Genomic DNA, 57671 nt, shown 5'->3' on the forward strand with positions numbered 1-57671 from the left:
AGGGGAAGTGAAGATTGGCAAAACCGGATATGCCTTTATGCTCAAAAGTGATGGCGTAACCATTGCCAGTCCTGATAAGACACTTGTGATGAAGGACAATCCTCTCAAGAATGACAAACTTCCGCCAGCATTGCGGCAAACTGCTGAGCGGATGGTAAAAGGAGAAGCGGGAACAACAACCTACGAATATAATGGTGTGGCGAAAATGGTGGGATTTGCTCCTGTCAAAAGCACTGGTTGGTCGTTAGCCGTAAGCTTGCCGGTCTCAGAAGCAACCGGGGCTTTATCTGATTTGACATGGATTTCATTACTGACGATTCTTATTATATTGGCTATTACCTCATTAATCATCATTTGGTTTGCCCGGCAAATCGCTAAGCCGATTACTGTTTTGGAAGGTGCGGCCAATAAAATCGCGGGTGGCGATTTGTCTCTGACCAATTTAAGTATCAATTCCAATGACGAAATCGGACGTCTGGCCAAGAGCTTTGAACAAATGGCTCAGAACGTACGGGAATTAATAAAACAGATTCATTCTGATGCCGAGCAGTTGGCTGCTTCCAGTGAAGAACTTACCGCCAGCGCCGAACAATCGGCGCAAGCATCTAACCAGGTAGCTATTTCCATGACTGAGGTTGCTGACGGAGCTACTGCGCAACTGGCAGCAGCAACTGAGACATCTGCAGTAGTGGAAGAGATGTCGGCGGGAATTGAAGAAATTGCTGCCAACGCCAATCTGGTTTCCGGCCAGTCCGAACAAGCGGCAGGCAAAGCCAAAGATGGCGGTGCAGCGGTGAACAAAGCAGTTAGTCAGATGAGTCAAATTGAAAACACGGTTAACATGTCAGCGCAAGTGGTGGCGAAATTAGGCGAACGTTCCCAAGAAATTGGTCAAATCGTGGACACTATTTCCGGTATCGCCGGGCAAACTAACCTGCTGGCGCTCAATGCTGCGATTGAAGCAGCGCGGGCTGGGGAACAGGGGCGAGGTTTTGCTGTTGTAGCAGAAGAAGTCCGCAAACTTGCCGAGCAATCGGAGGCGGCGGCCAAGAAAATAGCTTCCTTGATTGGCGAGATCCAGACCGATACAGATAAGGCTGTTGAAGCAATGAACAACGGAACGAGGGAAGTGAAAACCGGCGCCGAGGTAGTCAAGGCGGCAGGAGTTTCCTTTGGGGAAATAGCCAACTTGGTAACCGAAGTAGCGGAACAGGTCAAGCAGATGTCGGCAGCCATCCAGCAGATGGCTACCGGAAGTCAGCAAATCGTCAACTCAGTCAGGAACATTGATGAACTTAGTAAGAAATCGGCTGGAGAGGCACAGAGTGTGTCGGCAGCAACAGAAGAACAACTGGCGTCTATGGAGGAGATTTCCACCTCCAGCCGGGAACTGGCATTGCTGGCACAGGACCTGCAGACATCTGTCTCCAAGTTTCGCATATAGTGCCGAAATAAAGTAGAAGCGCAGATTAAATTACTGTAAATATTGAAATTTTCCCTAATAAAATGTATAATTCAATAGAACTAGGTTGATCAGAAGACTGAAGGCCGAGCGGGAGTAGTATCCGTTTGCTTTCAGTCTTTTTATTTATTAAAAGAGGGTGTAAACATGAGTGATAAGACGAAGTTTAGTTTCCAGACAAAATGCATCCATACAGGGAATGCTATTGACAAAGAAACCGGAGCCATAAGGCGGCCGCTCACGATGGCCAATAGCTACCGCCTGCCTGAGGATGCTTCAACAATGAATTGGAGTGATCCCAATCAACTGGTTTATACGCGCAATACATCAGCCAACCAGATTTATCTGCAAGAAAAACTGGCTGCTCTGGAAGGCGGCGAGGACTGCGTAGTTCTAGGCAGCGGTGTATCGGCATTAGCTGGTGTCTTTTTTACTTTTTTGGAGAAAGATGCTCACGTTATTTGTTCCAATGTTTCCTACATTGCCGTGTATCGACTTTTGCAAGAATATTTTCCCGATAAATACGGAGTGGAAACAAGCCTTGTAGATACCGCAAATTTGGAGGAAATAAAAGCGGCATTACGCCCTGACACTAAGATTATCCACATTGAAACTCCTGGCAATCCGACTACAAGAGTAAGTGACATTGCCGAGATTGCCAAGCTTGCCCATTCTGTCGGCGCTTTACTTACTGTTGATAGTACGTTCGCCTCGCCTTTTTTACAGCACCCCCTTGCACTGGGAGCTGATCTAGTAATCCACAGTTTGACAAAATACATCAATGGTCATGGTGATGCTATGGGCGGAGCTGTTATTGGGCAGCGAGAACTTATTGATAAAATCAAAGGCCAAGCTATGGTTAACCTGGGAGGCGTTATCAGTCCTTTTAATGCTTGGCTCATCATGCGAGGCGTGGTAACCTTGCCGTTGCGCATGAAACAGCATAGTGAGAGTGCTCTGGAAATCGCTCAGTTTCTCGAGTCGCATCCGGCTGTAGAATTTGTTGCCTATCCAGGTCTTGCAAGTCACCCGCAGCATGAAATTGCCAAGAAGCAGATGACCATGTTTTCAGGAGTTATGGCGTTCGGGCTAAAAGCAGATGCTGATACCCACAACAAATTTGTCAATGCTCTCGAACTAATTGTTCCAGCTGTTTCTATTGGCCATGATGAGAGCTTGATTGTTTATGTCGGGCCAAATGATGAAAGGAATCATTTTTATCCGGCTGAGTTTAAAAATGGGCATCTCAGATTTAGCGTGGGCTTAGAAGCGGCTGCAGATATTATTAATGATTTGGAGCAGGCATTTAAAAAATGTGGATTATAGAATAATCGAGGGGCTGTCTCATTCTGGTGAGACAGCCCCTGTAGTTGTGGGTTTGACTTCGTATTAAAGAGTAGCCATTAGAGTGAGGGCGGATTTCACCGCTGTTTTTCCAGGAACCATTCTATTAATTGGCGGGCGATGCTTCCTTTCGGTGGAATTTTGGGCAATGTAGTTGCTGAAAACCAGTCGGCGGCTACAATTTCATCATTATCGATAGTTATATCCCCACTGGCATACTGAGCGGTAAAAGCAATCATCAGTGAATCAGGGAATGGCCAGGGCTGGTTGCCAAAGTACTCAAGATTGGTGACTTCAATGCCAACCTCTTCCTGCAGTTCTCTTTTTACACAGGTTTCCAGTGTTTCTCCAGGTTCAACGAAACCGGCAATAACACTATAGCGGCCAGGAGGAAACCTGCTGGAGCGTGCCAGGAGAATCTCAGTTTCTTTAATTACAGCTACGATAATAGCAGGTGAAATGCGTGGATAGACTGTATGGCCGCAAGCCGGACATTGTACAGAAAACTCTTGCGGTTGCCGCATTACCTGCATAACCTTGCCACAGCAACCGCAAAATTTATTGGTTTTCAACCAGTTTATAATATGAAAGGCACGATAGGTCATTTCAAAGCAGTCGTCTGCTATATGCCCAGATAGCTGTCGTAATTTTTTAAAAGAGAAGCCGGCAAACAATGTTTTTTCACATAAAGTAGCTGCATAATAGGTAGTGCCATTTAATGAACAGCTGTAGTGTACGTTGGTTGTTTCGATATTTAGTAAGCTGATATCACACACGGAAGGAATAAGGATAATGCCATCCTGCTCTTTTACCAAAAGCTCATCAGCGTAAAATAATAATAAGCAGGAATCCTTACCGCTATTATCAGCTGAGATAGTACAAAATTCACAGTTCATAGGGCTAACCACCTTTACCATAAATTATATTGCGTGAGTACCAGGTAAGGAAATCTACTATTCATTATACAGGATTGGGTAAAAATAAAAAATAGAGCCAATAGTTACGAGGTTTAACAATTCGTAACTATTGGCAAAAGAATGATAGTTGAGGGGTGTTAGCAGAGCGTTGCCTGGTAGCTTATTTCAATTTGCCGCCTTCAACGACAATGTCTTCCGGGTTGATAGCGTCACTGTATGCTGGTTTTAATGTTTCGTTATATGCCTTGTGAATAAAGTTTTCTTTGCCGAGAGTGTCGAGTTCCGTGTTAATCCAGTCCAGTAGTTCCTTATTGCCTTTCTTGACTGCCGGGGCGATAGTATCAAGGCTGCCCAAGGTAGAAATGCCAACGGTAAAGTTTGTATTTTCCTTGGCCCAGGCAAATAATAAGGTGTTGTCGTGAGATAAGGCGGCGCCGCGGTTATCCTTTAAGGCTTCAAATGCTTCGGTATTTTGATCAAATTTTAATAATTCAATGTCAGGATGATTTTTGGTGAAATAGGTTTCCGCAGTAGTGCCTTTGTTGACAATTAACTTTTTGCCTTTTAACTGGTCAACTGAGGTAATTGGAGTACCTGCGGGGGATACTACACCAAGGGCAACTTTCATATACGGATTGGCAAAATCAACTTTTTGTTTTCTTTCATCAGTTACGGTAAAGTTGGCTAAAATGATATCAACTTTGTTGGACTGCAAAAACTCAACCCGGCTGGCTGCTTCCACCAATACAAACTCGACCTTAGATTCATCACCGAGCAAGTCTTTGGCCAAGCGTTTGCCAATATAGACATCAAACCCTTGGTTTTTACCATTCGCATCAACAAAGCCAAAGGGAGGCTTGTCGCTGAATACACCAATCTTTATTTTGCCACGGTCTTTGATTTCCTGAATACTGCTCTTAGCCGCTTTGGAATCTTGCTTGGCATCGGTTTTGGTAGCTGTGGAACCGCATCCAGCCAATACTCCCACTAAAAATATGGTGCTTACAATTAGGGCAAAAATCTTTTTACTGCTCACGAACCATCTCTCCTTTTGTACTAATTTTAAAACTGGAATATATTTAAAAATTGCTGAGCACGCTCTGACTTGGGTTTAGAAAAAAACTCTGCCGGTTTGGCGATTTCACAGATATTCCCGGCATCGATAAACACGATGCGATCAGCAACAGCCTGGGCAAAGCCCATTTCATGGGTCACAATTACCATGGTCATGCCCTGCTTAGCCAGACCTAAGATAACATCTAATACCTCGCGTACCATTTCAGGATCAAGGGCGGCTGTAACTTCGTCAAACAACATAATTTCAGGATTCATACATAAGGCGCGTACAATAGCAATTCGTTGTTTCTGTCCACCGGAAAGCTCTCGGGGGTAGGCATCTTTGCGGTTAAGTAGCCCCACACGTTCCAGTAGTTGCTGTGCCTGTTCAAGCACCTCCTTTTTGGGCCTTTTTTGAACCTGTAAAGGTCCCAGAAGAATATTTTCGATAACAGACATATGAGGAAACAGGTCATAATTTTGGAATACCATGCCAATTTTCTGACGATAGTCCTGCCAATGTACATCTTTCCCGGTAAGATTTTTGCCGGCAAACCTGATCTCACCTCCCTGAATGGCTTCAAGACCATTTAAACAGCGCAGCAGTGTGCTTTTACCGCAGCCTGAGGGGCCTAAAATAACAACAACTTCGCCTTTATGAATGGTAAGATTAATATCATTAAGCACTGTTGTAGTGCCATAGTCCTTACGCAATCCCTGTATTTCAAGCAGCACTTGGTCTTTTGTTGTACTAATAATAAACGCCTCCCTAGCTCTCCCATTTAGTTTCTAGCTTTTTCGATAATTTTGATAGCGGATAACAGATAATGAAGTAGAGGATAAAAATAAAGCCATAAATCCAGAAGGACGAAGTAGGTTCTTTCAAAATAGAACGCTCGATAATCTGCTGACCGACCTTCACAACATCAATGACCCCAATCATAACGACAAGTGAAGTGGTTTTGACCATTCTTGTGGACAAATTGATAGCACCTGGCAACAAGCGGCGGGCGGCTTGCGGGAGCAGTACAAAGCGATAAAGCTGCCAAAAACTTAGTCCGAGCGCTTTGCCTGATTCTATTTGATGTTTAGGTAACGATTCTAGAGCACCTCTGACAATATCGCCCATTTCCGCTGCACCCCAGAGGCTAAACACAATTACGGCTACTAACTCACCAGCTAAATGAATGTCAAATATACCGGGCACACCAAAATAAACGAAAAATAGCCAAACAAGAATAGGTATAATTCTAAATAGCTCCAGATAAAAACGGCAAAGAAAACGCAGTATTGGTATCTTTGATGTTCTGGCAAGGCCCACGATAATCCCCAGCAAGGAGCCAAGGATGATGGAGATAAAAGCAATGCGGGCTGTTATCAATAGTCCGCCCAGAAGTCGCTGGAGGTTACTGCCGTCGACAAGAACATTAATTCCCGAACTCAGCATAACGCACCTTCCTTTCCAGCCAAGTCAAAAAGATCGATAATGGAAAAATCAGGATAAGATAGGCTAATACCAGCATCAACAAAGATTCAAACGTTTGATAATACATCCCAATTAAATCTTGGGTTACATGCATCAGGTCCGGGATGGCAATGGCCCCTACGATCGAGGTTTCTTTTAATAGAAAGATACAATTGGCGCCTAACGAGGGTAAAGTTACCGAAAATGCTTGCGGTAGAATAACATAGCGAACTAACTGCCGATTGGAAAGTCCAATGCTAAGACCTGATTCAATTTGGGATTTACTTACTGATTCAACACCACCGCGGAATGCTTCTGCCATATAGCTGCCGCCCAAAAATGCTAAACCGGCAATGCCGCATGTTTGTTCGCTTAGCGTTACGCCCAATTTGGTAAGACCATAATATAAAAAGAATAGCTGAATAAGTAGTGGCGTATTGCGAGAAAGTTCTATGTAGCATCGTACCAAGGGAGCCAGGCCTTTTGTCTTATAATATAAGACAATACTACACAAAAGGCCAATAAGCAAAGAGGATACTATTCCCCATAACGCAAGCTTTAGTGTAAGCCAGGCTGCTTTTTCATATAACGGCAAAGCAGTCATTACAAATTCCCAATTAATACTCATGGCTGGATCACTCTTTTCTTGTAAGCTACTATATATAACTATAACCCAATAAATGCATAAAAAAAAGACCAAGTTTCTATTAAAGAGACTTTGGCCTTCAGTTTTTCTGATCGGCGTACATTGTGAATTTATTTGAGTATACAGTAAACACAAAGTACGTGTCAAGAGGATTCTCTCCTGGACATCTGACATCAACTATATAACAAAATTACGGGTAATCGCCGTCTTTTTTCATGAAACTGGCGAGATTGGAAGAATATTGACATTGATAACGATATATGGTAAAGTAACTTTATTAAATTTATATGCAGGCTGATCAGAAAATCTGAAGGCTGGAATAGGTTTACCATAGGTGAACTTATTCCGGCCTTTTATTTTCCAGATGGAAAGTATAACTTTCCCTGGATTGAACGACTAAGGCTTCTGCTGGCGTCCTAAGGGACTTGGCACAAGCTAGTTTTATCTTATGACTTATGAAGGGGGAGTAATAATGGGTAATGTTGAAAAAAAGGCTGCTGTTTGTGGTGTTTGCCCGGGTGGGTGTGGTGTGAAAGTGACATTGGAAGATGGAAAATTGTCAGATATACAACCCCTGTCCGGATCACCCTATGGGGCAATATGCTTGCGGGGTAAGCACGCATCTGAGGTTGTTTATTCCCCAAAAAGATTGACAACCCCCCTAATCCGTGAAGGGGAACGTGGTGAGGGCCGTTTTCGCCAAGCTAGCTGGGATGAAGCACTGGATTTAGTTACCAGTAATTTTCTGCGTATTCGTAATGAATATGGACCTGAAGCTGTGGCTAGTCATTCAGGCCGAGGAGCGTTTGAGCAGTCTTTGCTTGATTTTAACGCCGACGAGTTGGTCGCTTCCAAATTATTGTGGCCTTTCGGTTCCCCCAACATTGCCAGCGTAAGCTCGCTTTGCTACGCGTCTTTTGGAGTGTTTGCTTCGCTAACTACCTATGGTTTGCGCGGCAAAAACCTGGTACCTGATCTCGAAAATAGCAACCTGATTGTCGTATGGGGCGCAAATCCCGTCACAGATTCACCACCGTTTATGTTTGACCGTATCCTCAAGGCCAAGCGAAAGGGAACCCGTATCGTGGCAATTGATCATATGCGCAGCGATATTGCCGAACGGGCGGATCGTTGGGTTCCTGTTCGTTCTGGGACAGATGGCGCTTTAGTGCTTGGACTGCTGAGGGTGATAATCAATGAAAAACTATATGACGAAGAGTTTGTAACCAAATGGACGTCCGGGTTTGCGGAATTGGTCGATTATGTCCAGTCCTTTACCCCGCAATATGTGGAAACAATAACTAAAGTTCCGGCGGAAACGATTGTCAGTTTAGCAAGGGAAATTGCTACCGCCAAGCCTGCGACTATTAGGACTTATACTGGTCTGGAGTACTCCAACAGCGGGGTGCAGACTATACGAGCGGTATACATTCTATGGGCTATCACCGGGAATTTAGATGTGCCAGGAGGCATTTATATCAATCTGGCTCCGCCGTTACCTTTCGACAAACCAAATTTTCCGCGGCCAGAAACCAAATTACCCATAGGCGCCGAGGAATATCCCTTGTTTTATCATCTAACAGGGTGCGCCCAATTCTTGGAGTTTCCTAAGGCTGTACTCGAAGGCAAGCCATATCCCATTAAGGGGCTTTTAAACAGCGGTGCATCCATTCTGACCTCCTATCCACAAACATCTTTATGGGAGAAGGCTTTGCGGCAGCTTGACTTTTTTGCGGTTATTGACAGGTTTATGACGCGGGATGCACTATTTGCCGATGTGGTTCTTCCGGCGACAACCTACTTTGAAAATACTTCGTATCAGTGCTATCCAGGCTATGTAAGGCTGCGTCAGCCAGTAATAAATCCAGTCGGCGAAGCGCGTAACGACTTGTTTATTTTGGCGGAAATTGCAAGACGACTTGGTTATGGAGAGCTTTACCCCAAAGATGAAGCAGAATTGCTGCAACGAGTGTTTTCCAGAAAGCCTGAACTGCTCAACCAATTACGGGCAAACCCGGAGGGTGTTGCTTTGCCTGTACCGCAGCGACAGTACAAGAAGTATGAATCAGGAGCACTTCGCCCTGATGGCAGGCCAGGTTTTGATACCCCATCAGGTAGGTTGGAGATTACCTCCAAGTTATTGGCGGATTTTGGTTATCCGGCATTGCCGGAATATACCGAACCTATCGAAGGACCAGTAGGTAGTCCGGAGTTGTTTAAGAAGTTTCCGCTGGTATTAAATACCGGGACACGTATACAGTCGACGTTTCGGTCACAGCATCTGAATATACCCGGTCTTTTGAAGCATCAGCCCTACCCGGAAATCCTTATTCATCCCAGCGATGCCGAACAAAGAGATATTAATGATGGTGATAAAGTTATTCTAAGTACTAAACGTGGTAATGTACGTTTTTTTGCCCGGGTTACAGAGAAAGTACAACCTGGCGAAATTGAAGCCAATGTGGGCGGTGGTTCGTTGCAGGCATTGGAATGGAGTAAAGGCAACGCTAACATTATTACCGATATTGCGAATCGGGATCCGATTTCTGGTTTTCCGGTATTCAAGGCTCTGTTATGTCAGGTGAGAAAGGACGATTAATACAGAATGTAAGGGGGATCACCTACATGCATAAAGATGATCAAATGACTCCGCTAGAACGCAAAAAAGCACTAGCACGCGGAGAAAAAGTAGACAGAATGCCAATTGTAATGGCCTATGGCTGTGCAGCCGGCGACCTTCTCCGGCTGAAATACAGCCAATGGAGAGAAAATCCGGAACTTCGTGCAAAAGTAATTATTCATGCTTATCGAGAGTTAGGGTACGATAGTGTATCCACCCAGTATGACACTGATGCGCTTGTCGGACTATTCGGCGGCGAACTTTTCATCAGTGAAATCGGACCAAATTCGGTCAAACGTGCGCCTGTTTCGGATATAAACGATTTAAGCGGCCTCGATCTTGAGCTTGTATGTTCAGAGCAGGATTATACTTTTCAGCATACCTACGAAGTGTTTCATAGACTGCAAGACGCAGTTGGTGCCGAAGTCGGGTCAATTGGTATTGGTATTGAGGGCCCCTTTACACTAGCTGCACGCCTTGCCGGCGCTGAGAGCCTTCTGCGCGCCATATACCGTGCACCTGAACAGGTTCACAAGCTTGTTAAGTTCGCCGCTGATGTGCTGGTTAAGGTGCACACACGTTTCCTGAAAGAGGGCAGTTCGGTTGCTATGATGGATCCGGTTGCATCAGGAACTATTCTTAGCCAGGAAGCATTTAAAATGTTTTCCAAACCATATACGACCTATGTTTTTGACGAAGTTAAGAAGAGCAGTCCCAATGCTATCGCTTATCATATTTGCGGCAATACAACTAAAAATCTCGGCGATATGGCGGAAACCGGATGTAACGGCATTAGTATAGATAACGTTGTTGATCTGGAAATAGCCAAAAAGACTATCGGAGACAAAGTTCATTTGGTGGGGAATTTGCCGCCGGTAGATGTACTTCAATTTGGTACACCGGAAGCTATTGATGAAGGTATACGTTTGTGTTACCGCAAAGCGTATGATAGTCCAAAGGGTTTTACACTCGGTACAGGATGTGCTGTTCCAGTCGGAACCCCGGATGAAAACCTGTATCAATATATGAAAACCGCACGCGAATGTGCTAGAATTCAAGCAAATACACCGGTATCCCGACTATCTGTTGATTCTTTTAATGAAAAAACTAAATGATAAAGGAGGGAAATAGTATCATTTTCGTTTATGACGTTAACGGCAGCAGAGATGATTGATTTGTTGACAAAAAAAGTGGTGAAGTGGAAAGTATAATTGATTTTGGTTGCTCTAGCGCTACATACCTGACGGTTGCTGTTAGTGAATTTAAACTATGGTTATATATAAACAAAAGGCGACTTGACACAAATTGGTTGACAGTTTAAAATATAGAAAAGATGCTAAAAAGTAATAAAAATGCTTGTTGACTGGAAATAATCCAGAGGCAGATTTTCCCCTTATGGAAAAATATGCCTCTGTTTTTATTTAAATATTTAATCAAAGCTAAAGGAGTGATTATTTTGAAACTTGTTGCATTAGTGGGCAGTCCGAGAAAAGGCGGAAATACTGATACTTTGCTGCAAAAGGTGGCTGAGGGCTTTACGTCGCAGGGCGGCGAAACGCAAACCTTTTACTTAAATGACCTTAACCTACGCGGTTGTCAGGCGTGTTATGCGTGTAAGAAGACAGGTCAATGTGTTGTCAAGGATGATACTGCCGAAATTTTTAAGGCCATTAACGCGGCAGATGCCGTGGTCATTGGTTCGCCAATATATTTCGGGAGGTTTACAGCGCAGCTGGCACTGGTTATGGATCGGTTGTTTGCTTATTTGAAACCGGATTTCAGCAGTAGTCTTGCTCCTGGTAAAAAATATGGGGTAGTGTTTGCTCAAAATCAACCAGATCCAAAGCTTTATGCTGGTTGCATTGATGCTGTCGGCCAGGTGCTTGGCCGTGTAGGTTTTGCAGCTGGCGCTAAACCTTTGGTGGGAAGCGGACTGGGAGCTGCCGATGCGGCTTTGCAAAATGAGCAATATCTGCAGGCGGCGGTTGCTTTAGGAAAAGAATTGGCTGCAGTAAATAAGGAATAAATTTCACCTCTAAATGCAAGGCCGCTTGACACAAATTGCTTGATGATCTAAAATATGGATAAGATATTAATATAAGCAACAAGAACGTTTGTTGGCTGGAAAATAGTCCAGAGGCAGATTTTTTCGTTTACGAGAAAATCTGCTTTTGTTTTATCTCAATATCTTTGCGTTACATTACTAAAATATAAATTATGGGGTGATAGAACTATGTCTAAAGTAGCAGTTGCCAGTACAGATGGCATTACTATTAATGAGCATTTCGGCAGGGCGAAAGAGTTTTGGATTTATGAAGTTGCTGAGACTGGCGCCTATACATTCTTGGAACGGCGGGAAATTCCACAGGATACAAATGCTTCCCATACACATGCGGCCAGCAAGACTATTGAACTATTGGCCGATGTTGCGGTAGTATTGGCAGCCCAAATTGGGCGGCAGGCAGAGGCGGAATTGCAAACAAAGGGAATTCTTTCTTTTGCACTGAACCGCCCGGTAGATAAGGCTTTAGTGGCCTATGGTAAACGGGGCAAGTATATCAAGGGCAATGCTCCTCTTAATGCGACTGCCAGTTGTGGCGCCAATTCATGCGGTTGTTCACATGGATGTAGGTAGATAATTGATTGTAAGTCCTAACCCCAATAGTCACTTGAAAGGGAGGCTGCTCCAATAATGGGTGGCCTCCTACTGACAAAATATAAACGGCTGATTAGTTAAAAGCTAAAGGCAAAAAGAATTTTTAATATAATTCTTTTTGCCTTTAGCTTTTTGAAACACATAGCCGCAATAACACAAGGGAGGGTTAAGTCATTGGTTATTACAAAAGAAATGAGTATCCGTGAGGTGGTGAGCAAATATCCGAACACAGTTTCCGTATTTCGTAAGTACGGTATGGGATGTTTTGTCTGCGCTGCGGCAAGTTACGAAAATATTGAACAAGGTGCACACGCTCATGACGTAGATAGCAGTGTGTTAATCGCTGACATAAACAAAGCCATCCATGAAAAGTAAAATTAAGTGAGTTTGCTTTATTTCCTAAAATGAACAAGGAGGAGTGTAAAATGATTAATCTAAAAGAAAATACCTGCCCTACGAGAGAACAACGGGGTAATGGCCTTAATGCCTTTTTTGGGAAGGCAAGTGAGCTTCTTAAAGAGGTAAAAGATGGGAACACGGGTAATCAGGAGCGAGCCTTTCAGCAAACATCAGGTTGCCTTTTAAATTTTTATTTGACTCAGCGTGTTATGACAATTCACGATTCGGTTATGATTGTCCATGCACCGGTCGGCTGCTCGGTAGTTGGTTTGGGCTACAGGGAAGTATTCCGTAAAGTACCAGTCTCTTTGGGACGCCGGGAAAACTACGACTTTCACTGGCTGACGACCAACCTGAATGAAAAAGATGTTATATATGGGGCTGGTGACAAATTAAAATACGCCATAAAAGAAGCACAAGCCAGATATAATCCTAAAGCGATATTTGTTTTGGCATCTTGCACTACCGGCATTATCGGTGAGGATATTGCAGGAGTTGTCGAAGAGGTTCAACCAGATATCGAAGCCAAAATTGTCGCTATCCACTGCGAAGGTATTCGCTCCAAGCTGATCCAAACCGGCTATGACGCTTTCTGGCATGGCATACTCAAATACTTGGTGAAAAAACCAACTAGGAAACAAAAGGATCTGGTTAATGTTGCAAGTATGTTGTCCTATACCTGGCAAGACAGGCAGGAAATCACCCGCTTGCTAGCAAAAATCGGCTTGCGTCCAAACTTTGTTCCGGAATTCTCCACAGTCGAGCAATTTGAAATGCTTTCAGAGGCGGCTGTTACTGCGCCGATTTGTTCTTCTTTTACAGAGTATCTTTCAAAAGGTTTGGAACAGGAATATGGAGTACCTTACTTCTTATACCCTTCACCTGTTGGTATACAGCATACCGATGAATGGTTACGGGCAGTTGCCTATTATACCGGCAAAGAAAAAGAAGTGGAAAAGGTGATTGCCGAAGAACATGATGAATGGCTGCCTAAACTGGAAATTATCCAGAAAGAATTTGAGAAGATTGGCAATGGTCAGGATATCAATGTTCTTGGTTCGCTAGGACAAGGCCGGTTACTTACGCAAGTTCCATTTTTTAACGAATTAGGGGTAAAAACACCAGCTGCGATCTGCTTGGATTTTGATGATTTAGTAGTTGATGAGACCGAAAAATTGATTGAAGAGGTTGGAGATTTTGATATATTGGTTAATACCTTCCAGGCCGCGGAAGTTGCTCATCATACCAGGCGTTACGATCCGGATATTGCGTTGACATGCCCCTTCCAGGGAAGCGCATATAAACGGGATAAAGGTGCAACCAGAATTCATTCTAACAGAGGGGATGCCCGTCCATGGAGTGCTCAGGCCGGATATAAAGGGGCAATTGCTGCCGGTAATTTCTTGCTCCAGACTACCAAGAACCGCTCGTTCCAGAAAACAATGCTGGAAAAGACGCCAGATGTATACAACGAATGGTGGTATCAACAATCGGATCCACTCTATTTTGTAAATAAGGAGGCAAAATAATATATGGCTGCAGTTAAGGAAGAGTCGCAATTATATCCAGAGATAGTCGAAGCCCCCCGCTATTCTTGCGCCATGGGGGGAGCCTATGCAGCAACTTTGGCGACTTTCGGCTCTGTGCCTATCCTTCATTCCGGCGGTGGTTGCGGGTTTGCCCAGAATTTTGGTCAGAGTTTTGCTTCTGGCCTCAATAGTCCTGGTCCGGTCGGCGGCGCCAGTACCCCCTGCTCCACGTTGGTAGAAGAACACGTGATTTTTGGTGGTGAAGATAAGTTAAGAAAGCTGATTGACAGTACTATTAGTTTAATGCCTGGTGATTTGTACACCGTTATTTCAGCTTGCGTACCTAACTTGATTGGTGATGACGTTGATTCGGTAGTTGCAGAGTTTAAGGACCGTGCACCTGTTATTCATGTTAAGACAGCAGGTTTTGCTGGAAATTCGTACAAAGGATACGAACTTTACTTTGACGCTGTTATCAACCAATTATTAAAAGAGCAGCCGGTAAAAAAGAGAACAGTGAATATCTTGGGCATTGTTCCGACACAAAATATCTTTTGGAAAGGGGATCTGCGAAATCTAAAGGAGCATTTGAAAAAAATTGGCGTAGAGGCGAATATCATATTTGGCGACTTAAACGGCCTGGATGCTTTAACCAGAATTCCTGCTGCTGAGTTGAATCTGGTGTTCTCTATATGGGGGATTAGTCCGGCTAAAAAACTAGAAGAACGTTTTGGCACCCCCTATCATATCTTCCCTTCAGTACCTATCGGTCCTAAAGATTCAACCAAATTCTTGCAAACGGTTGGGACTAAGTTGAGAATTACTGATGATGTCATTGCCAAGGTAGTTGATGAGGAGGAAAGAACGGCTTACCGGTTTACAGAATTTATCGGAAATGTACTGGTTGTTGCCATACCACATGCGTACTATGCTGTGGTTGCTGACAGCAGTACGGCAGTAGCTGTTACCCAATATGCGACAAATGAGCTGGGATTTAATCCTGAAATTGTGATTATCACTGATGATCCGCCTGAAGAATATCGAGGTATAATTACTCGCGATTTAACCGAGAATTTGGAAAGCGTATTAAAACCTAAAGTGGCTTTTGAAGTGGATTCTCATAAGATCAGATTGTTGCTGCGTAATTATACCGTGCAAATTGTATTTGCCAGTTCGTTAGAACGGTATATTTCCGAAACAGAACTTGGCGGTGCTTTATTTCTGAGCGTGGGTTTTCCCTCTTACGATCGACTGATTGTTGACCGCAGTTATGCTGGCTATCGAGGGGGATTGAATTTAATGGAAGATCTTATGGTAAAATACGGCGGGCCGCTATAATACCATGATAAACCCCGGATTTTGCAAAGAATCTGGGGTTTGCTTTGAATGTAACGCTGAGGCTTTGAAAAGATCAGACAATATCCACAAAAATATACTTGACACGAAGTGATTAACGGTCTACTATTTATACAATAGTAAATAAATAGTAAGATGTTGACTGAAAACAATTCAGAGACAGATTTTTTAATCGAAAATCTGTCTCTTTTATTTTATTGTTGAGGATTAGAAAAATTTTAATTTGGAGTGATTGGGTTGAATCCAGTAGTGTTAGCAAAATGGATGAAGCGGATATATAATAGTGTTTACCGGTTTTTGGCTATTGGAGCTTTTTTGTTACTCTGGGAGATTGCACCGCGGATTGGGCTAGCAGATCCAGTTTTTTTACCTCCCTTTTCTAAAGTGTTTTTAGCATTTTGTAATTTATTAACAAGCGGTGAGTTAGTTAAACACATTGCGGTTAGTTTACGCCGTTCTATTATTGGCTTTAGTCTAGGTTTGGTGATATCTATTCCTTTAGGCTTGATTATCGGTTGGTTTAAAAACTTTGAAAATTTTATTGATCCTTTGCTGCAAACGTTCAGACAAACGTCTACCCTGGCTTTATTTCCGGTATTTATTCTTTTGTTTGGTATTGGCGAAATATCAAAGGTTGCGATTATTTTCTGGGGAGTGCAATGGGCGATCCTGTTAAATACTATTGCCGGTGTCAAAAATGTTGATCCACTTTTGATTAAAGCGGCGAAATCTATGGGTACTTCTTCTTTTAAGATCTTTATAAAAGTGGTTATTCCTGCTTCTATCCCGTCAATATTTACCGGCATTCGGCTTAGCGCAACCACTTCAATTTTGATCTTGATTGCGGCCGAAATGATTGGGGCTAATGCCGGATTAGGATTTTTGCTGTATGATGCTGAAGTTAAGTACCAAATTCCTGTTATGTATGCATCCATCATTACTATGTCTATGTTAGGACTATTATTGAATTATACCTTAGTGGCAATAGAAAAAAGGGTTACCAGATGGAAAGAGGAGCCAATTGTGGGGATGTAAAAATTAAAAATAGCAATTGGAAGAGACAAAGTTCTCTATACTTTGGAATGCAGTCTTTTATTATTTTGGACAGTGTCAACCTGTTTGCAAATCTTTACCGCGTTGTATATAGAATGAAATTTGGGAGGAGGAATGTTTATGAACTTGGCTCATTTTCTACGTCGGCGTTACACGGAATTCTTTACACCGTTAGAGAAATTATCACGGTTGACCGATTTAGTGCAAGGTCCTGCTATTTATATCAAGCGGGATGACTTGCTTGGTCTTGCAGCAGGCGGCAACAAGACCAGAAAGTTGGAGTTTTTGGTAGCCGATGCTTTGGCTGCTGGCGCCGATACTCTTATCACCGGCGGTGCCTTGCAGTCCAACCACTGCCGATTAACTCTGTCGGCAGCAGTGAAAGAAGGCTTGAAATGTCATTTGGTATTGGAAGAACGAGTGGCAGGCAGTTATAAACAAGACGCTCTCGGCAACAACTTACTGTATCATCTGCTAGGTGCTGAAAAAATCAAGGTTGTGGCCGGTGGCTCGGATATGGCTCACGAGTTGCAAGTGGAGGCAGATGAACTCACTGCTCAAGGGCGAAAACCTTATATTATCCCGGGTGGAGGCTCAAATGCGATTGGCGCAACCGGATATGTGGCTTGTGCTGAAGAAATTCTGGCCCAGACATTTGAAAAAAGCATAAAGATTGATCATGTCGTATGTACCAGTGGCAGCGGTGGGACACATGCCGGCCTGGTAACAGGCTTTTATGGCAGCAATAGCCATATTCCGGTTATTGGTATTAATGTTGGGAAATCCAAAGCCATCCAGGAAAGCGTAGTATTTGACCTTGTACAGCAAACCGCAAAACGGTTAGAAATACGAGATGAAATTCCGCGCGAAACAGTAGTCTGTTTTGACAAATATGTAGGATCAGGCTATTCTCTGCCTACTCCAGAAATGGTAGAAGCCGTTAAGCTGGTAGCCAGAACCGAGGGTATTCTTCTTGACCCGGTTTATACTGGTAAAGCCATGGCCGGACTTATTGATTTGATTCGGCAGGGATATTTTAAGAGCGATGAAAATGTGCTTTTTGTACATACCGGTGGTTCCCCGGCCTTATACGTATATGCTGATGCTTTGGGAATATGGGAGAAGTGAAGAAATGTCATACAAAATAGCGGTTGCGAGTCTGGACGGAAAATTTGTCAATGAGCATTTTGGCAGAGCAAAGGAATTTCATATTGTTGAAGTTAGCGAGAGTAAGTATGAATATCTGGAAACCAGAAAGAATATGCCGTCTAAAAGGTATGATAATCGTCACGAATATGCAATATCTGAAGCAATTGAACTGATAGCTGACTGTCGCTTTGTGTTGGTCAGTCAGATTGGACCAGGTGCCGAGAAGGTATTAGACGCCAAAGGCATTAAACCTTATGTGATTCCAAATTTTATAGATGATGCTTTGATACAGATTATTTCCTTAAATAAAGGGGAATAAAAGTGCGGCTGCTTCTGTACTGCAAATAATCAGAATCTAATCCTAGTATAGATTGGAGGATTAAGATGAAATGAAACGAATAGTGGTAGTGATTACATTAATGCTTAGTATTTTGCTAGTAGCAGGTTGCTCTAAAACAGTGGATGAGGGGGACTACCAATTCCAGAATGGCAAGCTTTCGCAAGAATTCCACCTCAAGGTGATAAAGGGTGGTGCCTTTGATTACGCAATGGCAGATCTGAATGGTTTCTTTAAAGATGTGGGGATTGTGACTGACTATCAGGGACCGCTAAAAGGGGGAACTCTGGTGCAGTCAGTTGTCAAAGGAGATCTTGATATTATGCATTCCGGCCATGTCATTAATGTGGCTATGGCAAGACAAGCTGGTATGAAAATTAAAATTGTTATGGAGGGGATGGTAGATCATCCTGACAGCGATAAAGGGCATATGTATTGGCTTATTCAGGACAATGGGAAAATCAATTCTCCACAAGATCTCATTGGCAAAAAAATAGCGGTTGCCAATAGAGGCAGTTGCGTCGATTTACTTACCTATGAATATCTTCGCCAAAATGGTATACAAAAAGACCAAGTAGAACTTTTGACAATGCCTGATGTCCAACAAGAGCAAGCACTGCGGCAAGGGCTGATTGATGTTGCGGTTGTCCATTCAACATACTCGATTGCCGCTCAACAACGTCCAGGCCTAAAAGTGCTGGTTTCCAGTTATCAGATTGGGGTGGCAGCTGGAGATGGTGAAGCCGGGGGGTTAGCGGTAAGAGCTTTTAGTGAAGACTTCATAAAAAAATATCCTGGTGTAGTTAAGGCCTATATTGCTGGCAACTACCGGGGGCAGCAGTGGGGTAATAAAAATTTTGAAGAAGCTAAACAACTTTGGGCCAAATTCAATGATGCGCCTTTATCAGGGGGCAATTGGCATGCAACCGATAAATGGGTAGATGAAAAGAAAATTCAGTTTTGGATTGATATGATGGAACGAAATGGTTTTGCTAAACCGGGTGAAATTAATGCCAAGGATCTGTACACAAATGATCTGAATCCATTTTATACAGGTGAATTGAAGGAATAAAGAGGCAAAGGAGTCACTAATATGGCATTTAAAAATGAGATTTTTTCAGTAAAAGATGATATCATAGCAACAACACAAAGATTAATTCAGTTTAATACAGTTGAAACACAGGCCTTGCCTAATGCTCCTTTTGGCGCAGGTAATAGAGCGGCACTGAATTATGTTTTAGAAATTGGCAGGCAATGGGGCTTTACTACGAAAGATCTAGAAGGCTATGCCGGATACTGGGAATTTGGCGAAGGCCAAGATGTGGTTGTTATTATGCCACACTTAGATGTAGTGCCTGAAGGAACTGATTGGGATTATCCTCCGTTTGGCGGAGAAATTCACAACGGAAATATCTATGGTCGGGGTGCGGCAGACAATAAGGGGCCGGCAGTTGCTGCACTCTATGCTTTTAAGCTTGTGCGTGACAGCGGGTTAACGGTTAATAAGCGTATCCGGCTGGTTTTCGGGTGCGATGAGGAGAGTGGTTTCGAGTGTGTAAACCATTACATAAAAGCCGAAGGTCTGCCCACCAGCGGATTTACACCAGACGGTGCTTTTCCAGTAATTAATGCTGAAAAAGGTGTGCTTAGTGGCAACTTTGTAATAAAGCTTCCACCAGAAACTGCAAAATTAATTTTTACAGGGGGTACGGCGCGGAATGTTGTGCCTGCCTATGCCAAGGCTGAATTTGCAGGAAAAAGTTATGAGGCAATCGGGGTGGCTGCTCACGCATCGGCTCCGGAATTGGGAGAGAACGCAATAATCAAATTGGCCAGGGAATTGCAACAAGTGGGTACACATCCAGTATTGGAGTTTATAACAAATACGGCTGACCCGGAAAGTCTGGGTATTGCCGCCCAGGATGAAATTTCCGGGCCTTTGACCTATAACATTGGATTAATCCATGTTGATGAGCAAACGGCAACCCTGACTGTCAATATTCGTTATCCTGTTACTCACAATGCTGAAGAAATTATTGAAAAACTGAAAGCAGCCGGTCAGCCATATGGCTTTTCGTTTGAATCTTACACAGGCTCACGGCCGCATTATGTGGCGCCCGAATCCCGACTGATAAAAAACCTGCTTGCTGCTTATGCCGAAATAACAGGTACGGTTGGTAAGCCGCTGGCAATGGGAGGCGGCACATACGCCCGGGTGCTGGGCAATTTTGCCGCATTTGGCGCGCGGTTTCCCGGAGATCCTCCTATTGCCCATCAAAAAAATGAATATATTTCAGTTGATGGCTTGCTCAAAGCAACAGAAGTGTACGCAACAGCTATCTATAAACTTGCCCAAGACAACGAATAAAAAAGCAGGAATGATGCGAATAATCTTGAAAAGCAAGTGTTTAATAACCGACCGAATATAAGAATAGTCAGAGAAGGAATTTCCACTTTAGCAGTTGATGGCGATTTTGGCCTGGGAGCCATAACCGGGAAATGGGCTATGTCTTAATTAAGGATAGAATTAAGTATTGACAATGGATAGTAGACGATGTATAATTCAACTTAATTTTAAATAAGAAATCAGCATTGCTGACTGATCAGTAAGAATCAGAGGCTGTGTCCCATGAACTATGGGATACAGCTTTTTTGTTTCAAGGAGATACGCAACATACGCGCAAAGTTGACCAGAGATACTGGAGGCTTGGTTTTATGCTTATTTTTGATGAATAGGTATGAAACCAAGCATTTTTTATGTAATCATTGCTAATGAAGTGAGGCAGGAAGCTTTGGGCCTGCAGATTTCTTAAGGGAATAGTGAGATTTCAATTGAGCGACAGGGGGATTACTATGAGTTTTGTGAACATTGATGCGGCTGAGGTTCCCGTCAGGGAAGCCCGTCTTGGTTCTATTACCGGTTTTGAGGGAACTGCAGGAGAATTGGTTCGTTGTGCGCGTGCTGGCAGCCTGAAAGACAGTACCCGTAGTTTCAGTCAGTGCATGGGATGTAGTTCAATCAATGCGTTTTGCCAGCTTTCTATGATTCAGGATGCTATTGTTATCAATCATGCTCCAGTCGGGTGCGCCGGGGATTTCTTTACATTTAACTTTGTGTACCGGGTAGGCCAGATGGAAAGAAAACTGCCGCCGGTGATTGGACGGTATTTTAATACCAATATTGAAGAACAAGATACAATTTTTGGAGCTACGAAGAAACTGGAACAAACCATTCGGGCTGCATATGATCGTGTGCGGCCCAATGCCATATTTATTACTACATCATGTGCTTCGGGAATTATCGGCGATGATGTGGAAGGTGTAGCAAGCGACTTATCAACTGAGCTGGATATTCCGGTGGTAGCTTGTTTTTGCGAAGGGTTTAAGTCAAAAATTTGGACGACCGGATTCGATTCAGCGTACCATTCTATTGTTAGGAAAATTGTAAAACCGCCCAGGAAAAAGTCCAATAAGGTTAATATCGTGAATTTCTGGGGTAGTCATGTGTTTGATGAATTGTTGAAACGGTTAGGTTATGAAGCAAATTATATTATTCCTTTTTCAACAATAGCCCAATTGGAATATATATCGGAAGCAGCGGCCACCATCCAAATTTGCCCAACACTTGGTACATATATTGGGGCAGCGCTTGAGCAGGTTTATGGTGTGCCAGAAATTAAATCGCCACCGGCTTATGGTGTGGCCGGTACCGACAACTGGATGAGAGAACTGGGAAGAGTGCTTGGGCGTGAACAGGAGATCGAGTTAATTATTAATGAGGAACATAAACGGGTATTACCTCAGCTTGATGAGTATCGCGAAAAACTTTGCGGTAAAACTGCATATCTTACTGCCGGAGCAGCCCACGGGCATGCATTGATTGCTGTTTTAAGAGAACTGGGACTGGAAGTACAGGGAGCAGCCATCTTCCATCATGATCCTATTTATGATAATGGGGATACTGCATCTGATGCCCTGGCTCATAGCGTGAATACCTATGGCGACGTTTCCAATTATAATGTTTGCAGTAAACAAGCCTATGAACTTGTTAATATTTTAAATAAAGTAAGACCTGATATTATGATCGCCAGGCATGGCGGGATGACCCTTTGGGGAGCTAAGCTCGGGATTCCGACGCTATTAATTGGCGATGAACAATTTGGTTTTGGTTATCAGGGAGTGCTTAATTATGCTGAACGCATTGTAGAGACGCTTGACAACAAAGAATTTGTCACTAATCTGGCAAAACACAGCACAATGCCCTACACAAAATGGTGGTTGGAACAGAATCCATTCTCATTTCTTAGAGGTGACTTAGATGGCAAAATTTATTGAGCAACCCCGATATTCTTGCGCATTGGGTGCACAGCAGTCGGTAATCGGTATCAAAAGAGCTGTACCGATTTTGCATTCGGGTCCTGGCTGCGGTGACAAAGTCAGCCGGCTGCTGGGACAGGGAGAAGGTTATGCAGGCGGTAACACTGTGCCATGCACCAACGCCAGCGAAGCAGAAATAGTTTTTGGCGGTGAAGGAAAACTGGAAAGCGTTATTGATGGTGCGATTAAGGTAATTGATGCGGACCTTTATGTAGTGCTTACTGGTTGTACCTCTGATATTATCGGTGATGATGTTGGGCAGGTAACAGGCAGGTATCAAGCGGAGGACAGACCGATTGTGTATGCAGAAACCGGCGGTTTTAAGAGTAATAATTATGTAAGCCACGAAACGGTGGTTAAGGCGATCATTGACCAATATGTTGACAAGTTCAAGACAGGAACTACGCCCATTAAACATTTAGTTAATGTGTTTGCCTCTATTCCTTACCAAGATCCTTTTTGGAATGGTAACTTGGAAGAAATCAAAAGGATATTGGAAGGGATTGGCCTTACGGTTAATATTCTGTTTGGGTCAGCCTCGCGGGGGGTAGATGAATGGAAAACCATCCCGCAGGCCGAGTTTAATATTGTGATCAGTGCTTGGCCGGGGCTGGGGATTGCCAAACATCTTGAAGCCAAGTATGGCACTCCCTATATTCATTTTCCCTATTTGCCAATTGGCGGTGTGGAGACAACGCGGTTTTTACGGCAGGTGGCGGATTTTGGCGGACTTGATCAGGAATTGGCAGCAGCCTTTATCAAAAGGGAAGAGGAAAGGTTCTATACCCATATTGAGAGAATGGCTGACTTTATGCTTGAATTCCGATACGGTCTTCCCCGCCGGTTTTACACTATTTTAGATGCCTCCTATGCTATCGGGTTTTCCAAATATCTGCTGAACGAACTAGGTATTCTCCCGGCAAAACAATTTGTTATTGATGATACGCCGGAAGAGTTTCAACAGGCAATTAGGGAGCAATTCAACGCTGTCTCCGAGTTTCGTTCGGCACAGGTCGATTTCCTAGTTGACGGTGGTGCTGTTCAGGAGCAAATTCGAAGCGAGGTTCGCAAAACACGGGCACTGATTGTGGGTAGTAGTTGGGAAAAGGATTTAGCCCGAGAGATCGGGGCAGACCTGTTGATTGTCAGCGTGCCTATCGCGCACCGGCTTATTCTAAATTGTGGATATGCTGGTTATAATGGCGGTCTTAGAGTGGTGGAAGATATCTATGATAGGGTTCTTGACACATACAGATAAGAGCGATTAGCTTCATTATATATTTTAATAACTTGAAAGGGGTAATATTATGCTGAAAAGGTCGATATTGAACCGGGTTTCTTTGTTTCTAAGTTTAATACTGTTGGTTGGCACAGTTGCATTGGCAGGCTGTGGCAGCCAAGCCACCGTAAAAACGGAGGAGGATAAGCCCAAATTTGTTAATGGAAGATTAACTAAGGAATTTCACATTAAAGCACCTACACTTCAGGATTTTAATGAAATTATTATTGCAGATCAGAAAGGATTTTTTAAAGAAGTAGGCATTGTTATTGATTATACCGGTGTAGTCCCGGCTGGTCTTATGGCGCAGTCGGTTATTAGAGGTGACAATAATTTGTTTAATTCTGGACACCCGATTACTATCGCTAATGCTAGAGAGTCAGGAGCCAAGATAAAGATTGTCACCCATAGCATGTGGGATGATTCTGACCCTGACAAAGTCCACATAACTTGGATGACTAAAGCTGACGGCAAAATCAATTCTCCTCAGGATTTGGTAGGCAAAAAAATTGCTATGAACAGCTTAGGTGGATGTGCCGAACTTTTGACCCTGGAATTCTTGCGCCAAAATGGCATAACCAAAGACAAAGTGACTATCGTGACAATGCCTGATAAGCAGCAGGAACAAGCACTTAAGCAAGGTCTGGTTGATGTTGCCGCACTACACAATGTTTATCAGAAAGCCGCCCGCAATCATGGTGGAGTTAAGGTGTTGAGTACCAGTTATGATATCGGTAAGGGGGCTGGTAACGGTCCAGCCAGCGGCTTGGCAATACGGGCATTTAGCGATGATTTTATTAAAGAGTACCCGGATGTGGTCAAAGCATACATTGCAGCTGACATTAAAGCTCAGCACTGGATCAATGATAACTATGACGAAGCGTTACAGATTGCAGCTGACTATCTGAAGATTGACGTGAAAGATATGGCCGGCAATGTATATCCGCCAGACAACTACATTGATGAGAAGAAAATAAGTTTTTGGATCACATTGATGGAAAACAATGGGTTTGCCCAACCAGGCACAATAAAAGTCTCTGATTTGTATACCAATGAGTTAAATCCTTACTATACCGGTGAACTGAAATGATACACAATAAACTAACTGTAGTAAGCCTGGCAGATCGGGTGCAGCAGTTACAACTGCCGGTGTTTCGGGAAATTGCTACCCTGGCTGACCGGCGCGGCGCAATCAATCTGGGCGGAGGCACACCGGACTTTGCGGCACCGCCTGAACTTAAGGCCGCGGCAAATGCGGCCATACAGGGTGATTTTAATCAATATGCTCTATCCCAGGGTGTAAAAACATTGCGGGAAGGGATTGCCGGCAAATTGCAGCAAGTTGGGGGCTCATTTGATCCTGAAACGGAAATTACCGTTTGCTGTGGTGCTACCGAGGGAATGGCTGCTTCTCTGCTTGCTGTTATCAACCCGGGAGATGAGGTAATTATCCTTGAGCCGGCTTTTACTATCTATGCTCCGGATGCTGTTCTCAGTGGTGGCAAACCGGTTTATGTTCAGCTAAGTCCACCTGAATTTCGTATTGAACGTCAATCTTTGGAGGCAGCCTGGTCTCCTCGAACCAAAGCCATCATTATTAATTCGCCTCATAATCCTACTGGTAGGGTTTTTGCTGCGGAAGAATTGGCTATTGTCGCTGATTTTTGCCAAAAATACGAATTATTGGCTATAACTGATGAAATTTATGATGAAATCCTTTTTGACGAGATTTCACTGCCAAGACTTTGGACCATACCAGGTATGAGAGAGCGTACCATAATCATTAATGGATTTTCTAAAACATATAGTGTGACTGGCTGGCGGCTGGGTTATATCGCCGCTCCGGCCTGGCTTACTAAGGGAATCAGAATTACTCACAATTACTTAACAATCAGTGCCGCTGCACCGCTGCAACAGGCGGTTGTACAGGCTATTCACTTTTCTGAAATGTACTATCAGGAGTTGAAAAGAGCGTATCAAGCCAGACGGGACATACTGCTTGCCGGGTTGAATAAACTGGGGATTCCCTGCCGGATACCACAGGGTGGATACTTCTTGTTGGCAGATTTTAGCCGGTTTGGCTGGGATGATGATCTAGCTTTTGCCAAATGGCTTATTGAGGCTGTAGGGGTCGCGGCTGTTCCTTTATCAGGGTTTTACCATTCCCCGCCAGCAGACAGGAGACTTTTACTGCGGTTTGCTTTTTGCAAAAGAGAAGAGACGCTGCATGGTGCATTGCAACGATTGCAAAATATTGATTTAATTCACAAGGAAAATATAGGGGGATAAATTATGCCTACATACGGAAAGGTAACAAGCGCTACTATTACTGAACTGAAAAAGATCGTTGGCCCGGAACACGTGGTATGGGGTGAGTCCATTCCGTCACAGTATGCATATGATGCCGGCACGAAAAAGGAGGGGTTGAGATATCCTGAGATTCTGGTTTTTCCCGGCAGTGCGCAGGCAGTGGCGGCAATTCTGAAAATGGCTAACAACCACCTGATTCCCGTGACGCCACGGGGAGGCGGCAGCGGTCTGGCAGGAGGGGCCGTGCCGTTAAATGGCGGTATAGTTCTTGATTTACGCCGAATGAATAAGATTGTGCATATTGATCCTGAAGCAAGGTATATGGTAGTGGAACCGGCGGTACGGACGATTGATATACAGCAGGCGGCCAATCAGCAGGGGCTGTTATATGCTGGTGATCCCTGCAGTAGTGATGACTGTGTCATCGCCGGTAATATAGCGACAAATGCCGGCGGCAACAGGGCGATAAAGTATGGCGTGACCGGCGATCAGGTATACGAATTGGAAGTGGTTACCCCGCAGGGGGAGATTGTTACGCTAGGCGGAAGGTTGAAGAAAAACTCGACAGGCTACGGTTTGGTCAAACTGATTGCCGGTTCGGAGGGGACTTTAGGCATAATTACCCAGGTAACGATAAAGCTGCAAAAGCTTGCGCCTTTGTTACCTAATTTTTTAGCGGTATTCCCCAGTTTAACTTCAGCGATTTCTCTGGTGGGAGCTTTACTGGAAGACACGGTAATTGATCCTATCTCCATTGAGTTGATTGACCGGCAAACGGTATTAGACTTAGAACGGTATTGTCAGGAAAAAATATTTGACGACTACACGGGCGATTGTCTGATTATACAATTTGAAGCCTATACCCAGGATGGGTTGCAAAAAAAATGGGATGAGTTGCAAAAAAAGTGTAATATTTATGGTTGCCACAGGGTGTATGCAGTGGATGGAGAGAAGATATGGCCGGCCCGCAGGGCCTGGGGAAAAGCCATTGAGGTGGATCATCCTGTCGGTGTATCGGAAGATATTGTTGTACCAGTAGACCAGATTGCGTCATTTGTAGGCCAACTTGAGGCACTGATCAGGGAGTTTCATTTTCAGTTTCGTATGGCCGGTCATGCCGGAGATGGTAATATGCATATAAGAATTGTACCTGGGGAAGTGCCAGTCGATGAGTGGCCGGCAGCAGTGAAAAAATTCAGGGAAAAGCTGTATACAGTCACGTATGATCTGGGCGGGCGTTTGTCAGGGGAACATGGAATTGGTCTAAAGCGCAAAGAAATTTTGCGTGGGATTATCAATCCTGTTGAACTAGCACTTATGCAGGCGATTAAAAAGGCGTTTGACCCTAACTATATTCTGAATCCTGGAAAAATATTTGATATGACGAGTCCGGCTATAAATAATACAGATACAGTGGGTTTACGCTAATATGTCAATTAATAAAAAATTTGTAGATCAATTATAAGTAGGCATAAAACGCGGTAAAAAAGTATACAAAAAGCTTGCATTTTTTATTTAATTGAGTATAATAAAAAGAAAAACTTTATATATGCTGATTGGTTGATAAACTAAAGGCTGGCAGGATATTCTTAGTAAAAAGAGATATCGTACCAGCCTTTTTTGTACGTATAAGGTAATGCTTTCTTACCTATCAAGCATATAAAAGTTATCCCTGTTACAGGGGCTGATCAGTGAATTAACTGAAGGCCACAGAAATAGCTAGCTATTTCCTGTGGCCTTATATTTTTTTGAGGTGATGAAATGGCGCAATATATTGAACAGGTACGACATGTATGCTCACTAGGGGCTTTGCAATCAGTGCTGGCCATTGAACGGGCGGTGCCTATTTTGCATGCCGGCCCCGGTTGCGGGCAAAAGTTATGGGGTGCTTTAGGTTTTCAAAATGGCTGCCAAGGCTCCGGTTATGTTGGCGGTCACTCGGTTCCCTGCACGAACATTGGCGAGAAAGAGGTTATTTTTGGCGGCAATGAGAGACTAAGAGATATTGTCGATAATTCTTTAAAAATCATTGATGCCGATTTATTTGTAGTTGTCACCGGCTGCACCTCCGACATTGTCGGTGATGATGTAGGTGAGGTGACCAGGCGATTTCAGGAGCAGGGTAAACCTGTCGTATATGCCGAAACAGGCGGCTTTAAAGGGACTAATTTTTTCGGGCATGAATTAGTAATTGATTCCATCATTGACCAATATTTGCAGCCGGCGAAAGATGTGCAGGCCGGCCTTGTAAATATTTGGTCGGTGGTTCCTTTCCATGATGCCTTTTGGGTAGGGAATCTGAAGGAACTTGAGAGTTTAATTTCGGAAATTGGTTTGACGCCAAATGTTATATTTGGTCCGGGGAAAGGGCTGGCATCACTGAATAAAGTGCCGCAGGCACAGTTCAATCTGCTGATTTCCCCCTGGGTTGGTCTGAAAAATGTGCAACACCTGGAGGAAAAGTTTAACACGCCCTATTTGCATTACCCGGTATTGCCGATAGGTCCGACTGAGACAGCGAAATTTCTCCGTACAGTAGGTAAGTATGCGGGCCTGGAAGAAAAACGGGTCGAAAAGGTAATTAGCAGACATGAGGCCGATTATTACTATTACATTGAGCGTTCAGCCGATGTATTGCTTGAGACCAGATTGCTGCCCCGGAGATTTGTGACCATTGCTGACAGTTTTTATGCAGTAGGTATTTCTAAATTCCTGGTTAATGATTTGGGGCTTTTACCAGAGACACAGTACATTACCGATGGGGTCAGTGAGGAGTATCAGGAAAATATCGCGGCAGAGTTCCAGAACTTTGTCGATGGCATTACTGCTAACGTGGTTTTTACCAATGATGGAGGAGTGGCGCATGAGGATATCCGGAAGATTAAATTCCGTGGCCGTCCTTTAATCTTAGGCAGTTCGTGGGATAAAGCGCTGGCTAAAGAACTCAATGGTTATCAGCTATCGGTATCCATGCCGGTCAGCGACAGATTGGCTTTAAACCGTGCGTATACTGGCTATCAGGGAGCGTTGCGGCTGGCAGAAGATATTTATTCCCTGGTACTGGCTGATTTCCAGTAACCCTATATGGCTGAATAATATAGCGACAGGAGGTTTGGCAATATGAATGAGTATATTAAAGAAGCAAAAGAGCACTTGATTGATATGTCCGGTATAGTGACATTCTTTGCTTTGTGGGAAATATTACCGCGTATTGGGGTTGTGGACGCACTATTTATACCACCTTTGTCTGTGGTATTGCAAACATTATGGCAATTGACTGCTGGTGGGGCGCTATTTTTGCACATTGCGGCCAGTTTGCAGCGAACTTTAATTGGTCTGGCATTGGCCGTAGGGACTGGCTTGCCCTTCGGTTTTCTGTTGGGAGGTGTTTATCCTAAGTTATCCCGGCAGCTGCGACCCTTGCTGCGCATGCTGGGGCAGATTAACGGATTTTCGCTGTTTCCCATTTTTATTCTATTCTTTGGGATTGGTGAAGGGGCAAAAGTCAGCATTATTTTCTGGTCAAGTATTTGGCCTATTTTATTTACTACGATTGCCGGCATTAAGCAGATTGATCCCTTATTGATAAAAAGTGCCCGTTCTATGGGGGCCAGCAGGGCAACTATTTTTTGGAAGGTAATTTTACCAGGAGCGGCGCCTGTCATTTTTACCGGGGTGCGTACCGGCGCAACCCATGCATTTCTCATGTTGATGGCTGCTGAGGTTATTGGTGCCAGTGCCGGATTAGGCTGGCTGATTCACAACTCGGCCATGAACAGCGTTATCCCTCGTCTCTTTGCCGGAGTTATCAGCATTGCTGTTCTCGGAGCCGCAATAACCTATGCATTGCATTACCTGGAAGAACTGTTAATTGACTGGAAGCCGGTTTCTAAAAATGAAAGTTAATTCACAGTTTTACTAATTTGCCGCGAATAGAGGAGGGAGAAGAATGGAAGGAACGTTAAAGAAAGTAGTCCTAAAAACCAAGGAAGGAGGTGAATACGGTAAGGCGCTTTCGGGGGTTCGGAGTTTACTAGTTGATAATTTGTCCATTATTGTATTTCTTATTATTTGGGAAGCAGCTCCTAGGGTGGGACTGGTACCACAAACGTTTATTTCGCCGCCTTCCATAGTATTAAGCACCCTATGGAATTTGTTGGCAGACGGCGTCTTGCTCATCCATGTAAAAGCCAGTCTGCTTAGGGCGCTATTCGGATTTGTGCTGGCAGCGGTGCTTGGTATTCCGCTGGGTTTCTTCTTGGGCGGCGGTTTTCACTTATTTGAGCGCATTGTGACACCGCTGTTGCGCTTATTGGCTGAGGTAAATCCCTTTTCGTTGTTTCCGGTATTCATTTTGATATTCGGCATTGGTGAAATATCTAAAGTTTCAATGATTTTTTGGGTGTGCTTATGGCCAATTTTGCTTAATACGATTACCGGTGTAAAGAATGTGGATGAGTTATTGATAAAATCCGCCCGCTCTATGGGGGTAAAGGCTGTAGACATGTTTTTCAAAGTAGTGCTGCCTGCAGCATCTCCTGGCATATTTCACGGCTTGAAAACAAGTTGCAATACTGCATTTTTTATGCTGATTGCCGCTGAAATGATTGGTGCCAGCAGTGGCTTGGGGTGGCTAGTGTTTAATGCCCAGAACAATTATCAAATTCCGAAGCTGTTTGCAACTACAGTCACGATATCTGCACTAGGGCTTTCGCTTAATTATTTGTTTGCAGAACTGGAACGCCGAATCATTAATTGGCAAGAAAGTGAGCCTGATTACTAATGTTTGTGTCAATAGTAAAAATAAAGGAGGCTACCTATTGTGGCAGATAAAAAAACAGTAAAATTGCTGATAACAGGAATTATCGGCGTAGTAGTGGCAGGAGCAATTGCCTATGGTGCGTATCAGGGCAATAATCCAGCCTCTGCCGGGGGGAATGGATCCAAAGCTGATGGCGATGGCTTGATCCCCCTTCGGACAATATCGCAGACAGCCTGCAGTTCCACGCCCTATATAGTAGCCGATCAATTGGGCTTTTTTAAAGAAGAAGGACTTAAAATAGTTTATACCGGAGATACGCAGCCCAATCAGATTATTCCCTCCATTCTGAACGGGAATAATGACCTTTACAACGCCCATCCCAATTCCCTTGCTGTTGCTATTGCCGGCGGTGCTAAGATCAAAGGGGTAGTGAAAGCCGGAATTGACCCCTTGCCGGAGCAAGACCCCAAACTGCGACATATGAATTGGTACATCAATCCGAATGTTACTCCGGAAATTAAGAACTTTGCCGACTTAAATAAGCTGGAAGGCAAGCTTAAATTCTCGCTCATTACCAACAATCAGTGCTCTGACTTCCTGGCAAATAACATTGCTGACCATAATGGGGTTCCTCGCAGTAAAATTGAGTGGGTAACTATGCCGGATGTGCAGGCTGTTCAGGCGCTGAAACAAGGGCTGGTAACTGTATCGGGTGTGCATCCGCCCTTCTACAAATTGATGGAGGATGCGGGCATGGTGAAGATCGCAGATAGTCTGGACGCTGGTTTTGGCCAGGCCGGCGGTGTCGGCTACTATTACTTTACTACTGATTTCATTGAGAAAAATCCTGAGGTTGTCCGCAAATTTGCGCGTGCTATAGTTAAAGCGCAAATATGGGCTAACGAACATCAGGAAGAAGCCCGCAAGCTGACGGAGGATTGGATCAAGGTGCCGGTCAGTGCCACGCACTATTATGCCGCAGATAAGGATATTAGTCCGGATATGGTCAAGCCGTGGATTGAGGATTTAGAAAATAGCGGAGTAATTCCTAAAGGGAAGGTTACGGTCGAAGACTTAGTTGATCTTAGGTTTACCGGCAAATAAAAGTAAAACTATATACGCTGATTGGTTGTTAAACTAAAGGCTGGCAGATATTCTTGGTAACGCGAGATTATCTTACCAGCCTTTTTCGTACATACAAGGAGGTGGTTTTTTACCGTTAAACATGTAAGAGTATTCCCTTCTATCGGGGCTGATCAGTGAATTAACTGAAGGCCACAGAAATAGCCAGCTATAACAAAGGAGGCTACGTATTGTGGCAGATAAAAAAACAGTGAAACTGGTGATAACAGGAATTCTTGGTGTAGTAGTGGCAGGAGCAATTGCCTATGGCGCGTATCAGGGCAATAATCCGGTTACTGCCGGGCAAAATGGAGGCCAAGCTGGCGACGATGGCTTGATTCCTATCCGGACAATATCGCAGACAGCTTGCGGTTCCACACCATGGGTAGTAACTGATCTATTAGGTTTTTTCAAGGAAGAGGGACTTAAAGTAGTTTATACCGGGGATACGCAGCCTAACCAGATTATTCCTTCGATTCTGAACGGAAATAATGATGTTAGCGGCGCTCATCCCAATTCACTTGCGGTCGCTATTGCCGGCGGCGCCAAGATTAAAGGTGTAGTGAAAGCCGGAATTGATCCCTTACCGGAGCAAGACCCCAAACTGCGTCATATGAATTGGTATATCAATCCGAATGTTATCCCGGAAATTAAGAGTTTTGCCGATTTAAATAAGCTGGAAGGCAGGATTAAATTTTCGATCATTACCAACAATCAGTGCTCTGACTTCCTGGCAAATAACATTGCTGATCATAATGGGGTTCCCCGCAATAAAATTGAGTGGGTGACTATGCCGGATGTGCAGGCTGTACAGGCGTTAAAACAAGGGTTGGTAACCGTGGGGGGTGTGCATCCGCCATACTACAAACTAATGGAGGATGCGGGCATGGTAAAGATCGCGGATAGTCTGGACGCTGGTTTTGGCCAGGGTGGCGGTGTCGGCTACTATTACTTCACTACTGATTTCATTGAGAAAAATCCGGAGGTTGTCCGTAAATTTGCACGGGCGATAGTTAAAGGGCAAAAATGGGCTAATGAACATCCGGAAGAAGCCCGTAAGATGACGGAGGATTGGATCAAGGTGCCGGTCAGTGCCACTCACTATTATGCCGGAGATACAGATATCAGTCCGGAAATGGTCAAGCCGTGGATTGAGGACTTAGAAAATGCCGGTGTAATTCCTAAAGGAAAGGTTACGGTAGAAGATTTGGTTGATCTTAACGTGGTTTACGGTAAGTGAACTCGTTTCAGCATAGCTGAAACATTGGGGATTCAGGTGGAGAGTCTACTCCACCTGAATTAACGCCGCCTGTAGCGGCGGGAGTTTTGACTCGCGCACTAAGATAAAGTAGTTGGAACAGTTCTGGAAAACGTATTATAGGTAAAGAAAAAAGGAATGCCTGCTGATTTTGTATTAGTTGGCATTCCGAATTTTTGAATATAAATAATGAGGAGGCTATGAAATCTATGGCAATTAACTTGAATCATTCAGAGGTGCCGACAAGGGAGAATAGACTGGGTTCCATTACTGGTTATCAAGGCACAATACGAGATTTGGTAGAGCAGGCTGCTTGTGGGTCGCTGCGCAATAAAGAGCGGTGCTTCAGCCAGGCCAGTGCTTGCAGTTCGGGCTGTGCCCAAGGTCAGCTTTCACGCATTGTAGATGCTGCAGTGGTCAATCATGGTCCGGTAGGCTGCGCCGCAGATACGGTAGCCGGCAACACTGTTAATAAGTGGGGGCAGCATATTCGCGGCTGGGAGCATAAAAATATCCAGCTGATCAATACAAACATGGTAGAGGAAGATACCGTTTTCGGCGCTGTGAATAAATTACGTGAAGCCGTTCAAGAAGCATATAAACGTTTTAATCCCAAGGCTATTTTTATTACTACTTCCTGCGTATCAGGAATTATTGGCGAAGATATCCAGAGTGTAATTGAGGAGTTGCAAGACGAAATCCCGGTCCCGATTGGTTCGGTACACTGCGAGGGTTTTCGTTCTAAGATATGGGCTACCGGCTTTGATGCAGCCTTCCACGCTGTTTTGACGACACTGGTCAAACCGCCGGAGAAAAAATCCAATACCGTAAACGTAATTAACTTTAATGGCAGTGCCCGTAAACAGATTGCGGAAATGTTGGCTCCTTTTGGGCTGGAACCGGTATTTTTACTGCCGTACAGCTCTGTAGAACAGTTAACACATCTATCTGAGGCTGTGGCGACGATTAGCATTTGCGGAACGTTAGGCAGTTACATTGGAAATGCACTTGAGCAACAATATGGTGTTCCCTATGTAAAAACCTTACAGCCTCATGGTCTTGCGGGGATGAACAGTTGGTTGCGCGGTTTAGGCGCGGTTATTGGTAAGGAGGCGGAAGTAGAGGAATATATTCGGCTGCAGGAAGAACGTATTGCCCCGGAACTGGCGGAAATACGGAGCCGATTGAAAGGCTGCAAAGCAGTTGTCGGCATGGGACCGAGTTTTGGGCAAAACTACATCCGGACATTGCGGGAATTGGGTATTGAGGTGATATGGGGTTCTACCTGGCATTTTGACCCTCAGCATGATAATGGTTCCTGCCCGGCATCCGCCCAATACTTAGCTGCGGGTGAGGACAATATTCCCGTAAGTGTGGCTGACCAGCAGAATTTTGAGATAATTAATTTGCTCAACCGTTTAAAGCCTGACCTCTATGTAGCCCGTCACGGCGGTACCACCGTATGGGCGACGAAATTAGGCATACCCTCCATCATGATCAATGATGAGTACACGGCCTACGGGTATCAAGGGTTGATTGACTTTGGCTACCGGATTGTTGATGCATTAACCAATCGCAGCCTTGCAAAGAACTTGGCTGCCAGAGTAAAACTTCCGTACACTGACTGGTGGCTGCAGCAAGACAGTTTTTCCCTGTTGCAGGAAGCAGCCCGGTAGTTTCTTTAGAATAAAACAAATGCCCTATTCCGCTGCTGTTACGAAGCTGCGCCATTCACTCCAGGTATTGCCGCAACCCACGCGGTAAAAATAGCTGGTTCCCGGTTTTAGCCTAGTAATTGTTGACGAATACAGTTGAATGGGTCCGGCAGGAGTCGATAGTCTTGTCGGTTCGGCCGTGATTGTTTTGACATCATACGGAGTGGAATGTTTGCTGGTGATTTCTGCATATTGCACATGGCAGTATTCCGTGTAGCAATCCATTCGCCAAGTAACGGTCAGGCTAGTCTGGGGATTATTCGTACATGTTATTTTGATTTGCTCAGGATAGGCAGTGGCTAAGGTTATATCGGAGCAAAAAGGGACACCGGGCAGGCCGGACAGGCTGGCGACTAAGGTTATAATCAGGGCAGCATGTTTGTACTTTAACCTAAACATAGTGATGGCCACTCCTTTTTAAAAAAGTCGGTTGTTTTATTATTCTTATTGTACGTACATACGGAGTGTAAGGGACATGCAAGATAAATACTTTGGTGTATATCTCTTGGAGGAAGTAGGCAGCTAGAAATATGAGGAAAGAAACCGTGAAAACTGGTATAAAATATATTGGTGATCAATTTATTAATAGCTTAGGCATTATGATGTTCTTGCTGGTGTGGGAATTTGCACCACGATATGGGTTAGTGGATAGACAGTTTTTTCCTCCTTTTTCGCAGGTCCTATTGTATCTTGGCAAGCTTGCCGCGAGTGGCGTTTTGTTCATCCATATAGCGGCAAGTTTGCAAAGAATTTTCCTCGGATTGGTACTGGCTGCGATTTTTGCAGTACCTGCCGGTATTATTTTAGGAGGCGTTTTTCCTGCTTTATCCCGGAACTTAATGCGACTATTCCGTCTGCTTGAGCAAGTAAATGCTTTGCCGTTATCTTTAATTTTTATTTTATTTTTTGGGATTGGTGAGCTTGTTAAAGTCTTCATTATCTTTTGGTCAACTATCTGGCCAATTCTTTTTACAACAATTGCCGGTGTTCGGCATGTGGATCCGCTCTATATTAACATGGCCCGTTCTCTTGGCGCCAATAGGCTGGAGATTTTTAGCAAAGTTATTTTACCGGCGGCGGCACCGGCCATTTTTACCGGTATACGATCTGGTGCAACCTATGCTTTTTTTATTCTCATTGCTGCTGAATCCATGGGTGCTTATTATGGTGTGGGACGCTTGATTCGCAGCTCGACCTTTGGCGCAGTTATCGTTATAGCTTTACTGGGAATGAGTTTGAACTACTTGCTGCATTCTATTGAAAATAGTTTTTTGGATTGGAAGAAAAATCTTCGCGACAATGATAGCGTAATCTAAACTGTACATGCTAAAAACCGGAAGCCGGATTCCTTGTTGTGAATCCAGCTTCTTGTTTTGTTTGTACAACAAAGATAATAATCCGATGTTTTTTTATAGTTCTGCTTTAATAATGACCTGATCTCCTGCCATACATGTTAGCAAGGTTCACTCCATACAATAATTTTCTTTTCCAGAAATTTTACAATGGAATCAATAGTAATGCTTAGTATGGCAATAACCACAGCACCGGAGAAGATCCACTCAATATTATAGTTCTCCTGGCTGTTTATAAGAAACCATCCCAAACCTGAACTTGATCCCATCATTTCGGCAGCAATGAGCAGAAAAAAAGAATATCCCGCACTCAAACGCAAACCAGTGAAAATGGATGGTCCTGCTGCCGGCAGCACGATCTTGTAAAACAGTGACCAACGCGTCAGGCCAAACGACCGGGCCGCTTTTAATAGGTCAGCGTCTACATGGCGGATTCCAGCAGCTGTATTGAATAAAACCGGCCAAATACAAATCCACGCAATAATCGCAAGCTTAGCAGCTTCGCCAATTCCCAGAAATAATATAATCACATGAAATAAAATATAGGGATTGGCCTGCGCCGCTATTTCAAACAAGGGTTCCAATGCGGTTTCTAGCTTGCGGAACCAGCCACCCATGACAAAACCTAAGGGAATACCAATTGCCACTGCAATCGCAAGCCCGCCGATGGATCGCTGCAAACTAATTGCAATATGAGGAACAAGCGTCCCGGAAATGAGCAGCTTGGCAATGGCTAGCAGTACAGTAGAAAAAGCCGGTATAAACATGGTATTGACCAGCCCGAACCAGGCTGACAGTTCCCACACCAAAATAAAAGTGATAATGGCAATCGTATTCGTAAACGCCTTTTTCAACACTTGCATGCAATCTTCCCTCCTAGTGAGTCCGCGTTAGTCACCGCCAACGTAATTCAATGTGTTATTTTCTTCCTTTTCAGTACAGCCTGGTAGATGCTGTTTCATGGTATGCTTTTCATGATTGACCTGAGGAGAAGTAGTTTCAATAAAGCGTTCTTTATTTAAACGGTTCACTTCGTGTCCGCCGGCAGCAATAATAAAAGCAAACAATAGTACCACAATGGATACATAGTATTCGTTGAACAACCTCGACCACTTTCCTTTACTATGGACTGGCGAAGCGGCGTCAAAGATTCCCACGGTTTCTTTCCAGAAAAAGCTGGTTTTTTCGATATGTAAAATGACTTTGTTAATAAAAATCCCCAATAATATTATAAAAGCGCCACCGGCATACATCCGCGGCACTTGAGAAAGCATTGCGGACGCATGCACCAGCCAGCCCAACCCGGCCTTTGCTCCTAGCATTTCGGCGGCCACAAGCATAAAAACTGCCATTTGTACGCTAATGCGTATGCCGGTAACAATCGTGGGCAAAGCGCCTGGTAATAGAATATCGCGCATTAAAACAAAATTAGAAACGTTCATCGACCGGGCTGTTTTAATCAACAACGGATCAACAGTGCGAATGCCCGTAATAGTATGAAACAAAATCGGCCATAATGAGACCAAAGCAATAATCATTAACTTCATGGCTTCACCAATTCCAAAAAACAACATAAACATGGGAGCCAGTGAAAACGGATTGACATTGCTTAAAAGTCGGAACAAAGGATCCAAATATTTGAGCACTCCCGGAAACCAGCCTGTCAAAATAGCGCCTGCGGGTACTGCAACTAACAAAGCTAGCAGCAGGCCCAGTGATGCTCGCCACAAACTCACAATCAGCTGCGGATACAGCAGGCCTTGCTCCCAAAGCTTATACCCGGCTGCTATTACCGCCGATAAAGGTGGTAAAAACTGCGCATCAGCCCAACCTACCCGCGGCGCGATTTCCCATAACAGCAGGAACAGAAACAGTCCTGAACCCCGTAATGCTACATTGCCTGCTGTGGTTAACAGTCCCATAATTTCACCTCCAACGTAATATCTCTGCTTGAAAGAAAATAATGTTAAATATAAAATTCAGATAAAAAAACAATAAAGCCAAAGAAGCTGCTTATAACAACTTCTTTGGCCTTCAGTTTTTTTTGATCAGCCGCCATACAAATTATGCGAATGATTTTTAATTTTAAGCTAAATTATAGCACGGTTTTCAAAATAGTCAAGGTTTTACTATAGCAATCTATGAGACTTAAAAACAAACATGAGGTCAGCGAATAGGTAATCCCAGTTCGATTTGAACATTGACACGTGTAGCGTAATGTGTTATTCTATCATAAAATATAGTACTTACAAACTTGAGTCTATTATAAGCGGTGTGCCGATCAGATAACAAACTGAAGGCCAAGGTTCATAACATGAGCCTTGGCCTTTTACTATTATAGCACCTAATAAGGGCTTTAGACTCATGACAAGGTATAGTATAAAAATATTGTTTTTTTTATTAATGAGTTGACCGGTGAAAAAACTGGAGACGAACAATAAGCGTCTTCAGTTTTTTATTTTCAGGCAGGAGTAAAAATCTAGGGAAAGGTGATGGCTAAATGATAGAACATGTAGTCAACAATTTTCGCAAAGTGTACAGAAAAAAAGTGCAGGTTACTTCAAATACCGGACTCAGTTGCAAAATACCCTTCGAGCCGTTAGTAACAGTATTAGAAAAGATCTTTGGTATTGTGCTTGTATTGCTGGTATGGGAGCTGATGCCGCGACTAGAGTTAATTGATCCGTTTCTTTTGCCGCCGTTTAGTGATGTAATACAAAGTTTATTTACTTTGGTGAGTACCGGCGAAATTTTTAAACATTTTTCAATTAGTATCAGCCGTTCTGTTACTGGTTTTTTTATCGGTATCGGGATAGCAATACCTTTGGGAGTTTTTATGGGCTGGTATGACAAACTGGAGGAAGTGGTAGATCCTTTAGTGCAGGCTTGCCGTAATTCTTCTGTGTTGGCTCTATACCCGGTATTCTTACTACTCTTTGGCATCGGTGAGGTTTCTAAAATGGCGATTATCATCTGGGGAACTATTTGGCCAGCACTGCTGAATACCATTTCCGGCGTGAAGAATACCGATCCACTGCTCATAAAGGCAGCCCGTTCTATGGGGGTATCCAAGTTGACACTGCTGTATAAGGTGATTGCACCAGCAGCGCTGCCCTCAATATTAACAGGTGTCAGACTGAGCGCGGCCAGTTCAATTCTAGTATTGGTAGCTGCTGAGATGATCGGTGCTAATGCTGGCCTGGGATTCATGATTTTTTACTTTGAAGAACGGTATGCGGTACCAGAAATGTATGCTGGCATCATTACCATGTCACTCCTTGGGGTTACCGTCAATTATCTGCTTGTTGCCCTGGAAAAACGCCTGACCGGTTGGAAAGAAAAGATAGTTAATGAATAGTAAAAGGAGGTACCAATAATGAGCTTATTAGAAGACAAAGTAGTACCAGGCCGGGAAAGCAGGCTGGAAGCCTGCATTGCTTATGGCGGTACAGCTTGCAGTTTAAAGGGTGAAAATAAAGGCTGCCTGAAAAACCAGGAGCGGGCCTTCTCGCAATCAGGACTGTGTCAATTGCTGCCAACAATGGGTATGCTGCTGACGTTGCCTGATACGGCAGTTGTTGTTCATGGTGCTATCGGCTGCGCGGCAAATGGTATCAGCACAGTCATTGGCATTCGGCTGCGAAATGTACAAAAAGGCAATCCCAATGCCAAAGAGGGAATATGGGTATCCACCAATTTGACCGAAAGTGATGTTGTTCATGGCGGCGAGGAAAAATTGGAGCAGACCATCCTGGAAACCTATGAACGCTATTCTCCCAAATCGATTGTGGTGTTTCAGACCTGCACGCCTTCGATTATCGGTGATGATGTGGCCAGTGTAATTGACCGGGTGCGGGATAAATTAGCTATTCCGGTGCTTGTCGCTTACTGCGAAGGCTTTAAAACCAAGGTTTGGGCAACAGGCTATGATGTCGCCTTTCATGCCATCGTACATGGCTTTATCGAAAGTGACAAAGAAGGCCGGCCGCCGCGGCGGGAACCTGGCAGTAAGCGCGAACGCCCATTGGTTAATGTGATCAATCTGGCTTCGGTGGGTAAGCCGGATGAAGATGAAATCACTAGACTGCTTAATGCTATCGGTATTGATGTTACGATTGGCCCCAACTTTGCCACCCGGGAAACCATCCGCAATATGACCCAGGCTGATTTGACGATTAGTGTCTGCCCTACTCATGATGACTATTTCATCGATTACCTTCACAAGGAATATGGTGTGCCCTATGTTTTAAAAGATATGCCAATCGGTCTGGAAAATACCAGAGCCTGGCTTTTAGATATTGCCAGCCATTTTGGATTGGAAAACCAGGCAGAAGCATTCATTGACGCAGAAGAAAAGAAGGTTTTGCAGGCGGTAGCCAAGTATACGCCGGCCTTGAGCGGCAAAACAGTATTTTTAAGCGCCGGTGAATTCAGGGCGTTGGTAACTGGCGCATTATTTCAGGAACTGGGGCTGGAGGTTGTCGGGGTTCGCTCTTATCATCACGATCATTTTGGTGAGGATTATTATGAAAAGCTGGTGAAAAACCAAAACGGTAAAAATTTCAGCGTCGACATTGCCAATTTTCAGCCCTTTGAGCTTACCAATCTCTTAAATAAACTTAAACCCGATTTGTTTATCGGACATGTAACCGATAATATTTGGGCGGCTAAACTGGGATTGCCCACAGTAACCATTTTTAGAATCTTTGACAGCTATATTGGTTACCAAGGCTTTTACGCAGTGGCCAAAAAAGCGGCGAGAGTTCTTAAAAACTTCTCCTTTAACCAGAATTTGGCTAAACATACTAAAAACCCATATAAGTTAAGTTGGTACGAAAAAAATCCATTTACCTTTATTAAGGTTCAGGAAGCTGCTCTGGCTTCAGAGCAAAATACGACGGAAACGCAAAAGAAAAAAGAGGTGGCCGCACAATGAGCAGCAACTTTATTGAAAAACCGCGGTATCAATGCGCGTTAGGCGGGGCGTTGGTAACAATAAACGCACTCAACCGGGCCGTTGCCATTGTACATTCGGCTCCTGGTTGTGCTTCGGCCGCTGATGGCGCGGCCAAATCCGGCAGTGGCTATTGGGGAACCAGTTATTGCAATGGGCGGGCTACGCCAAGTACCAATATCTTAGAAAAAGAGGTAATTTTTGGCGGTGAAAGCCGGCTGGCCGAGCAGATTGAAAGCACCTTGGATATTGTTGATGCCGATCTGTATGCGGTAATTACCGGCTGCATGACAGATATTATCGGGGATGATGTTGCTTCTATCGCCGGACGCTTCAAGGCTGAGGGGAAGCCGGTGGTAGTTGCTGAAACCGGCGGTTTTAAAGGCAATTCCGCCAATGGCTATGATTTGATTCTGTCAGCATTGATCGCTCAGGTTGTGGAGCATGGTCTGGAGAAGGTTAGCAATCAGATTAACTTGCTGGGCCTTATTCCAGCACAGGATGTATTTTGGCGGGGAAATCTGCTGGAGTTAAAACGAATACTGGAAGATATAGGCTTGCAGGTAAATACCTTTTTTAGTCCATTTGATGATTTGGCGTCGTTGAAAACCTCTTCCCAGGCAGCTTTAACTATTGTTTTGTCTGATGTATACGGCTTGGGAGCGGCTCAAGCCTTTGAGGAAATTCACGGCATTCCGTTTGTAACTATACCGCTGCCGATCGGACCTACCGCTACCAAAGAGTTTTTGGAGGAGCTTACCAAGCATATTGTGATCGATCAGGCTGCTCTGACAACGGTAGTGGAGCGGGAAACGGCAGGCTATTATGCTTATTTGCAGCACGTAGCCGAGTTGTACAATGATTTGGATTTGCAGCGTTTTGCCATTGTGGTGGGCGATGCCAATTACAGTTATGCACTAACACGGTTTATTACCGATGATTTTGGTTGGATTCCCTACTTTGTCGCTGTGACTGATATCCTCGACGATGCCGGTAAGGCCAAGGTAGCTGAGCGGTTTTCTATATTGCCGCCAGAACTGCGTCCTACGCTGATTTTTGAAACCGATACCAGCCGGATTGCCGCTGCCTTGCGGGCCAAAGTGGCTGACGAAACAGATGAATATAGTTCGCCCATCAGTCCTGCCTTTGTGCTTGGCAGCACCTGGGACCGGCCATTGGCGCAGGAATTTAAAGCCGGATTTCTTAGTGCAACCTATCCAATTACGAACAGGGTAGTAACTGATCAGGCGTATGCGGGCTACCGTGGCGGCCTTAGGTTAGCTACTGATATTTTAAGTACATTAATCAGCAATCGGTAAAAGACACAGCTAGTGATACAAAGGAGGTGAAATCGTGTTACATGCCTACTGGGAAAAAAGCGGGAAAGTCCTAAAAAAGGTAATTGCCATTGGAATTGTTGTTGTGATATGGCAGCTTTTGCCGTCAGCAGGTTTCATTGATTCCCGTAGCTTACCCGCCTTCAGTGAGGTTATCAAAAGCTTGCTGGAGCTTGTGGTGTCAGGTGCATTGCTTACCCATGCACTGGCAAGTTTTCAACGCTCAGTAGTGGGGTTTCTCGTGGCAGTAATCCTGGCGATTCCCCTGGGAATCTTTATGGGATGGTTTAAGCGGGTTGAAAGAATTGTCGATCCGTTGATGCAAGTATGCCGGAATACGGCGACACTGGCACTGTACCCGGTATTTATCCTGATTTTTGGACTAGGCGAGGTATCTAAAATCGGGATTATATTTTGGGGCTCCATCTGGCCGATTTTGATTAATACCATCGAAGGTGTTAAAACAGTGGACCCGTTGCTGGTAAAGGCGGCACGCTCGATGGCTATATCCAGACTAAAGTTGTTTACTAATGTTATATTACCGGCAGCTGCGCCGTCCATTCTTACAGGACTTAGAATTAGCGCTACTCGCTCGCTTATTATTTTGGTGGCTGCAGAAATGCTGGGTGCCAGTGCCGGGTTAGGCTTCTTAATCTTCGATGCCCAGCACAAATATGAGCCGGAAAAAATGTACGCCGGTATTTTAGTATTGATTATTTTGGGGATGTCGCTTAATTATCTGATTGTTAAACTGGAACACTATCTTACCCGCTGGAAAGGAACGGTCGAAACTGTCTAGGGAAAACTAGCGTGATTATGAAAAAATTGAGGAGTGAACAAAATGAAAAAACTAGTGGATGTTATTGATAAAAGAGTAATTGGTACTCTTACTAATGATACAGTTCTTGGTGTTGATATTGGATCACGGACAGGTAAGGCAGTGTTATTGACAGACGGCAAGCTGTACACAGCTATTACTCCAACCGCAGTATTTACTCAGCAGACTGCTGATAAACTGGTTGACAGACTACTGAAACAAACCGGTTTAGAGCTTTCAGATATTCAGTATATCGTCGGTACCGGCTATGGCCGGATATCCCTTAATTTTGGCGATATTCCCAATAAAATTGTTACAGAAATCTCCTGCCATGCCATGGGAGCCCATGTACTTAATGCCGATGTACGGTCAATTGTAGACATTGGCGGACAAGACTCTAAAGCAATAAGAGTAGACCCGAAAAATGGCAAAGTGGTGGAGTTTATTATGAATGACAAATGTGCTGCCGGTACCGGGCGGTTTTTGGAAAAGGTAGCACAACTTCTGGATCTAACTACTGAAGAGCTGGGGCAGGAAGCGCTGAATGCGACTAAGCCTTCCGATATTAGCAGCCAATGCGTTGTATTCGCGGAATCGGAAGTTATTTCACTGAAAGCCAAAGGTGAGAAACGGGCCGATATTGCCGCAGGTATTCATATTGCGACCGCCCGCCGCATCCGTAATCTGTTTAATCGCATTGGTCTGGAGCCAGACTTAGTATTTACTGGTGGGGTATCTAATAATGCCGGAATGAAAAAGGCTGTTACCGAAGTGTTAGGTCACGCTATCAGTGAAGTCAAACTGGATACCATTTACGCGGGGGCCTTAGGCGGGGCGATTATTGCCCAAAAAAGCCTGGCAGCAGCCAATGCTGAAAAAGAAGAATTATCTGCGTCGGCAAGTTAGCAAAAAGGTTAGTATACCAAGGCGATCTTCTTGACATTTCATACAGTAGCTGATCAGCTATCAAACTGAAGGCTAGAGTTTTATTACTCGTAGCTTCTGTTGAAAATAGTAGCGATCTACTCTTCTATACACAAAATATTGAAACATATGGAGGCATTGTAATGAGAACTAAATTCAGAAACACCGGGCAGGCTGTGAGCATTGCTATAATCATGATTTTGGCGCTATCCCTCTTGCTTGCCGGCTGCTCTAAGAATCAGGAATCTAAAAAGGCGGCTGCTGACACCAATGGGAAACAGTTAGATATCATTCGCGTGCCTGTCACGGCCGATGTAACCCGCCCCGATGTTTTTATGATTGCCGAAGACTTAGGGTATTTTGCGGAAGAAGGCATTAAGCTGGAATATGTAGGGGTTATACCATCACCTCAATTGGTTGCTTCTGTGGTGGCAGGAAAAATTGATGTTGGTGCTGCTCATATTAATAGAACCATTGCTGGAATTTCGGCAGGGGCCAAGATCAAAGCCGTAGTTGCCGGCACTGAAACTACCCAGGAAATTCCCCATATGGTGTATGTAACACTAGATAACAGTCCAATCAAAAATGCTCAGGACATGGTAGGAAAAAAAGTGGGCATTCCGACAATTGGCGGTTGCAATGAATATACACCGTATGCCTATTTAATGAAAAATGGCGTACAATCCCCCAAAGGCAAGATTGAAGTCATTATTATGCCGGAAGCCAATCTTGAACAGGCTTTGCGGCAAGGAGACATTGATGTTGCCGGGTTCCATAAAAATCCTAATTTTTTAATGGCACGCGGTGGCCTGAAAATACTATTTACCGATTATGATGTTTTTGGCACAGTTGGTGGTAATACACCATTTTATTTCTCGGAAAAATTCATTAAAGAAAAACCTGATGTGGTTAGGCGTTTTGTAAAAGCAGTGGCCAAGGCCAATGACTGGGCTGACACGAATCAACAACAGGCTATTGATATTACTGTCAAAAAAGCCAATGTTGATGCCAAATTGTTACGAAACGGCTATTTTGCCCCCAAGGGAATTATTCAACCGGAAACAGCAACCATATGGATTGATTTGTTGAAAGAGTTTGGCGAAATAAAAAGTGATATAAAACCGGAACAAATTTTCACTAACGAATTTAACCCGTATAGCAACCTTTAATGCAATAATTGATATTTGGAAAGTGAGGCATACATGTATGGACATTGAAGATATTCAGAGTCCGCGGGATTATTTGATATACAGCAAAAATGAGGTACATCCTTACTCACCGGCTATTGGTAAATTACTAGATCTATCAACATCTTATGTATCTGATGCTGAAAAAGCACATGCAGAAGGGAAAATCAATGCTGTCTGGTCCAGAGCTACTGGCTGGGAGATACCATTGGTTTATGCTTCTGATATAATTCCAGTGGCATATAGTGAGATGGGGCGGCTAAGTGACATAGAATCAGTCACAATTGCCGAGGATTATTACCAGTTTCCACAAGAAACCTGCTCAATGGTAAAGTGCACTGTTGGGCAATGGCACAAACGTCGCGGCAGCGGCATCAAAAAAATTATTGGTGCCAGTGTGGCCTGCGAGCCATACAATCTGGCCTGGGAATTAATGAGAAATGAAGGTTATGATGTTCATTCTATTGATGTTGTTTATCGGGCGCCTGGCGTTAAAGGGGAGCGACTGGAGCAGTTAGTCAAGTTTTTAATTGAGCAAATTCATGAAACGGCAGAATGGTTGACAGGCAGCCGGGAAATCAATGAAGAAAAATTGAAAATTGAAATTCAAAGAAAGAACCGCTTAATTAGTAAGGTACGCAGAATTTTGGAATTGCGCATCAAAAATCCCTTTTATATGCGCAGTCTGCCCTCAATTTACTTACTTACCGGATTAAACACTTATTTTGGCAAACCGGTAGAATATGAAGCCATGCTGGATGAATTAATCAGAGAATTGGAAACAGCGCCTGTTGATGAGCGGGATTTAAATAAAGTGATTCCGCTGGTCTGGGTAGGCAGTGCCGGACAGGAATTTGGCATTTATGAAGCCATTGATCAGTCTGGCGGTGCATTACTCGGTTTTCGTGGTTACCCCTTTAATAATTATGATGAGACATTGCCGCCGGTGGAAGCATTAGCGCGGCATGTGCTCGGGAATCAAGATGCAGGGGCTTCCATTTATGTGCAAAAAGTGATTGAGCAGGAGCTTAAAAAAGTTAAGGCCAGAGGGCTGGTTTTGTATGGTTATCTTGGCTGCTCATATGGCAGTGTAGCCCGGGAAATGTGGCGGGAGTATTTTCATAAACGGGGTTTCCCAAGTATTAACATTGAAGGCACATTTCAGGTTGGGCCACCCACCGGGCAAATCCTAACAAGGATTAGGGCGTTTGTAGAAATGCTGGCCTAGGTATGAGGCGAATAAAGCAAAGGAGCGAAGGAATATGAAAATAGCAGAAGTAATTGATCAAACACTCATTGAGAATCTTACCGGAGCAACGGTAGTGGGAATAGATATTGGCTCAAGAACAGGCAAAGCAGTGTTATTCACAGGTGATGAGCTATATGCCGTACAAACCCCCACCGGGATTGAGATGCAGGAAACCTCAGATGAATTGTTGGCAGAGCTATTAGAAAAATCCGGTCTGAAACGATCAGACATCAGCTATATCGTAGGCACCGGCTACGGGCGGGTAGCGATGAGCTTTCCCGACATACCGCACCAGATTGTGACCGAAATTTCGTGCCACGCAATGGGAGCGCACTACCTGAATGCCGGCATTAAAACCATTATCGACATTGGCGGTCAGGACTCTAAGGGCATAAAAGTCGATCCGGAAACAGGCAGAGTGGTCGAATTCGTCATGAATGATAAATGCGCGGCCGGTACCGGACGGTTTTTGGAAAAAGTAGCCCAGCTGTTAGATTTGGATTTAAGCCAACTGGGAGAAGCGGCAGTTAAAGCAGCCAAACCCTCCGAAATCAGCAGCCAGTGCGTAGTATTTGCCGAATCAGAAGTCATCTCACTGCGGGCAAAAGGAGCTACCCCGGAAGACATCGCCGCCGGAATTCACATGGCTACCGCCCGGCGGGTGCGCAACCTGATAAGCCGTATCGGTCTTGAACCTGGTCTGGCATTCTCCGGCGGAGTTTCCAACAATGTTGGCATGAAAAAGGCGATCGAAGACCTGCTGGAGCATCCGATCAGTGAATTTAAGCTGGACGCCATCTACGCCGGCGCGTTGGGAGCAGCGGTCCATGCACAGAACTATCAGGCAACAGGATATCGCGGCGACCAGGAGGATAACAGCGGTTTCAGCTTGGATTTAACCGACCTGGAAAACCGGATTGCCAAACAACAAGAATCCATCATCACCGGCGCTGACGGGAAAAAGAAAGTAGGCTATTTGTGCACCTATACGCCGCTGGAACTTATCAATGCAGCTGGTGTGAACCAACTGCGACTATTCAAAAAAGGCAACACGGAAATTGTTGCCAGCGGTGAGCAAATCACCCAAAGCGTTTTCTGCGACTTTACCAAGAGCATACTGGGAGCCTTCAAAGAAGGCGACCCCTTATACAAATCGCTGGATAAGGTCTATACCTTCTATACCTGCGACTGCATAAAGAAAGTAGGGGAAGCCATCGGTGACTTCTTTGCTCCCACCGATATCTATATCCTGCCTCGTTTGCGGCAAAAAGAATCTTCAAGAGATTACTACCGGACAGAAATCCTGAACTTTAAAGAAGACCTGGAAAGCTTGTCCGGAAATACCGTAACCGAAGAAGCCGTACGGGAACAAATCAAAATTTACAACAAAGTGCGGGCGGTATTAAAACAGATATCTGACCTACGGAAACGGGAAAACCCGCCAATCAAAGGCAAGGACTTCTTAGACCTCATCAAAGGCTACTACTATCTGCCACCGGAAGAACTGCTGATTTTGTACCAGGAAATCTATAACACCCTGGCGGCAGTGCCAGACCAAGGGCGCAAACCCATCCGGCTGATGATGGCGGGCGGAGTAGTGGCTGACGGTGATCGGCGGCTGCTGGAACTGATAGAAGATACCGTGGGAGCACGGGTAGTAATTGAAGACCATTGCACCGGTTCCCGGAATGTAAGCTTCCAGATTAACGAAGATGGAGACCCCTATCAAGCCTTAGCTGAAGGCTACCTGGACCAATCGCCTTGCACCCGGATGAAACCGCTGCAAGAGCGTGTCACTATTTCCGGTGACTTGGCACAGGAATACAAAGTAGACGGGATTTTGTATGTGTACCTCAAATTCTGCCCATGCTACGGACAAATTAAGCACGAATTTTTCCGGCATTATCAAAAACTGGGGATACCAGTCCTGGAAGTACCGGTAGACTATTCAGCCAGTGACCAGGGGCAGTTGAAAACCAGACTGGAAGCCTTTATTGAGGTGTTGGGTGAAAGAGGGGGGATTACAAATGCAGATCGAGGAAGTTCAAAGCCAGCGTGATTATGTAGAATATTGTAAAACAGTTCACAGCTATTCACCAGCTGTCAACAAGCTATTAGATTTATCGGCGTCATATGTTTCAGATGCCGAGAAGGCTTACCAGGAGGGACGGAAGAAAGCCATTTGGAGCAATGGGTATGGCTGGGAAGTACCGCTGATTTATGCATGTGACACCATACCTGTGGCTTTTGGCGAGATGGGGCGATTAAGTGACAAAGAGGTTATGCTGATTGCCGAAGACTATTACCAGTTTCCGGTGGAGACCTGCTCAATGGTGAAATGTACGGTGGGTCAATGGCATTTGCGGCGCAATACCAGTACTATAAAACGCATACTTGGTAATGGTTCAGGCTGCGAACCGTTCAATCTGGCCTGGGAAATCATGGAGCGGGAAGGGTATGATGTGTACAGCAATGATGTTGTATATCGCGGACCTACCGTGGAAGGGAAACGGCTGGAGGAGTTAGTTAAATTTTTTGTTGAGGAAATTTATGATGTGGTTGAGTGGCTTACTGGCAGCCGGAAGCTTGATGAAGATAAGCTCAAGGTTGAAATTCAGAGAAAAAACCGTTTGCTGAACAAACTCCGGACAGTTCTTGAATTAAGGCGGCAGCATCCATTTTATGTACGCAGTCTGGCAACCATATTGATGCTGAATGTCGGCTTAAACAATTATTTTGGTAAACCAGAAGAATATGAAGCAGCCATTGATTTATTAATCGAGGAATTGCAAAATACGCCGGTCAACGCAGCCGATCTAAAGAATGTTATTCCATTAGTATGGGCAGGGGGAACAGGTCAGGAGTTTGGCATCTATGAGGCTATCGACCAGGCAGGGGGTGCACTTTTAGGACTCCGCAGCGTTCCGTTTAAACAGTATCGGGAAGATATCCCGCCAGTGGAATCGTTGGCCAGATGGTTATATGACAATGCAGGCGCAGGTGCGGGCGTATATGCACGCAACGTACTGGAGCATGAAGTTGATAAGCTAAATGCTCGGGGCTTGATTCTCTATGGATATATCGGCTGCTCTTTTGCCAGTGTTGACAGGGAAATGTGGCGCAAATATTTCCATGAGAAGGGTATACCAAGTATTAACCTGGAAGGATCGTTCCAGACCGGAGCACCCAGTGGTCAGGTACTTACCAGGATAAAAGCCTTTGTAGAGATGCTTGCATAGAAGACCTGAAGGAGTGAGGAATATAAAAATAAAAACATAAACAGTGTAACCGATCAGTCATTGAGCTGAAGGCTAAGATAAAATTCTTGGTCTTCAGCTTTGTTGTTATTGCAGAAATAAAAGGAGGAATGTAGGGTGAAGGAAAGGCCATTAATACGAATTTGAACTGTTGAGAAATTTAGTAAAGGGTGGGGTTAGGTGAAAGGAAAAAATAACGTCAAGCATATAACAATTGTTACAGTTTTAGTGATTTTTTTAATGTTTGTATTTGGATGTGCTAATAATAAGCCAACAAAAGCTGTTGGTGAAATCCAAGAAAAACAACCGGATGTTATCAGAGTGGCTACTCCTGTTGAAACTACCAGCCCTTCTATATATTACATTGGCGAAAAACTAGGTTTTTTTGCTGAAGAAGGGATCAAATTAGAATATGCAGGTGTTGTTCCCTCCACCCAGTTAGTTGCTTCAGTTGTAGCAGGAAAACTTGATGTGGGCGGTGCCCATGTCAATAGGACAATCGCCGGAATTTCCGCTGGTGCCAAAATCAAGGCGGTGGCAGCGGCCAGTGAAACTACTTTAGAGATGCCTCACATGGTATTTGTCACCTTGGATAATAGTCCAATAAAAAATGCCCAGGACATGGTAGGAAAAAAAGTAGGCTTGCGTACCGTTGGTGGGTGTAACGAGTATACTCCGTACGCATACCTGAAAAAGGCTGGCATAACTGATCCTAAAAATAAGATCCAAATTATTACTATGCCGGATTCCCAATTGGAGCAAGCTCTGCGTCAAGGAGACATTGATATAGCTGGACTGCACCAGACCCCGGACTTTATTGCCGAACGTAAAGGAATGAAGGTATTGTTTACTGATTATGATGTTTGGGGAACTATCGGCGGGGGAACGCCGTTGTATTTTTCCACGAAATTTATTGCTGAAAAACCGGATGTTGTTAAGCGGTTTACTAAAGCAGTGGGGAAAACGAACAATTGGATAAATGCAAATCCGCAGCAAGCGGTTGAAATTACTGCAAAACAAGCTAACAGAGATATTGCATTAGTAAAAAGGGGTTACCAGGCCCCCGATGGCGTTATCAAAGAAGAAACAGTAACAGTATGGATTGATTTGCTAAAAGAATTTGGTGAAATAAAAGGCGACATAAAATCAAATCAAATTTATACAAACGAATTTAATCCGAATGCTGGCAAATTAAAGTAACATAGTTTGGAGGAAGTGATGAAGTTGCAAGAAAAGATCCGGGGTAGGCTGATAACAACAAGCATTGCAATGCTTGTTGTGTTAACATTGTTGGTAGCTGGCTGCTCAAAGCAGCAGCAGGCAAGTACTGTTGGGGAAAGTGGCACAAAGCAGCCAGATATTATTCGAGTGGCTACTCCTACCGCACCTACAAGTCCGTCCATTTACTATGTTGGGGAGGAACTAGGCTTTTTTGCGGAACAAGATATAAAAATTGAATATGCTGGTGTTGTTCCTTCTACTCAGTTGGTGGCCTCGGTTGTGGGGGGAAAACTTGATGTGGGTGGCGCTCATATCAACAGAACTATTGCCGGGATCTCTGCCGGGGCGAAAGTTAAGGCAGTAGCGGCAGGTACGGAGACCAGCCAGGCTATACCACATATGGTGGGTGTAACTACTAAAAACAGCCCAATAAAAACAGCCCAGGACATGGTTGGAAAAAAAATCGGGATACCGCTTATTGGCGGCTGCAATGAATATACGCCCTATGCCTATATGAAAAAAAATGGCGTAGATGATCCTAAAAGCAAGGTACAGATCATTGTTATCCCCGAAGTACAGCTGGATCAGGCTTTACGTCAGGGCGAAATTGATCTGGCCATGCTGCATAAAACTTCTGATTTCATCAAGGATCGGGGCGAATTTACCGTTCTATTCAGCGACTACGATGTATGGGGAACTATTGGCGGCAATACGCCTGCCTATTTTTCTGAAAAGTTTATTAAAGAAAAACCTGATGTAGTCAAACGCTTTGTGGCAGCCGTGGCCAAAACCAACAACTGGTGCAATGAAAACCCGCAAAAAGCCATAGAAATTACCGCTAAACGAGCCAACGTTGACCCCAAGACAGTTAAACCTGGTTACTATGCTAAAGATGGTATCATTTTAGATGAAACGGTTACTGTTTGGATTGATTTGCTTACTGATTTTAATGAGATTAAACCCGGTATTAAGCCGGAACAAGTTTATACCAATGAATTCAATCCAAATGCCAGGAACTAATTAGGTGGCTGCAAAAGTTCATCCCCTATCGGCAAAAGAGTTAACAGACTGAGGGACTTCATGCTTACCCAGCAGCAGCTTGACGAAGCCAAACGTTATGCCCGGGAGCCACAAGAATGAACTAGACAAATAATGGCTAAGTATGATATAGTAATAACAGTGTTCAATTATTGAATATGGAAATGATAGTCATACTATTAATTTTATACTATAAGATAGCTTGGTTGATCAGACGTACTGAAGACCGGGGATGCTTGCACATCTTCGGCTTTTTTATTTATAGCAGAAGCTACAATGAGGAGGCGCTATTATGGGGAAAAAAGAAAGCATACAGAATTTAAGCTGCACGGATTGTACTATTTACAATTGTCGGAGCAAGAGTAAGGAGTTTCCCGGATTTTGTTTAACCACAAAGGATAATGAGGGACATTCGATTGCCGATGATATTGAAGAAATTAAGCAGCATTTGCAAGGCGACGACCAGGATGCTATTGTAGCCAGAGCATCGGCGCAGGTAGAAGGAATTTTTTATGGCAAACTGACTCGGGTTGAGGAAGTTATTGAATTTGCCAATCGTATTGGCGCCAAAAAAATTGGTATTGCTACTTGTGCTGGTTTGATTGAGGAAGCTAAAATTTTTGCTAATATATTGGAAGCTAATGGTTTGGAATATTATAGTGCTATTTGCAAAGTCGGTGCTGTAGATAAAACGGAAATTGGTGTACAGGAGGAGCATAAACTAAGGCCTGGTAATTTTGAAGCCATGTGTAATCCGATATTGCAGGCTAGAATACTGAATTACCAGAAAACAGACTTGAACGTTATTATTGGTTTATGTGTGGGACATGATTCGCTGTTTATAAAATACTCGGATGCATTGGTTACTGCGCTGGTTGTAAAAGACAGAGTGACCGGTCATAATCCGGTAGCAGCGTTGTACACGGCTCACTCGTATCATAAACGGCTGTTGCAGAAAAAAGAAATATAAGGTGAGATACTTTACAATAAGAGACATATACTTTATAATACAATCATAATATGTAGTAGAATAGTTTTGAATAATACATGTCAACCAATCAGCGGTTGACGGCTGACTGGTTAGTATACTAGAGGCCGAGAAATTGTTTTTGAGAAAAAACAATTTCTCGGCCTTTTCGCATTATTTTTAGCTATATTTTGCATTAAAGATGTTTGCAGGCGCAGATAGGTGGTGTATTGCCAACACACCACCTATCTGCAAAAGTCTGTAACACATTGTATATATATCAAGAAAGAAGGTTAATCGAAATGAAGAAACTAATTATCTGGCTGCCGGTATTGTCAGTAATTTTAGCAATTGCGGTGGAAGTTATGATGGGGAATGCCGGCAAGCATACAACTACAAAACAACCCTATTTTTTATATTTGTTGGCAGGATTTTTTGTAATTTTTACGACCGTTACGATAGCATCCTATTTTAACGCTAAGGCAAAATTATGGCTGAAAGAAAGAGACTTATTTATTGCGGCAACGATTTTATTTTTAAATGTACTGAACATCGTAACCAAAAAACTCGGATTATTGCCAGTCATATACTTTCCATCACTTGATAAGATAATAAGCGTTATTGTGGAAGACAGAACATTTCTTGCTATTTGCCTTGCTTCTTCAGGCAAGCTTCTTTTTACGGGATATTTCTTTGGTGCCATTGCCGGGTTTGCCACAGGTATTGCTGTGGGATTCAGTAATGCGGCAAGTTATTGGGTAAACCCGTTAATTCGTGTCTTAGGCCCTATTCCTGCTACAGCGTGGATTCCGATAGTGCTAATTAGCTTTCCAACCTCATTTTCAGCCAGTGCTTTTCTGATTGCGCTTGCTGTTTGGTTCCCCACTACGGTTATGACAAGCAGTGGTATTTTAAATGTGCAAAATGCATATTTCGAAGTATCCAGCACCCTGGGAGCAGGCAAGTATTATCAAATATTTAAAGTCGGTGTCCCTGCTTCTATGCCACATATGTTTATCGGTCTTTTCAACGGAACATGTGCCTCATTTATCACTTTGATGACAGCGGAAATGCTGGGGGTTAAAAATGGTATCGGATGGTACATTAATTGGCAGAAAGAGATGATGGCTTATGCAAATGTATATGCAGGACTGATCCTAATCGCAGTTACATTTTCTATTCTCATTACGCTGTTGTTTAAGGTACGCGATCATGTACTGGTATGGCAGAAAGGAGTCATAAAATGGTAGGGGAAATAAAAGTAGCAGGGGTCGTCAAACGCTTTCCCCAGCAGGATGCTCCTGATGTTGTTGCACTTAGCGGTATTGATCTTACCATTAATGCCGGTGAATTCGTATCGCTCATTGGTCCTTCCGGTTGTGGTAAATCTACGCTGCTGCGGCTGATTGCCGGCTTAAACAGCGCCGATGAAGGCAAGCTGTATGTTGATGATGAGGAAATCAGAGAGCCATCCTATGAACGCGGCTTGGTATTTCAAAATCCCATGCTGTTTCCTTGGTTGAATATCCATGACAATGTAGCTTTTGGGCTGAAAGCGCGCCGCATATATAAGCACAAAAAGGCCGAGGTTGATAAATTTATTGATCTGGTGGGATTAGCTACTTTTCACAAGTCATATCCTCATCAACTATCTGGCGGGATGGCACAGCGGGCATCATTGGCACGGGCACTGGTAAATCACCCCAAGGTGCTGCTGCTGGATGAGCCGCTGGGCGCACTGGATGCATTCACCCGCATGAACATGCAGGATGAATTAATTCGCATTTGGCAGGAGCGGCAAACAACCATGATCATGGTGACTCATGATGTGGATGAAGCGATTTACCTGTCAGACCGCGTCATTGTTATGACGCCAAGACCAGCCAAGATTGAAAGTTGCATTGAGGTAAAGCTTTCCAGGCCACGAGCGCGCAGTAATCCTGAATTTCTTCATATGCGGTCAAAAATTTTGAAGATATTGAATTTTGCGGGTAATGAAAAAGAACCAACTTATTATTTATAAGAGGTGAGACAGTATGAACCTGAAAAAGAAAATGAGTATTATTGCAGTGACTGTAATAGCCACATTATTACTATCAGCCTGCGGGCAGAAGCCAGTCACAAAAGCCGAGGATTTTGTTTTGAAAATCGGTTATATGGGCAGTTTATGTGAAGCTCCGCTGCATATGGCTGTAGAGAAAGGCTTTTTTGCGGAGGAGGGGTTACAGGTTGATTTGATTAAGCTGGCACCGGGAGCAGCTTTTGAAGCCGTTACCGCAGGCACGGTCGATGCAGGCTTTGGTTTGCTTGCCAGTCTGATGCAGCCGCTTTCCAATGGATTACCGATTAAAATTACAACAGGCTTGCATACTGGCTGCGACAAGGTACTTGTTCCTAAAGACTCTGGAATTAAAACCCTCACAGATCTAAAAGGTAAACGTATTGGGGTTCCCAGTATGACCAGCAGTCCCATAATTTTTGCGAAACGTGCTCTTGCCGATGCCGGTGTTGGTGTAAGTGAGAAAAATATGGAAGTGGAATTTGTCGTATTTAGTGCCAGCGATTTGCCGATTGCTTTGAAAAATGGTTCGGTGGATGCGCTGGCAATGAATGATCCGACTGCATCTGTAGCCAAAAAAGAATTTTCTCTGAATACGCTGGTTGATTCGGCAGTGACTGAGCCATATAATCATCAATATTGCTGCTCGGCCTATGTTCGTGACAATATAGCCCAGGATTATCCTGAGGTTGCTGCAAAATATACCCGAGCTATGCAAAAAGCAAGTGCCTGGATACAGAAAAACCAGGAAGAAGCCGCAAAAATTCAGGTTGAGAAAAAGTGGGTTGCCGGGGACGCTGCTTTCAATGCAACGGTATTAAAAACCTATAATTATATCCCCTCAGTCAACGGTGCTTACGAAGCCTTTGGCATAACGGCAAAGCAATTACAGCAAGTTGGTATGTTGGATACTGGTGTGGATGTTGAAGCTTTGCATAAAAATAGTTTTGTCTTTTTTAATGACGTACAAGATACGGTTCAATAGTTGACTTATTACCCGCAAGTGTAAAATTTGGCTGATCAGTAAAATACTGAAGGCTAAGGCGATGTTTGACAACGCTTTCGCTTTCAGTATTTTTTTCTTTAACAAATAGTCATAGTATCCCTGGTAGAGAGTAACAGCAAGAGGAGATAGTTTAATCTTATGGGTATTAAGGGGGATATGCAATCAAAGATAACCACTAACAGTAAGTTAGTAGTACGTGCTTTAAGGCACCGCAATTACCGGTTGTTTTTTACCGGTCAGACGATTTCGATGATGGGGACATGGATGCAGGATATTGCAATAAACTGGTTGGTTTACCAGCTGACAGGGTCGCCTTCTATGTTAGGAATAGTTAATTTTTGCAGCAAAATTCCAGGCTTTATATTGGGGCCGCTTGCTGGATTACTGGTAGATCGTTTTAGTAGACATAGAATAATAATTTTCACCCAAATTATGTCAATGATACAAGCGTTTATTTTGGCGGCACTGGTGCTGACTGACCGGATTGAGGTTTGGCATGTGATGGTGATGGGTACGTTATTGGGCTGTATTCAGGCATTTGATATGCCAGCTCGGCACGCATTTATTTTTGATATGGTGGATAATCGCGAGGATATGAACAATGCTATTGCACTAAACTCCATTATTATCAATGCGTCGCGGCTTATAGGCCCCTCTATTGCTGGTATTTTAATCGCGATTGTTGGTGAAGGGATCTGTTTTTTGCTAAATGCAGTTAGTTTTATCGCTGTAATCGCGGCCTTACTAGCTATGCGAATTGGCAAAACACCAATTGCTCTAGGACAAAAATCAATTGCGCGCGAGTTGCGCGAGGGATTTACCTACGCCTATTACTTCCCTCCTATCAGGTATTTATTCTTTTTGCTGTGGATTATCAGTTTTTTGGGAATGCCTTACATTGTGCTTATGCCAGTTTTTGCTGATCAAATTTTGGGTGGTGGCTCTTATATATTGGGTTTTCTGTTTTCGGCCGTAGGACTGGGTGCCATTTGCGGAGCCTTTTTTCTGGCAGCACGTGCCCATGTAGCAGGGTTGGAAAATATCACGCCAATAGCCGCAGGGTTATTTGGCTTGGCTCTGGCTGTCTTTTCGCAAAATACCTCAGTCTGGCTGGCGTTAGGCATCATGTTTTTTGCTGGTATTGGGATGATTATGCATAGCATATCGACAAATACACTGTTGCAAACAGTGGTAGATGATGATAAGCGCGGTCGAATTATGAGTATGTACTCTATGGCGCACCAGGGTTTGACACCACTAGGCAGTTTGTTGGCCGGATTTTTAGCAGAAAATATTGGCGCACCGGCGACAGAATGTATTTTTGGTATAGCTTGCGTAGTTGGTGCAATCGCATTTTATAATTGCCTACCCAAAATGAAAGAGCATATGGGCGAAATTTACAATTAATTATTGTTAATATATAAGTAAATATTTAGGAGGTTATTACATGGGTACTTTTATCGAACGCGCAAAATCTACATGCGCTCTGGG

General features: G+C 44.0%; 51 protein-coding genes (2 of these 51 cut by a window edge). 43 read left to right on the plus strand and 8 right to left on the minus strand.

Annotated features, from left to right (window positions below; genetic code table 11):
• Window positions 1-1444 carry the 3' portion of a methyl-accepting chemotaxis protein gene (locus SALPA_RS17110; RefSeq protein ID WP_145096644.1) on the plus strand. 530 nt of this gene lie to the left of the window's left edge, so the window shows 1444 of its 1974 coding nt (coding positions 531-1974); its start codon lies off the left edge, out of view; its stop codon occupies window positions 1442-1444.
• Window positions 1445-1609: 165 nt separating this feature from the next.
• Window positions 1610-2788, plus strand: coding sequence for a PLP-dependent aspartate aminotransferase family protein (locus SALPA_RS17115; RefSeq protein ID WP_145096646.1), 1179 nt, complete (start codon window positions 1610-1612; stop codon window positions 2786-2788).
• Window positions 2789-2883: 95 nt separating this feature from the next.
• Here SALPA_RS17115 and nudC read toward each other — a convergent pair whose 3' ends face one another.
• The 5 genes from nudC to SALPA_RS17140 form a co-directional block, all read right to left on the minus strand.
• Window positions 2884-3702: an NAD(+) diphosphatase gene (gene nudC, locus SALPA_RS17120; protein WP_145096649.1), complete on the minus strand. Its 819-nt coding sequence runs from the start codon at window positions 3700-3702 to the stop codon at window positions 2884-2886.
• 181 nt (window positions 3703-3883) lie between these two features.
• Window positions 3884-4759 carry a cysteine ABC transporter substrate-binding protein gene (locus tag SALPA_RS17125; RefSeq protein WP_145096652.1) on the minus strand — a complete coding sequence of 292 codons (876 nt, stop codon included), beginning with the start codon at window positions 4757-4759 and terminating at the stop codon, window positions 3884-3886.
• 26 nt (window positions 4760-4785) lie between these two features.
• Window positions 4786-5511, minus strand: a complete 726-nt coding sequence (locus tag SALPA_RS17130; RefSeq protein WP_186451296.1) for an amino acid ABC transporter ATP-binding protein — start codon at window positions 5509-5511, stop codon at window positions 4786-4788.
• A gap of 37 nt (window positions 5512-5548) precedes the next feature.
• Window positions 5549-6226 (minus strand): amino acid ABC transporter permease, encoded by a 678-nt coding sequence (locus SALPA_RS17135; protein ID WP_145096657.1) that lies wholly within the window; start codon window positions 6224-6226, stop codon window positions 5549-5551.
• Complete coding sequence (locus tag SALPA_RS17140) at window positions 6207-6872, minus strand: amino acid ABC transporter permease (protein ID WP_145096660.1); 666 nt, start codon at window positions 6870-6872, stop codon at window positions 6207-6209. Before SALPA_RS17140 ends, SALPA_RS17135 begins: the two co-directional genes overlap by 20 nt.
• A gap of 490 nt (window positions 6873-7362) precedes the next feature.
• On the opposite strand from SALPA_RS17140, the gene SALPA_RS17145 reads away from it, so the two are divergent.
• From SALPA_RS17145 to SALPA_RS17255, 23 genes are all read left to right on the plus strand, one after another.
• The gene (locus SALPA_RS17145; protein WP_145096663.1) at window positions 7363-9489 is read left to right on the plus strand and encodes a molybdopterin-dependent oxidoreductase; all 2127 of its coding nucleotides are present in this window, start codon (window positions 7363-7365) and stop codon (window positions 9487-9489) included.
• A gap of 26 nt (window positions 9490-9515) precedes the next feature.
• On the plus strand, window positions 9516-10625 hold the full coding sequence (locus SALPA_RS17150; RefSeq protein ID WP_186451106.1) for a uroporphyrinogen decarboxylase family protein: 1110 nt from the start codon (window positions 9516-9518) through the stop codon (window positions 10623-10625).
• Between the two features lie 341 nt (window positions 10626-10966).
• Window positions 10967-11536 (plus strand): flavodoxin family protein, encoded by a 570-nt coding sequence (locus SALPA_RS17155; protein ID WP_186451107.1) that lies wholly within the window; start codon window positions 10967-10969, stop codon window positions 11534-11536.
• 207 nt (window positions 11537-11743) lie between these two features.
• Window positions 11744-12145: a NifB/NifX family molybdenum-iron cluster-binding protein gene (locus SALPA_RS17160; protein WP_145096671.1), complete on the plus strand. Its 402-nt coding sequence runs from the start codon at window positions 11744-11746 to the stop codon at window positions 12143-12145.
• 195 nt (window positions 12146-12340) lie between these two features.
• Complete coding sequence (locus tag SALPA_RS17165) at window positions 12341-12541, plus strand: DUF1858 domain-containing protein (RefSeq protein WP_145096674.1); 201 nt, start codon at window positions 12341-12343, stop codon at window positions 12539-12541.
• A gap of 50 nt (window positions 12542-12591) precedes the next feature.
• Window positions 12592-14094 (plus strand): nitrogenase component 1, encoded by a 1503-nt coding sequence (locus SALPA_RS17170; protein ID WP_145096677.1) that lies wholly within the window; start codon window positions 12592-12594, stop codon window positions 14092-14094.
• A gap of 3 nt (window positions 14095-14097) precedes the next feature.
• Complete coding sequence (locus SALPA_RS17175) at window positions 14098-15432, plus strand: nitrogenase component 1 (RefSeq protein WP_145096680.1); 1335 nt, start codon at window positions 14098-14100, stop codon at window positions 15430-15432.
• A gap of 315 nt (window positions 15433-15747) precedes the next feature.
• Complete coding sequence (locus SALPA_RS17180) at window positions 15748-16485, plus strand: ABC transporter permease (protein WP_255451246.1); 738 nt, start codon at window positions 15748-15750, stop codon at window positions 16483-16485.
• 138 nt (window positions 16486-16623) lie between these two features.
• Window positions 16624-17631, plus strand: a complete 1008-nt coding sequence (locus SALPA_RS17185) for a D-cysteine desulfhydrase (protein ID WP_145096683.1) — start codon at window positions 16624-16626, stop codon at window positions 17629-17631.
• A 4-nt stretch (window positions 17632-17635) separates the two neighbouring features.
• The gene (locus SALPA_RS17190; protein ID WP_145096684.1) at window positions 17636-17971 is read left to right on the plus strand and encodes a NifB/NifX family molybdenum-iron cluster-binding protein; all 336 of its coding nucleotides are present in this window, start codon (window positions 17636-17638) and stop codon (window positions 17969-17971) included.
• A gap of 70 nt (window positions 17972-18041) precedes the next feature.
• On the plus strand, window positions 18042-19061 hold the full coding sequence (locus tag SALPA_RS17195) for an ABC transporter substrate-binding protein (protein WP_145096687.1): 1020 nt from the start codon (window positions 18042-18044) through the stop codon (window positions 19059-19061).
• A gap of 21 nt (window positions 19062-19082) precedes the next feature.
• Complete coding sequence (locus tag SALPA_RS17200) at window positions 19083-20357, plus strand: Sapep family Mn(2+)-dependent dipeptidase (protein WP_145096690.1); 1275 nt, start codon at window positions 19083-19085, stop codon at window positions 20355-20357.
• Between the two features lie 485 nt (window positions 20358-20842).
• Window positions 20843-22324, plus strand: coding sequence for a nitrogenase component 1 (locus tag SALPA_RS17205; protein WP_145096692.1), 1482 nt, complete (start codon window positions 20843-20845; stop codon window positions 22322-22324).
• Complete coding sequence (locus SALPA_RS17210; protein ID WP_145096695.1) at window positions 22308-23624, plus strand: nitrogenase component 1; 1317 nt, start codon at window positions 22308-22310, stop codon at window positions 23622-23624. The genes SALPA_RS17205 and SALPA_RS17210 overlap by 17 nt, the downstream gene beginning before the upstream one ends.
• Window positions 23625-23673: 49 nt before the next feature.
• Window positions 23674-24735, plus strand: coding sequence for an ABC transporter substrate-binding protein (locus SALPA_RS17215; protein WP_145096698.1), 1062 nt, complete (start codon window positions 23674-23676; stop codon window positions 24733-24735).
• On the plus strand, window positions 24732-25934 hold the full coding sequence (locus SALPA_RS17220) for a pyridoxal phosphate-dependent aminotransferase (RefSeq protein ID WP_145096701.1): 1203 nt from the start codon (window positions 24732-24734) through the stop codon (window positions 25932-25934). The genes SALPA_RS17215 and SALPA_RS17220 overlap by 4 nt, the downstream gene beginning before the upstream one ends.
• A 3-nt stretch (window positions 25935-25937) precedes the next feature.
• On the plus strand, window positions 25938-27383 hold the full coding sequence (locus SALPA_RS17225) for an FAD-binding oxidoreductase (protein WP_145096703.1): 1446 nt from the start codon (window positions 25938-25940) through the stop codon (window positions 27381-27383).
• Between the two features lie 333 nt (window positions 27384-27716).
• Complete coding sequence (locus tag SALPA_RS17230) at window positions 27717-29033, plus strand: nitrogenase component 1 (RefSeq protein WP_145096706.1); 1317 nt, start codon at window positions 27717-27719, stop codon at window positions 29031-29033.
• Window positions 29034-29075: 42 nt separating this feature from the next.
• Entirely contained in the window at window positions 29076-29861 is a 786-nt protein-coding gene (locus tag SALPA_RS17235) for an ABC transporter permease (protein WP_145096707.1), read from the plus strand.
• 43 nt (window positions 29862-29904) lie between these two features.
• Window positions 29905-30738: an ABC transporter permease gene (locus tag SALPA_RS17240; RefSeq protein ID WP_145096710.1), complete on the plus strand. Its 834-nt coding sequence runs from the start codon at window positions 29905-29907 to the stop codon at window positions 30736-30738.
• A 39-nt stretch (window positions 30739-30777) separates the two neighbouring features.
• Complete coding sequence (locus SALPA_RS17245) at window positions 30778-31821, plus strand: ABC transporter substrate-binding protein (protein WP_145096713.1); 1044 nt, start codon at window positions 30778-30780, stop codon at window positions 31819-31821.
• Between the two features lie 211 nt (window positions 31822-32032).
• On the plus strand, window positions 32033-33079 hold the full coding sequence (locus SALPA_RS17250; protein ID WP_145096716.1) for an ABC transporter substrate-binding protein: 1047 nt from the start codon (window positions 32033-32035) through the stop codon (window positions 33077-33079).
• A gap of 227 nt (window positions 33080-33306) precedes the next feature.
• Window positions 33307-34773 (plus strand): nitrogenase component 1, encoded by a 1467-nt coding sequence (locus SALPA_RS17255; protein WP_145096719.1) that lies wholly within the window; start codon window positions 33307-33309, stop codon window positions 34771-34773.
• A 24-nt stretch (window positions 34774-34797) separates the two neighbouring features.
• On the opposite strand, the gene SALPA_RS17260 is transcribed toward SALPA_RS17255, so the two are convergent.
• Window positions 34798-35211 (minus strand): fibronectin type III domain-containing protein, encoded by a 414-nt coding sequence (locus SALPA_RS17260; RefSeq protein ID WP_145096722.1) that lies wholly within the window; start codon window positions 35209-35211, stop codon window positions 34798-34800.
• A gap of 131 nt (window positions 35212-35342) precedes the next feature.
• On the opposite strand from SALPA_RS17260, the gene SALPA_RS17265 reads away from it, so the two are divergent.
• On the plus strand, window positions 35343-36128 hold the full coding sequence (locus tag SALPA_RS17265; protein ID WP_145096725.1) for an ABC transporter permease: 786 nt from the start codon (window positions 35343-35345) through the stop codon (window positions 36126-36128).
• Window positions 36129-36265: 137 nt separating this feature from the next.
• Here SALPA_RS17265 and SALPA_RS17270 read toward each other — a convergent pair whose 3' ends face one another.
• Together SALPA_RS17270 and SALPA_RS17275 are read right to left on the minus strand one after the other, a co-directional pair.
• On the minus strand, window positions 36266-37027 hold the full coding sequence (locus SALPA_RS17270) for an ABC transporter permease (protein ID WP_145096728.1): 762 nt from the start codon (window positions 37025-37027) through the stop codon (window positions 36266-36268).
• A 27-nt stretch (window positions 37028-37054) separates the two neighbouring features.
• Window positions 37055-38086 (minus strand): ABC transporter permease, encoded by a 1032-nt coding sequence (locus SALPA_RS17275; protein WP_145096731.1) that lies wholly within the window; start codon window positions 38084-38086, stop codon window positions 37055-37057.
• 578 nt (window positions 38087-38664) lie between these two features.
• On the opposite strand from SALPA_RS17275, the gene SALPA_RS17280 reads away from it, so the two are divergent.
• The 17 genes from SALPA_RS17280 to SALPA_RS17365 all read left to right on the plus strand — a co-directional run.
• Window positions 38665-39522, plus strand: coding sequence for an ABC transporter permease (locus tag SALPA_RS17280; protein ID WP_145096734.1), 858 nt, complete (start codon window positions 38665-38667; stop codon window positions 39520-39522).
• 18 nt (window positions 39523-39540) lie between these two features.
• Window positions 39541-41100, plus strand: a complete 1560-nt coding sequence (locus tag SALPA_RS17285; protein WP_145096737.1) for a nitrogenase component 1 — start codon at window positions 39541-39543, stop codon at window positions 41098-41100.
• Entirely contained in the window at window positions 41097-42437 is a 1341-nt protein-coding gene (locus tag SALPA_RS17290) for a nitrogenase component 1 (RefSeq protein WP_145096740.1), read from the plus strand. The genes SALPA_RS17285 and SALPA_RS17290 overlap by 4 nt, the downstream gene beginning before the upstream one ends.
• A gap of 34 nt (window positions 42438-42471) precedes the next feature.
• On the plus strand, window positions 42472-43254 hold the full coding sequence (locus tag SALPA_RS17295; protein ID WP_145096742.1) for an ABC transporter permease: 783 nt from the start codon (window positions 42472-42474) through the stop codon (window positions 43252-43254).
• 42 nt (window positions 43255-43296) lie between these two features.
• A complete protein-coding gene (locus SALPA_RS17300) occupies window positions 43297-44178 on the plus strand; it encodes an acyl-CoA dehydratase activase (protein WP_145096744.1) in 882 nt (293 codons plus the stop codon).
• Window positions 44179-44339: 161 nt separating this feature from the next.
• Entirely contained in the window at window positions 44340-45365 is a 1026-nt protein-coding gene (locus tag SALPA_RS17305; RefSeq protein WP_145096747.1) for an ABC transporter substrate-binding protein, read from the plus strand.
• Between the two features lie 37 nt (window positions 45366-45402).
• Window positions 45403-46611 carry a 2-hydroxyacyl-CoA dehydratase subunit D gene (locus SALPA_RS17310; RefSeq protein ID WP_145096750.1) on the plus strand — a complete coding sequence of 403 codons (1209 nt, stop codon included), beginning with the start codon at window positions 45403-45405 and terminating at the stop codon, window positions 46609-46611.
• Between the two features lie 34 nt (window positions 46612-46645).
• The gene (locus SALPA_RS17315; RefSeq protein WP_145096753.1) at window positions 46646-48691 is read left to right on the plus strand and encodes a 2-hydroxyacyl-CoA dehydratase; all 2046 of its coding nucleotides are present in this window, start codon (window positions 46646-46648) and stop codon (window positions 48689-48691) included.
• A complete protein-coding gene (locus SALPA_RS17320) occupies window positions 48660-49871 on the plus strand; it encodes a 2-hydroxyacyl-CoA dehydratase subunit D (protein ID WP_145096756.1) in 1212 nt (403 codons plus the stop codon). The genes SALPA_RS17315 and SALPA_RS17320 overlap by 32 nt, the downstream gene beginning before the upstream one ends.
• 198 nt (window positions 49872-50069) lie before the next feature.
• Window positions 50070-51089, plus strand: coding sequence for an ABC transporter substrate-binding protein (locus SALPA_RS17325; RefSeq protein ID WP_145096759.1), 1020 nt, complete (start codon window positions 50070-50072; stop codon window positions 51087-51089).
• A gap of 18 nt (window positions 51090-51107) precedes the next feature.
• The gene (locus tag SALPA_RS17330) at window positions 51108-52130 is read left to right on the plus strand and encodes an ABC transporter substrate-binding protein (protein ID WP_145096760.1); all 1023 of its coding nucleotides are present in this window, start codon (window positions 51108-51110) and stop codon (window positions 52128-52130) included.
• 310 nt (window positions 52131-52440) lie between these two features.
• Window positions 52441-53118, plus strand: a complete 678-nt coding sequence (locus SALPA_RS17340) for a DUF1847 domain-containing protein (protein ID WP_145096763.1) — start codon at window positions 52441-52443, stop codon at window positions 53116-53118.
• Between the two features lie 299 nt (window positions 53119-53417).
• A complete protein-coding gene (locus SALPA_RS17345) occupies window positions 53418-54365 on the plus strand; it encodes an ABC transporter permease (protein ID WP_145096766.1) in 948 nt (315 codons plus the stop codon).
• The gene (locus SALPA_RS17350; RefSeq protein WP_145096769.1) at window positions 54359-55138 is read left to right on the plus strand and encodes an ABC transporter ATP-binding protein; all 780 of its coding nucleotides are present in this window, start codon (window positions 54359-54361) and stop codon (window positions 55136-55138) included. Before SALPA_RS17345 ends, SALPA_RS17350 begins: the two co-directional genes overlap by 7 nt.
• A gap of 13 nt (window positions 55139-55151) precedes the next feature.
• Window positions 55152-56159, plus strand: coding sequence for an ABC transporter substrate-binding protein (locus SALPA_RS17355; RefSeq protein ID WP_255451247.1), 1008 nt, complete (start codon window positions 55152-55154; stop codon window positions 56157-56159).
• Window positions 56160-56318: 159 nt separating this feature from the next.
• Complete coding sequence (locus tag SALPA_RS17360; RefSeq protein WP_222428029.1) at window positions 56319-57587, plus strand: MFS transporter; 1269 nt, start codon at window positions 56319-56321, stop codon at window positions 57585-57587.
• A gap of 40 nt (window positions 57588-57627) precedes the next feature.
• Window positions 57628-57671 carry the beginning of a nitrogenase component 1 gene (locus SALPA_RS17365; protein WP_145096771.1) on the plus strand. The gene runs 1297 nt beyond the window's last position, so 44 of the gene's 1341 nt are visible here — the first part of the coding sequence; the start codon lies at window positions 57628-57630; the stop codon falls past the right edge of the window.

The organism is Sporomusa sp. KB1 (assembly GCF_007830295.1).
Lineage (GTDB): Bacteria > Bacillota > Negativicutes > Sporomusales > Sporomusaceae > Sporomusa.

What these genes read in the sequence shown, in the direction of transcription:
- SALPA_RS17340 (WP_145096763.1), top strand. Translation starts at nt 52,441, where the DNA reads ATGGGGAAAAAAGAAAGCATACAGAATTTAAGCTGCACGGATTGTACT.
- SALPA_RS17290 (WP_145096740.1), top strand. Translation starts at nt 41,097, where the DNA reads ATGAGCAGCAACTTTATTGAAAAACCGCGGTATCAATGCGCGTTAGGC.
- SALPA_RS17280 (WP_145096734.1), top strand. Translation starts at nt 38,665, where the DNA reads ATGATAGAACATGTAGTCAACAATTTTCGCAAAGTGTACAGAAAAAAA.
- SALPA_RS17175 (WP_145096680.1), top strand. Translation starts at nt 14,098, where the DNA reads ATGGCTGCAGTTAAGGAAGAGTCGCAATTATATCCAGAGATAGTCGAA.
- SALPA_RS17225 (WP_145096703.1), top strand. Translation starts at nt 25,938, where the DNA reads ATGCCTACATACGGAAAGGTAACAAGCGCTACTATTACTGAACTGAAA.
- SALPA_RS17200 (WP_145096690.1), top strand. Translation starts at nt 19,083, where the DNA reads ATGGCATTTAAAAATGAGATTTTTTCAGTAAAAGATGATATCATAGCA.
- SALPA_RS17160 (WP_145096671.1), top strand. Translation starts at nt 11,744, where the DNA reads ATGTCTAAAGTAGCAGTTGCCAGTACAGATGGCATTACTATTAATGAG.
- SALPA_RS17215 (WP_145096698.1), top strand. Translation starts at nt 23,674, where the DNA reads ATGCTGAAAAGGTCGATATTGAACCGGGTTTCTTTGTTTCTAAGTTTA.
- SALPA_RS17205 (WP_145096692.1), top strand. Translation starts at nt 20,843, where the DNA reads ATGAGTTTTGTGAACATTGATGCGGCTGAGGTTCCCGTCAGGGAAGCC.
- SALPA_RS17115 (WP_145096646.1), top strand. Translation starts at nt 1,610, where the DNA reads ATGAGTGATAAGACGAAGTTTAGTTTCCAGACAAAATGCATCCATACA.
- SALPA_RS17355 (WP_255451247.1), top strand. Translation starts at nt 55,152, where the DNA reads ATGAACCTGAAAAAGAAAATGAGTATTATTGCAGTGACTGTAATAGCC.
- SALPA_RS17305 (WP_145096747.1), top strand. Translation starts at nt 44,340, where the DNA reads ATGAGAACTAAATTCAGAAACACCGGGCAGGCTGTGAGCATTGCTATA.
- SALPA_RS17210 (WP_145096695.1), top strand. Translation starts at nt 22,308, where the DNA reads ATGGCAAAATTTATTGAGCAACCCCGATATTCTTGCGCATTGGGTGCA.
- SALPA_RS17360 (WP_222428029.1), top strand. Translation starts at nt 56,319, where the DNA reads ATGGGTATTAAGGGGGATATGCAATCAAAGATAACCACTAACAGTAAG.
- SALPA_RS17285 (WP_145096737.1), top strand. Translation starts at nt 39,541, where the DNA reads ATGAGCTTATTAGAAGACAAAGTAGTACCAGGCCGGGAAAGCAGGCTG.
- SALPA_RS17300 (WP_145096744.1), top strand. Translation starts at nt 43,297, where the DNA reads ATGAAAAAACTAGTGGATGTTATTGATAAAAGAGTAATTGGTACTCTT.
- SALPA_RS17140 (WP_145096660.1), bottom strand. Translation starts at nt 6,872, where the DNA reads ATGAGTATTAATTGGGAATTTGTAATGACTGCTTTGCCGTTATATGAA.
- SALPA_RS17260 (WP_145096722.1), bottom strand. Translation starts at nt 35,211, where the DNA reads ATGTTTAGGTTAAAGTACAAACATGCTGCCCTGATTATAACCTTAGTC.
- SALPA_RS17195 (WP_145096687.1), top strand. Translation starts at nt 18,042, where the DNA reads ATGAAACGAATAGTGGTAGTGATTACATTAATGCTTAGTATTTTGCTA.
- SALPA_RS17265 (WP_145096725.1), top strand. Translation starts at nt 35,343, where the DNA reads ATGAGGAAAGAAACCGTGAAAACTGGTATAAAATATATTGGTGATCAA.
- SALPA_RS17255 (WP_145096719.1), top strand. Translation starts at nt 33,307, where the DNA reads ATGGCAATTAACTTGAATCATTCAGAGGTGCCGACAAGGGAGAATAGA.
- SALPA_RS17145 (WP_145096663.1), top strand. Translation starts at nt 7,363, where the DNA reads ATGGGTAATGTTGAAAAAAAGGCTGCTGTTTGTGGTGTTTGCCCGGGT.
- SALPA_RS17150 (WP_186451106.1), top strand. Translation starts at nt 9,516, where the DNA reads ATGCATAAAGATGATCAAATGACTCCGCTAGAACGCAAAAAAGCACTA.
- SALPA_RS17345 (WP_145096766.1), top strand. Translation starts at nt 53,418, where the DNA reads ATGAAGAAACTAATTATCTGGCTGCCGGTATTGTCAGTAATTTTAGCA.
- SALPA_RS17235 (WP_145096707.1), top strand. Translation starts at nt 29,076, where the DNA reads ATGAATGAGTATATTAAAGAAGCAAAAGAGCACTTGATTGATATGTCC.
- SALPA_RS17350 (WP_145096769.1), top strand. Translation starts at nt 54,359, where the DNA reads ATGGTAGGGGAAATAAAAGTAGCAGGGGTCGTCAAACGCTTTCCCCAG.
- SALPA_RS17185 (WP_145096683.1), top strand. Translation starts at nt 16,624, where the DNA reads ATGAACTTGGCTCATTTTCTACGTCGGCGTTACACGGAATTCTTTACA.
- nudC (WP_145096649.1), bottom strand. Translation starts at nt 3,702, where the DNA reads ATGAACTGTGAATTTTGTACTATCTCAGCTGATAATAGCGGTAAGGAT.
- SALPA_RS17310 (WP_145096750.1), top strand. Translation starts at nt 45,403, where the DNA reads ATGGACATTGAAGATATTCAGAGTCCGCGGGATTATTTGATATACAGC.
- SALPA_RS17135 (WP_145096657.1), bottom strand. Translation starts at nt 6,226, where the DNA reads ATGCTGAGTTCGGGAATTAATGTTCTTGTCGACGGCAGTAACCTCCAG.
- SALPA_RS17315 (WP_145096753.1), top strand. Translation starts at nt 46,646, where the DNA reads ATGAAAATAGCAGAAGTAATTGATCAAACACTCATTGAGAATCTTACC.
- SALPA_RS17230 (WP_145096706.1), top strand. Translation starts at nt 27,717, where the DNA reads ATGGCGCAATATATTGAACAGGTACGACATGTATGCTCACTAGGGGCT.
- SALPA_RS17190 (WP_145096684.1), top strand. Translation starts at nt 17,636, where the DNA reads ATGTCATACAAAATAGCGGTTGCGAGTCTGGACGGAAAATTTGTCAAT.
- SALPA_RS17170 (WP_145096677.1), top strand. Translation starts at nt 12,592, where the DNA reads ATGATTAATCTAAAAGAAAATACCTGCCCTACGAGAGAACAACGGGGT.
- SALPA_RS17330 (WP_145096760.1), top strand. Translation starts at nt 51,108, where the DNA reads ATGAAGTTGCAAGAAAAGATCCGGGGTAGGCTGATAACAACAAGCATT.
- SALPA_RS17240 (WP_145096710.1), top strand. Translation starts at nt 29,905, where the DNA reads ATGGAAGGAACGTTAAAGAAAGTAGTCCTAAAAACCAAGGAAGGAGGT.
- SALPA_RS17270 (WP_145096728.1), bottom strand. Translation starts at nt 37,027, where the DNA reads ATGCAAGTGTTGAAAAAGGCGTTTACGAATACGATTGCCATTATCACT.
- SALPA_RS17275 (WP_145096731.1), bottom strand. Translation starts at nt 38,086, where the DNA reads ATGGGACTGTTAACCACAGCAGGCAATGTAGCATTACGGGGTTCAGGA.
- SALPA_RS17220 (WP_145096701.1), top strand. Translation starts at nt 24,732, where the DNA reads ATGATACACAATAAACTAACTGTAGTAAGCCTGGCAGATCGGGTGCAG.
- SALPA_RS17320 (WP_145096756.1), top strand. Translation starts at nt 48,660, where the DNA reads ATGCAGATCGAGGAAGTTCAAAGCCAGCGTGATTATGTAGAATATTGT.